Below are 42,879 nucleotides of genomic sequence, written 5' to 3'. Positions count from 1 at the left end.
GCCGATAACGCAGTAGAAATGAACCACAAAGGCTGCCCGAAGGGTTCGGCTAAAATCGTTTTATGCTTTGTTAAGAAGTATTTGCTTAGAATGCTAGGCTACACACTCCTTGCCGCGCCTAAAACGATTTTATCTCGAACAAAATTTAACCACTAAAGGTCAACAGACCCTAGCGCTTTAGCTCGGTTGATAGACTCAACAATCGACACACGGTCGATATCTCGCTGACCGCTGTCTAATATTTGCACCCAGGTGTCGATGGCGTCTTGATAGCGAAAACTGTAGAAGTGGTCATTGGCAATCAATGTCAGAGCAGGAAGGTTGTTTGTCTCAAGCTCCAATGCTTTGGTGAGCAGTAAGTCGACTTGAGGAGTGATGCGTTGTGATGAGAGGTAATACAAAGAGGTCGCTTTAGCCGCAAACTGGCTGGCTGTTGGTGATGGCGACAGGCGAATCGCATAGTCAAAGCAGGTCAGTGCAGAATCAAACTCATTTTTGAGCAAGTATGCATGGCCAAGCTGAAACCACAGTTCAGCGTTATTTTTGTCTTGCTTGATATCTGATTGCAGCTCTGCCAGATACTCATTGGCAGACGCAGGTTTCGCCAGTGGTTTTAGTAGCTTAGGAGTTTCACCTCGAATTGGAATAAACGTCAGCCAAGCGCACACGATGATCACACAAGACATGCCAAGAGCTTTTAAACGCCACTGCTTAGGCACTCGAATACAAACCAAAAGAAGCAATAGAACACTGGCACCACCTAGCGCCATCATTACACTTTGTTCCATATCAACTCCCGCGTAATCTCATCATGCGAAATATCAGTATATCGTGATAATCTATTGATAACTTTGATCACTGCAGAAATTACTCTAATGAAAAAGAAAGTGGTTCCTTCCGAACAAACACAACAAGAGGCAATGAAAATTGCCAAAGCAACCCAAAAGCCTGGCCAAACCAAAGAGCAAACTAAGCTCATTGCGCAAGGGATTGAAAAGGGTATCGCGCTGTATAAAAAACAGCAAAAAGAACGCAACCGCCAAGCCGATAAAGCGAAAAAGAAAGTACAAAAAGCCAAACAAGCGATTGCTGAAGAGAGCAAAGTAGAAGCTGCGACCATTGCAGAACCACAATCAACGAACTCAGAAAAGCCATCTATACTCCCTTGGATGCTACTCATCGTAAGTTGGGTCGGCTTTATTACTTATGTCATGCAGCAGGGTTAACCTACTGTTCCAATTGTTTGATATTTAGTGCTATATGTAGACAAAAGAGCAGCAACTCAAATTACTGTCGAGAATAACAATGATAAAAAAATTACTAATATCTGGATTGGCGGCATTCACCCTAGCAGGATGCTCAGCCCCTTCGAATATGCCAGTGGTAGGCTCCGAAGAGATACATATTCGACTCGATAAAACGTTTAGCGTTACAGAATGCGAATGGCTAGGAGACATAACGGGCAGCGAAGGACACTGGTACAGCTATTTGTTCTATACCAATGACGTCATGATTCAGGGGGCGGTTAACCAACTAAAAAATAAAGCTCACGATTTAGGTGCAGATACCATTGTGATGATTCACCCGCAGGACTTTGTCACTTCATTTACCGTGTTTGGTAATGCGTATCGATGTGAATAGTATGTAAACGACGCGATACGCAAAACCAGGCTAGATATGAAAAAGCCAGCGAACGCTGGCTTTATGCATGAAACCCGAGAACTTCCGCGATGTCGGTTTCTCTTGCCAACACCCACTGGCTATCAAACGGTCCCCAGTCTGACAACTGGTAGTAACCGTCATTGTGTCGACGTCCATCTTGAACAAACATCAACTCAATACCAATCCCAGGCAACGCCTTGAGTACATCTTGAATAGTACGACGAGGCCAGCCCGTTCTCTCGATAAGTTTTGGTACATTTGGCCTATCAAGCTCTCAACTAGCAAAGCTAAATATAGGCGCCTTGCAAAAACAGGACTCAACTCCATTGATACCTCCTTTCCTGTGATAACTCATTATTTCTTATTTGAAATGAAACCTTTTGCGCTTGATCAATACTTTTTCAATCGTAATGTTTTGAAACGTAATTTTTTTAACCAGTAAAATAATTACCCGTACATTTTGTGTCTGGGATCTCATCTGATAGGATTCATGAACTTAAGAAAGATAATGAAGGGAAGACGATGACAATCACCATGTACGGTATTCCAAACTGCGATACCATCAAAAAAGCAAAGAAGTGGCTTGAAGCAGAAGGAAAAGAGTACGCATTCCACGACTACCGTAAACAAGGCGTTGATAAAGAGATGGTTTCAGCTTTCTGCGAGAAGCTTGGCTGGGAAAACGTCGTCAATAAACGCGGTACCACTTACCGTCAACTTACCCAAGAACAGAAAGATTCATTAACACTGGAAACAGCGATTGAGCTGTTGGTCGAGCAACCGGCAATGATTAAACGCCCAATCCTTGTCGCTGGTAATGACTTCCACCTTGGCTTTAAAGCAGATCAATACGCAGCAATTTTTTCATAATAAGGATATTTTGAATGACCGATACACCAACTTTGGCGCTAGCAAAAGACTTAATTAGCCGCCAATCGGTAACGCCTGAGGACGCAGGCTGCCAAGAAGTCATGATTAACCGATTAAAAGCTCTTGGCTTTGAAATTGAAGTTATGGTGTTCGAAGACACCACGAACTTCTGGGCTCGCCGCGGCACTGAGACCCCTTTATTTACGTTTGCAGGTCACACTGATGTCGTCCCTGCGGGCCCACTTGAGCAATGGCACACGCCTCCTTTTGAACCAACGGTTATTGATGGTCATTTGCACGGTCGTGGCGCTGCGGACATGAAAGGCTCTCTAGCTTGTATGATCGTGGCTGTGGAACAGTTCATTGCGAAAAACCCAGACCATAAAGGCTCTATTTCATTCCTAATCACCTCAGACGAAGAGGGTCCATTCATCAACGGTACGACTCGCGTGGTTGACACCTTGATGGAACGCAATGAGATCATCGATATGTGTATTGTCGGTGAACCTTCAAGTACGCATGCCGTGGGTGATGTGATTAAAAATGGACGTCGCGGTTCGATCACGGGTGACCTTCGTGTGAAAGGGATTCAAGGTCACGTGGCCTACCCTCACCTTGCGAACAATCCAGTCCATCAAGCTTTGCCAGCTCTGGCAGAACTAGCAGCAACAAAGTGGGACGATGGTAATGAGTTCTTCCCACCGACAAGCTTCCAAATTCCAAATCTTCAATCAGGTACTGGCGCGTCAAACGTCATCCCTGGTGAGTTTGATGTGCAGTTTAACTTCCGTTTTAGTACTGAACTTACCGATGAAGAGATCAAACGCCGTGTTCACTCAACACTAGATTCACACGGTTTGGACTACGATTTGAAGTGGACGCTAAGTGGTCACCCGTTCTTAACGGATAAAGGCAATCTTCTGGATGCGGTTGTAAAGGCGGTCTCGGATGTGAACCACAAAACACCAGAACTGCTGACAACTGGCGGAACTTCTGACGGTCGTTTCATCGCGCGCATGGGCTCACAGGTTGTAGAGCTTGGTCCTGTGAACGCCACCATTCACAAAGTGAACGAGTGCGTTAACGTCGCGGATCTTGAAAAGCTGACAGATATGTTTGAGAAAACCCTTGAGAATCTATTGGCGTCTGCTGACTAAGAAAGTAATCAATAAAGGAAAGCATGAATGTAGAGCAGCTAACGGGTCAGTCCGAAACCCATCTAGTCAGCACCAAAGTGGGTCAGAAGGCATTTCTTGTCCACCGAGATGTTGCCGAAGATCTTCTTCGTCTGGCTAATGCTGCTCAACAGGCAGGTTTTAACTTCCATATCGCGAGTGGCTTTCGTAGCTTCGAACGCCAAGCCGCGATATGGAATAATAAGATGCTTGGCCATCGGCCGATACTCGACAGCAACAGCCAACCTCTAGATGCCACTCGGCTCACCGACCGAGAAAAAATCTACGCCATTTTGCGTTGGTCTGCCCTACCGGGAGCAAGTCGCCATCACTGGGGTAGTGACTTTGATGTGTTTGATAAAGATGCTTTGCCAGAGAACACTAGTCTCGCACTTGAGCCATGGGAGTATCTCACCGGTCACCAATCGAAATTTTATCATTGGCTTGTAACGCATGCCGAACAATTTGGCTTCTACTTCCCTTATCGCGAAGATAAAGGCGGAGTGGCGGCAGAACCTTGGCACATCAGTCACCGCCACGTTGCTCATGACTGCCTCAAGCAACTCACACCAGCTATGTTAATCGCTCAGCTCTCCGCAGAATCGATAGAAGGGGCAGCAACCCTAAATCAAGAAATAGTGAGCATCTACACTCAGTTTGTCTCCAATATTAGCCTATAGAGGACGTTATGGAGTTCATTACCAACCCTTGGGTCATTTCGTTTATCGCTATGGCGATTATCATCGGTAATTTGCTCGCGATGAAGTACGTAGGACGAGTGACCAGCAAAAAAATGCCCAAGATGACTCGAAAAGAGGAGTTGGACAAGCTGATCGCGCTAGATAAAAAACTGTCCGATCACGCTAAAGCCGTCGAAGCGAAAAAGAAAGCGGCCTCTAACGACGCCGATTCAACTCAATCAAAGTAGTTCTAACAAACCTTATAGCTGAGCTTCTATCGCCTTTTTCAACGCACTGCTACTCGGTGACGTAGAGCTAGGAAAAGCGGCCACCACTTCCCCTTCTTTACTGATTAGAAACTTGTAAAAGTTCCACCTTGGATTCATTCCCGAACTCTCTCGAATATATTGAAAGACGGGATTGGCTTCTTCACCAAAAAGAGAGCTTCTTGCCATCATTGGAAACGTCACGCCATAGTCCAAATAGCAGACATTCGCCGTGGTTTGTTCACTGCCTCTATCTTGGTTGAAATCATTACTTGGGAAACCTATTACGGTTAGGCCTTGGTCTTTATACTCTTGATGCAAAGCCTCTAACTGTTCAAACTGAGAGGTGAATCCACACTGACTTGCAGTATTAACCACCAGCAAGGTTTGTCCTTGGTATTGCTCACACAGATTCACTTTGTCCATCGAGTTCAGCAATCGTTGAGTAGAATCCAATACCTCGGGACAACTGTGTGTTTCCGCATGTACGAGCGAAGTAGGAATGAGGTAAACACTCAACATCACAATAGCTAAACGTATCATCGCTCTCATAAACAAATCCTTTTCACGGTCAATTAATCGCCATATTTAATTACGTCAATTGACGTCTCTTCGATCATCTCAAGCGGCAGAAGGTAAGCAAACGCATAAACCATAGACGCAAAAAAGGGGCTCAAGGCCCCTTTCCATCTTATTCACTAAATATGTATTACTGCAGCTTATCTACAACAGAAGACAGCACTGGTACCATTGATTCCAGAAGCTCTTCTTCCACTGGTTTTCCGCTAGAATTCGTCACGTTAATAGACGTTCGGTTACCTAGATCACCAAATAGGAAGGTGTATGTACCACCATTTAGATCAATTGGCTTCAAGCCGACTTCTTCCCAGAACTCATCATCTGGAGATGCGTATTTTGCAACGACGGTACCTTGAGACTGGTTGCGCTCTTCGATAGTGAAGCCCATTGCAGGAAGTAAATCCGGTAGCGCTGCCAGAATACATCGTAAGAGGTACGCGCGATGATTACCGGTAGGCCACTTCTGTCTGCTCCCATAGTAATTGGGATCGACTTAATCAACTCTTGTGCTTTGCGTTGAGCTTCTTCACGAAGATCTAAGTCATAACGCGCTGTCACTAAGTTGGTCATCAGAACGTTGTAACGCTCTTTATTGGTCAATGACACTGGTACCACATCGCCGTTTTCACGCCAATCGATCAATGAAATCTTGAAACCATGTCGGTTATTCGCAAACAGTTTTTCTATTTGGTAACGAGAACCTAGCGGCACACTTTCATCTTCTGATTGCCATGTCACCCAATCTGTCTCAATACGCTTATCTGATTGCTCTCGAATCGGGATTTGGCGTTCTTCCATCATGGTGATCGCTGTCTGCCATACCTTGTCCGCTTCGTCTTCGCGAAGCAGCCAAAGCGTCACTTCACCGTTTTGACGCTCAGTACGAGCACCTGGGATCAACTCTAGGACTTGCTGTGGCGGACGGATATCTACCTCACGGCCAATCCCACCTGGGTAGTTACCCTCTGGAATGTTGTAATTCGGGTAGAACTCTGGCACTGCACCTTCTGGAAGCGTCCATTCAGTGAGTGCTGGGGTATCTAGATACTCAAAATCGTCTTTCGCCTGACGGCGACTAGACGGATCACTTGAACAAGCACTTAGAACAAGTACAGCTAGTGAACTGATAACTAGCTGATGGGAAAATTTCATTGAAACTCCTAAAAGAGCCGAAGCACATTACGCGATGTAGGCTTCGGCTATCTATTCAAATTATGAGATACGAGACTCGGCCATTGCTTGGGCAACGATAGGGCGAGCTTGTTCTGATAATTCTGTTAGAGGTAGACGTAGATCACCATTTGCGATCAAACCTAGCTGATGTGCCGCCCATTTTACTGGGATTGGGCTCGATTCTACAAACAAGTTTTTGTGAAGAGGCATTAACTGGTTATTGATCGCTTCCGCTTCTGCGTAGCGGCCTTCTTTAGCAAGACGGAACATTGTCGCCATCTCTTTAGCCGCAATATTGTTGGTCACAGAAATCACGCCTTGGCCGCCTAAACGAACAAAATCAAGGCCAGTGCTATCATCGCCACTCAATAGAATGAAGTCGTCACCGCAAAGCTCGCGGTGAATTTTAACGCGGTCTAGATCACCTGTTGCATCTTTAAGGGCAACGATGTTTTCGATCTCTGCAAGACGCGCCACGGTTTCTGGGTGCATGTCTACCGCAGTACGGCCTGGTACGTTGTACAGAATTTGTGGAACGTCACTTACCTCAGCAATCGCTTTGTAGTGCTGGTACAAACCTTCTTGCGTTGGCTTGTTGTAGTAAGGCGTTACACTCAAACAGCCAGCAATACCAGAATCGTTAAGCAAACGGCTGAACGTCACTGACTCATGCGTTGCATTAGCGCCAGTACCCGCGATTACAGGGATGCGGCCTTCAGCAAATTCAACTGTCTTACTAACTACCTTGACATGCTCTTCTACCGTAAGAGTTGCGGACTCGCCCGTAGTGCCAACAGCAACAATGCCATCAGACCCAGCTGCAACATGATAATCCACCAGTTTTTTCAAGCTGACGAAATCGACTTCACCATCCTGAGTAAACGGTGTAATTAATGCCACGATACTTCCTGAAAACATGTCTTTCTCCCTAATTTGATACTTTCTGCATGGTACTGTATGGCGATTGATAAACACAAGAGGATTAACACGCTTAAATCGCCAGATTGGGTGAATATTTACGAGATGTTAGAGATCTAACCGCTCACTCGATGAATTTAGCCGTTATACCCTACTTACCCATTACATTGTCAGCCTAAAGTAAGCCCGTCACATTGAGCTCATAAAAACACGCCGTGACACATTTTTCTATTATTCAACTATGCTAAGCTAGTCCATAATTATCCATTTAATAAAGAACGAAGTGATAATATGACTCAACATCTGGTCATTACTGCCGTCGGCGCGGACCGCCCTGGCGTCTGCAACCAAGTTGTACACCTAGTCACTCAATCAGGCTGCAACATTGTTGATAGCCGCATTGCTATTTTTGGCAGCGAATTTACGCTGCTCATGCTGCTTTCTGGTAATGCCAACAGCATTACTCGCGTAGAAACTACCTTGCCACTATTAGGGCAAGAGCATGATCTCATCACCATGATGAAACGTACTTCAACCAGTGAGATTCAAGAACACGCCTACACAGTAGAAGTGTTTATCGAGTCTGATGATCGAGTCGGTTTGACTGAGCAGTTCACCCAGTTTTTTGCCGATCGCAACATCGGCCTCTCTTCTCTGAGTGCGCAGACAATCAATAAAGCAAAAATTCAGTCCGATAACGATCAATTCCATATTGCGATCAGCGCACTTGTCGAATCCGACTGTAACCTAATGCAACTCCAAGAAGAGTTTAATACTCTCTGCCAAGAGCTGAATGTTCGCGGCACGCTCAACTTTCTACAAAACAGTCTTTAATAAGGAAAATTACATGAATACTTTGACTGCTGGTGATGCAGCACCTGCATTCTCTTTGCTCGACCAAGATGGCAATACCGTTTCTCTAGGCGACTTTAAAGGCAAAAAGGTCCTGTTCTACTTCTACCCTAAAGCGATGACGCCAGGCTGTACGGTTCAAGCGCAAGGTCTTCGTGACACTAAAGCTGAACTGGATGCTCACAACGTAGTGGTATTAGGCGTCAGCATCGACCCAGTAAAACGCTTGGGCAAGTTCATTGAACGTGACAACCTGAACTTCACACTCTTGTCAGACGAAGACCACGCGGTAGCCGATCAGTTCGGCGTTTGGGGGAGAAGAAATTTATGGGTAAAGTCTACGATGGTCTGCACCGCATCAGCTTCCTAATTAATGAAGAAGGTGTGATTGAACATGTATTCAACAAGTTCAAAACCAAAACTCACCATGAAGTGGTTCTAGACTACCTAAACGGCAAATAACCGCTCAATACAAAGTAAAGACAACCAACGCAGGTACGGCGAATAAAGGTTAAAGCTTCAAATAGCCTTTATTGAGCTCAAACTCTTTGTCGAATAACCGGTGCAAAGCCGTATTTCGCTCATCCACCTTTGCTTGGATTATTGCGTCAAATACCATAATGACATCGTCTTTACTTGAATACGCTGGCCATAAAGGCAATCCATCACCATTCGGATTGCCTTTTTTAGCAAAGTTGACCCAAGCACTCGACATCAAGTCCGCTAGCCCCCTATCCTCCTCCTTCCAAGGCCTGTCGACCTTATCGAGATTATTAAACGCATAGACCAAATCTCCCATGTGATACGCTCCGTGCTGTGCGCTGAACTCTCCGGGTGGGGCTTTGCTAAACGAATAAAGATAGATGGGTTGAGTACCCGAACTGTTTTGCTGATGGGCCCACTTTCGGGTCGCCCAGTGGATTGACTCGTTTTTTACCGCAACAAAGTTGTTCCAAGCCTCCGCATCTGTTTTGGCGGGATAAAGCTTTAGATACTCTTGTGCATAGACGCCAAATACGCTTTTTACCCAAAACTCAAGTGAGTCAAGTTTGACTACATCATAGGGTATTGTCGCCGCTTCATCTAACGTACCGCCTATCAACATAGGCACATCAATTTGTCGGCCTTGCTCATAGGTGCTAGCGACACTGTCTGGCAGCAACCAACCATCCACAACTGGCCAAGCTTTATAAGGTTTTACCATCAACTTTTCAGGTGAGAGTTTTCTCAGTTGGTCAATAGTAGTGGCGCCTAAACTGTTCGTGTATCGAATGCCTGCGGCTTCACTATTTTCGAGTGATGCGTGCCCTTTCATCGCAAACACAGAACCACTTTGTGCAATGATCTTGTGAAACAACCCCTTTGCCTTCGGTGATGCGGACAAAAGGTGCGTACTGATTGCACCCGCTGACAGTCCAGAAATGGTGACGTTTGTTTTGTCTCCTCCAAATTGGCCAATATTACGCTGTACCCATTTTAACGCGGCAATCTGATCAAGTAGGCCATAGTTTCCCGATGTGTGATTTGGCGATTCTTGTGTGAGCTCCGGATGTGCCATAAACCCCAGAACGCCAACTCGATAATTAATGGTGATCACTACAATGCCCTTTTGGGCAAGTGCGGTTCCATCAATAGCGTCATCACTGCCCGACCCCAAACAAAACCACCAGGATAGAACCACACTAAGACGGGCAGGCGTTCATTCGTTGCAGCCTCCGGTGTCCATACGTTGAGATATAAACAATCCTCGTCATAGACATGCGGTTGTGGCAAAAACTCTGTTTGATAGAGAGACCCTTTTTCCGGCAGAGTTTGGATACTTGATGCTCCGTACTCTTTGGCACTGCGTACCCCTTGCCACTTTTCAACGGGTTGAGGGGCAGCCCACCGCAGTTGACCAACTGGTGGCGCCGCAAAAGGGATACCCTTGAATACTGAAATATTGGTGTTGCGATCGACGCTTCCCAAAATCAGGCCGCTGTCTATCTCAAGTTCTTGGTCATGTAGGTCTGCGAGAAGGGAATTTTGAAACATAAAAGAACACTCAAAACGGCGTAAGAAGTGATTTCAACAGCATTAAATGAAAGAACACCCTCACCTACTCGCAAACGACTCGTTCATAACGACAATGTCGACCGGTTAGAAGTGGGGACGTACAAAAAGGCCAGCATTCGAAATGCTGGCCTGCAGTTAGGTTTAGAAGTCTAGCTGTACCAATACACCCACTGTGCGCGCTTTTTGTAGAAGCGGTGATTCTGTGTATACCTCTCCTCGAGCTTCATAGAGGATGACATCATTCGAGTCGAACAGGTTGTTGGCAAATAGCTTGGCATGGCCATAATCGAATATATAGGCAATCGAAGCATTTGCAGTCGTATAACCAGAGATCTTGCCGACTTCGTTATTGTCTGTCGTTGAGTAGTAATCACCCACATACTGAACATTACCATTAAGCTCAAAGTCACCAATCCAATAGTTCAGCCCCGCAACCCCTGTAAACCCGGGCGCACGAGAAAACTCTTTGCCCTCATAGATGGTTTGAGTGCTGTCGCTAATTTTGGTTTTTAGCAGACCCACATTGGCAAATACGCTCAAGTCTTGTGTTGCATACCAATCCATTGTGGCTTCAGCACCATACGATTTTGCATCATCCAAGTTTGAGATCTCTGCACCCGTTAGCTGCTGCAGATTGTCGTAGTCGTTATAGAACACATTGGTTGTCAGCTGAAGGCTTTGATCCATCAAACGATGACGCGTGAAGAACTCATAGTTCCAAACCGATTCTTGATCAAACATGTAGGTTGAACGCGCGATGAAGTCCACCCCTGCACCACCTGAACCAAACCCTTTTGCAGCACTCACACCAAAGGTATTGTTCTTGCCTGAGTTCCACGCTAAGGCTAGCTTAGGTAAGAAGTCGTTATAGGTTTCATCTAGCTCCAAAGCAAATGGGCCCTGACCACCCTTCCTGTAGCGTTTCTCACTCTCATAGCGGCCGACCGCTGTTAATACCAAACTTGAGGTTAGGTTATAAATCGCTTGTAGGTAAGCAGACTGGGTCTTAGTTTCATCCTCGTAAGAGCCCATGCCATCAATGAAGTCATCTTGACTGTTGCTGAAATATCTAGCCCCAACTAAAAGATCAAGTTGCTCTGAGTCAGAGATGTATCTCAGCGTTGGCTCGATATGATATTCCTTACCTTGAATATTGGCAGTGAATCGATCACCTGTCGGCACAATACGTTTGATTTCAAAATCGCTGTAGTTAGTGTTAAATGCCAACTCAACGTTAGGTGTCACCCCATAAGTTAAGTCCCAAACATAGCTATTCGTATCACCTTCAGATACCGGACGCTTCGACGGGAAAGGAGCGAACGGTGAGTCATCAGGCTCATATTCCCCTTGCGGAGCTCGGTGGTCATTATGTGAAATGCTGAGCGTTGAAGACAGTTCAGGGATTTTACTTGGCTCGACCAGTAACTTAGCGCGAATGACATTTGACTCTATCTCTTTAGAGTTCCCTGCAGGCTCATAGGTCACCAGAGCGACCGCACTTTCCTGATACTGCCTGTCCGCACTAATACGAAATGCGACCTGATCATCCACAAGAACATCGTTATACATGATGGCCGTCTGTTGAAGGCTATTGTTTCCTACCCCCCTTTGATTGAAAACTGACGCTCAAAAATAGGCGCGTTGGACTTCAATACCACTGTTCCGGCAATCGAGTTTCGCCCTTGAATGTAACTTTGTGGGCCAAGATAGACCTCTGCTTGCTGCATATCCCACATAGAATTTTGCCCATAAGCGAGCTCATTGTAAGTCAGTGACCGTCCATCTAAAGAAACATTCAGTCGTGGTTTAGCACCTGAAATGAAGCTGCAGCGCCCACACCAGGGCCCGAGCCATCAATGCCTCGTACTGTCGCAACCTGGTTTCCATAGCCAGTATCGACAATGTTCGGGCTCATTCTCAGCAAGTCCTGACTGGTGTTAATACCCTTTTGCTGCATTGAATCTTGATCATAAACGACAACACTTGCGCTGGTTTCTTGGAGTGAGCGTTCAGATTTATCACCGTAAACCACCATAGTTGGTACTGCACCGTCTTTGGCCTCGCTTGCGGCTACAGCAAGCCCTGCTTGCATGCCAAAACACGCAACAGCAATCGACGCTGCAAGAGTACTGAGTGAGTGTCTGTTTGGTTGGCTTTTCGCTAAGCGCTCCTTGCGCAATAATTCCATTTGGTCATTCTCCTAGAGTTTGCCGGTCGCCGTATGACAAGCACGGATGGCTTGCTGACCTCGATGTTAAGTTCGTAGGGGATACGGCTTCGCACTGCTTTGTTAATTTTCCGACACGTAAACCACGTGACAATAGTAATTAGGGTCATGTTGTAAATAAGTGGTTAGCCCAGATACTGGCTTGCTTTTAGCAGCCCATGCCCTTGATTTTTATGGTCAAGTCATCGACCTATATAATTTATGATTTTGATAACCATTCTCATTGACAAGTCGTATATTACTAAGGCTTGTAAACACATACTTCTGAATTTGTGCTTTTCGAACAGGCAAAAAATGAAGATAGGTGGGCACAGTCATGACAGCGAATGTCGCCAGATAAGCAGAGGATTAAGCGCAGGAAAAACCGGAGGATTCATTGAAGAATCATCCGGTTAACTAAGGTTTCTATAAGTTCAGGAGGTTTAATAACTACTATAAAGCCAAAGGGCTTAAGAGAAACTTAACTAAGCTCAGACAACATCAGGGATCAGGGGGGCTTTGGGCACAATCATTGGTGAACCTGTCACTGGGTCTGGGACAATGACACTATCCAAGCCGAATACTTGGTTAACCAAAGATTCAGTCATTAACTCTTCCGGTGAGCCTTGAGCAACAATTTTTCCACCACTTAACACAATCAGGTTATCAGCGTAACGGCAAGCTTGGTTCAAATCATGCAACACAGCAACAACGGTGTTACCTAATTGCTGTTTAAGCTTCTTAAACAACTCAAGCAACTCAAGTTGGTGGGAAATATCTAAGTAGGTCGTGGGTTCATCTAACATCAGGATTGGCGTTTGCTGAGCTAGCAACATCGCAATCCAGACACGCTGTCTCTGCCCGCCAGACAAAGCATCAACCGTATTCTCGGAAAGCTCTTCAACACGAGTCACTTGCATCGCCTGTTTTACCGCTTGTTCGTCTTCAATGCTCCACTGGCTAAACAGCCCTTGATGTGCATGACGACCTCGTGACACCAATTCTTCAACCGTCACTCGTTCCGGAGTCGGCGAGCTTTGAGGTAAGAAACCAAGCAGTTTTGCCACCTCTTTGCTTGGCATGCTCAGGATCGGTTTGCCGTTGAGAACAACATTCCCCTGCTTGGGCTTAAGCAAGCGGCATAGACTCTTTAGCAGCGTCGACTTTCCGCACCCATTCGGCCCAACGATAACCGTTAATTGCCCTGTTGGTATTGTCACATCGAGCGATTCACATATGATTTTTGAGCCATATCCTAGCGTGAGGTTTTCAGCGCTCAGCGTTGGGTGTCCATCCATTACAGCATCCAAAGTAGTCGTAAAAAGTTACTGAGTTATCGGCTTCGGGTGATAAGCCAAAGTAAGTAAAACCCGCCGATGATTCCGCACACTCTTCCTATCGGTAAGTTCACATCTATTGGTATCAGTTGAGTCGTAAGGTCAGCGATAAGCAGTATCAGCGCGCCCATCAAAGCTGAAGATACAATCGGTAAGTTTGCGGTGTTTCTTAATCGAACCATCAGTTGCGGGGCCGCTAGAGCGATAAACGCGATGGGCCCAGTTGCGGCCGTCGCTAACGCAGCAAGTGCAACACCAATCAACGTCATCATCAGGCGCAATTTTAATACCCGAATGCCTACCGACTGAGCCCGCAACTCCCCAAGCTCTAATCCGGCCATTGCCGCTGTAAATAGCTTAGCGAGCGGCAACAGCAGAGCTACGCCAGCGAACACGGCAAGTGCGTGATCCCACGTTCTGGCATGCAGTGAACCCGCAAGCCATAAGTTGCCTGTAATCGCGCTATCTATCTCTCCTTTCACCAGCAACAAGCCATTAAATGCACTGAGTATCGCACCGACACCGATACCGGTTAACACCAGGTTTTGCCGCTTAATCGTGCCGCCTTGATAGGACAGAACCAACACAACGGCAGCGGTTGCTAGCCCGCCGACTATTGCTCCCATCGCAATTTGAAGAGAACCACCAGCAAAATAGATGATTTGGATGAGTGCGCCAGCTGCGGCTCCTGAGGTAAAGCCAATAATGTCGGGAGATCCTAATGGATTGCGAGAAATCGATTGGAAAATCGCGCCAGAAACTCCGAGTGCAGCGCCTGCAAACACCGCAGTAATCACTCTCGGCAAACGGATATCCCACAATATCTTGGCGTGAAAGCCTGCCTCAGCTCGCTCTGAAGACAATAGAATCTCCAACACCTGATGAACGGTCATCGGTAGTTTCCCCACGCTAAGCGCAAACACAGTAAGCGCGCACAAACTCAAAGCCATGATCGCTGCAATCGATACATTTTTTACATTGACGACAACCGACGCTGATTTCCATCGCAAGGCGTACAAATGTCGAGAGGAAAGCACTTTAGTAACGGTAAACACACTAACGCCTAATTAAGTACAAAAAGAACGGGCCACCAATGAGTGCCACCATGATGCCAGCGCTTATCTCATCTGGATAACCGATGACACGGCCCAATATATCGGCGATAAGAAGCAATAAAGCTGAAATCAACATGCAGGCAGGTAGAAGTTTTTTATGGTCAGTGCCAACGATTAACTTGGTAATATGAGGCGCCGTCAGACCCAGAAAGCTAATAGGGCCCGCCGCCGCCGTAGCACTGCCCGCCAATATTGTCACAACAATGAATGACCCCGCCCAAACAAACGCAGGATTAACGCCCAGTGTTAGGCCTTTTTCAAAGCCTAATACAATCGAATCTAGCGGCTTAGCTAATGCTAATGACAGCAGCAGCCCTACCCCAATAAATAACGAAACGGGATCCAACACGTCATACCCCCGCCCTTGCAGTGACCCAACCGACCAATGGCGATATTGATGAAACACTTCTTGGTGACTATTGATGGTGATTAGGCTAGTGATCGCCAAAAGCATTATTGTTAATGCCGTACCGGATAGGACAACCCTAACCGCATCGACCTTTCGCCCTTTGCCGGCAATAAGGTAGACCATAAACCCAGTGATCGCTGCCCCTAACAATCCCAACCACACATAAGTGGCTAAGCTTGTCAGCCCGAATAGAGAAATGCCCAGTACGATAATGGTCATCGCTCCAGCATTCACACCGAGGATGCCGGGATCAGCTAATGGGTTTCGAGTGAGCGCTTGCATGATGATACCCGACACGCCAAGTGCTGCGCCCACAATCACTGCTAACAAGGTTCTTGGAATCCGCAAGTGGTGAACAATGAGATGCTGAGAGTTGGTTGCATCAAAGTGAGTCAGCGCTTCTAATGTTGTTGCCACTGCAATATCTCGCGAGCCAACGAATATGCTAATGAGCATTAACACTGGCAAACTGATCAAGGCAGCCATCAAAACAAGGTTTATTTGTCGCTTGTTTCTTCGAGTAACGGGATGAACTAGTTGAGTCATTTCAATCGCAATGCTACTTCTGACATCCTAACGACCAAATCGCGCAAGCATATTCTTGACGATCTCTCTGGAGCTATAAAGATCCACTCTGAAAGTGTTCTCACCTAGACCATACACTTGCTTGTTTTTCACTGAAGGTAAGTTTTTCAGTACAACATCAGACATCAAACTCTGCGCTCGTTCGTCTGACGCCTCAATCAGAAAGCTCGTTTCAGCGCTAAGCTCAGTCAGCTTTTCATAGTTAACCAGCACAAAGTCGCTATGAAAGATTGGACCGGTATGCCAACTATCATCCGATGATTCGATTTCAAAACCCAAATCAGAAAGTAACAGCGCATGAGCCCCTTCGGATTTTGCCACCGCATTGGTTACGCCCGGACCGTGGTAGCTAATAATGTTGACCCTACCGTCAGGCAAGTCTAATTGATCCTTAGCATCTGCCACTAACTGATCAAAATCAGCGACCGTCTTTTCAACATGCAGCTCATTGCCCAGAGCTTGTCCCAATTGCTTAGCAAGTTCCTGCCATGACTGAGTGCTGTAGTCGACGATAATGGTTGGAGCAATAGACTGAAATTCTTTAACCTGATTACGCGCAGAGTCGGCACCGGATTTTGATACAACAATCAGATCAGGCTGTTCAAGGTAAGCAGACTCAAGATTTACACTGCCTGCTGGCCATAGTTTCTTTACCGAGCGTTGATCCGCAACTGACTGCCATTGTCCAAAAAATCCTCCCGTCGTATCTGTCGCTGTTGCAATCAAAGGCGCATCAATAGCCAGCAAGGTCCCAGTCACCGTGACGGAGGTCGACAACACCCTTACTGGCTTGGCTGGGATCGTTGTCGTGCTGCCATCGGCATTAACAAAACTCTTGGGCCAAGCAAGTACGCTTGCTGAAGTAGCCGCAGTAAGCAAGGCGGCCAAAGTTAAGATTATCTTTTTCATCAATAATTTAAACTCATAAGTAAATACGTTAAACATAACGAGTGAGTTGGAATAGATTAGAGAACTAGCTCATTTGCCGTGATCGTAACTCTATTGGCAATACTGGCGCTCTCCCACTCCTGTGGCCTGTAAGGTATGGGGTAAAGCTCTTTATTGAGGAACATTTGTAACTGACATGTGCGTGCCTTGGAATCAATCCCATCGCGCTGACCATGCGCCAATAAGACCTGCGGGCAAACCTCTCCATCTTGCCACTGGGTTAACTGAAGGTAGCAGTGCCAAATAAGATGTAGGAAAAACCGTCGCGGGTTAACTCTGCGGGCATTTCTCCGTTGAGAATACCTTGCTCATAAGATCCGCCGTGCATGGCTATTCGATGATTATCTGCTGTCTGATAAAGGACGCTCCCCCATTCAGAATCAAGCGCAAAGCCCAGTTGTTCTAACTCTGTCACTGACTGTTCCAGTGCTGCCAATATCGCTTTCTGGCTTGAAGGTGTGAATGAAATTTGAGAGTCCACTTCCGGGTCACCAAACCCTGTCACCTTAACGAGCTTGGCCCGAACCAACTTACCCCATAACTGGTGAAACAATAGCGCTCCACGACTGTCTGAGTTGTTTCTGCGATCCCAGCTCGCCAACACTTGAAATGCCTGCTTGATAGAGGTTGTGCAATCAGTTGGCTCTAACGTCAAAATCCAATCAAGAAACGTTTCAGCCGCGTAGTTACGGTTATCAAAGACCACTTCGAGCGCCTGCTTTGCACTAATCTTGCCGTTCGAACTGATCTCCTGCATTCGCTTGTAGGACATTATCAAGCGAGGATCATAATCGAGCCGCGCAGCGGCCAATGTGCGCTGCTGTTTGTGCTGACCAAACACCGATGGATAGTCCGGCTGCTGATGACCAAACTCGCTGTATTTGTAGCTGTTGTTGGTATTGTGAATGATGCCGCGAGAGACAATGTTAGGATAGAAAGACTTGCCCGCTTGCAGTGGCCTCTGGTTTTGGTCACGGAACGAATTTCTTGTTTGACTGCCATCCAAGACGTTAAACGCAACCCCTTCTATACCGACATGAGCATTGGCCATGGCTTCATCGCTGATTGGTGGCACATTACCTGCTACCACATAGCCAACGTCACCCTGTTTGTCGGCAACAACAAGCTGACAAAGCACGCCACGGTGCTGTTCTATCTGCTCGATAAACTCTCGAGTCGAACGCGCCTTTGCCGCAGATAAAAACTGATCCAACCCTTTGGCATTCCTTTCACCCGGATTGGTGATGGCGTACCAGCTGCAGGCTTATTTGGTGACTGAGGCAGTTTGAAAAGTGTCCCTAAGTGAGATTGTGCAAATTGGAAAGACTTCGAGACAATTTCACCGGATTCTTGCAAGGTTTCAATCTCAATGGTGCGTTTGTTGGCAGATTTATAATCACCATCCACCAAGTACTTAATTGAGTCATGTTCTAACTTAACGTCCATCAATTGCAGGACGTAGGGCGTGACCGTGGCAGCATCCAAGATGCTCCAAGAGACATCAGCATTGTAGCCGGTCAATGGCAGCGGAAATCCTAAGAACGTGGAGCCTGCCACATCCAACTCACCCGGAATCGTCAACTGACACTGATGCATGTAAATACGTAATTGATGCGGATTTCTTTGCCAAGCTGAATGAGGGTTACCCACCAAGATAGCTCCTTCACCTTCAACCACATCGCCTCCGTAAGCCCAAGCATTGCTACCAAAGCCCCCTTCGACTTCAACTGGCGTATTATGAGGAGAAGTGCTGCCGCTTGAGGAGATGACATTAGTACAATTGGCTGAGTCCACTAGATGCGGCCCAATCTCAATCAACTCCTTCATGACCCCAAAGCGCATGGTGAAACGTACGACATCATCAGCCTCAAACCGAACCATTGGTTCTTGGCCGACGACTTGCTGGTATTGCGCTTCAGAAAGACAATCGACAAAATAATTTAAGCCATTTACATAGCCAGCAATGTAATCTTGGGTCTCAGGACTTAATCCTTCATACTCTTCTTTAACCCATTCATCGGGAACCCTAAGCTTGAACATTAAGTCAGAGTTAAGGTTAGTCGTTTTAAGAAAGCCTAGAGTTGAGAAGGCTTCTGATCCATAGTATTTCGATCGCTGACCACGCATTGCAATTGCCTGCCCAACGAGCTCAATCAACCTATCTCGAGCATGAGCATAGCCGTAACCAAACCCTAAACTTTCATAGTTATCAGCTTGAATACGAGGAACATCTTTGTCGCTCCAAACGATCTCTACTTGGTTAAATTTTCCCTGGCTTTCATAGGTTAGTGTTTTGCTCTCTGGAACAGATTGAGAAAACTGAGTCATGCTGCTTATTAGTCCTAGTATGGAAGATTCCCTGACACGCGACCGGCAGGCATTCTCAACAACAAACGAATCCATTTGATGATCGCAGCACTGGTGTCTCTGTGTCCTTTCTTTTTGATATGATAATCATTATCATTACCAAACTAACGATGATACGAAGTTTTATCTCTTCATACTTCTGAATTTGTGCTTTTTCCTGCCAAATTTTTAGCGGTAGTGAGAGTACTAGGTGGAAGTATCAAGTTCGCACAGAAACAAGTTATTGATATACGAACGATTTTTATATGGAAATAACAAACAAGACCATCAACAATGCCATTGAGTACATTTTCAACAATCTCACCAGTGAACTCGGGGTAGAAGAAGTTGCAAGTCATTGCAATTTATCAAAATTTCATTTCAGCCGATTATTTAAAAAGTCTACTGGCGAGAGTATTTACTCCTTAATCAAACGATTGAAAATGGAAGACAGTGCCATTGTGCTAGGAACGAATACCAACAACAGTATTACCAATATTGGTTTAGGTTATGGGTACAGCTCGTCCAACTACAGCTCAGCATTTACAAAGCATCACGGGATGTCTCCAGCCAAATTTAGAAAACTCAAAAAAGAGAAAAAGTTTGACTTGGTCAGCCATTTCGATGGGAGCAAAATCATATACCAAGAGTTTGAATACTATGATAAAGATGCTGTCATTCGAGACCTAGAAGACATTCGAGTGCTCTACCGACGTTTCATTGGAGACTATGATGATCTCATGCTTCACTGGCCTAAGTTTATCGACGAGCACAAGAGTCTTATCAAAGACGATTCGCAGTTAATCGATGTGTGTTACAGCGACCCAAATATCACTGACAAGAGTCGTTGTGTTTATGATATTTGTATCAAAATAGATAGCGAGACTGTTATACCGCCCCACATCACCACAGACACCCGCATTATCAAAGGTGGCAAGTTTGCCTCCTATACAGCGAAAGGTAATCCAAGTGACATTGCCCATGACTACAAAGGCGTTTTTAACGTCTGGCTGCCAAACAGCGGTTATAGCTTAGACAACAGAACTCGATTTGACTCGTATCGAGTGGTTAACCCCGATGAGCAATATTTCGAAGTCGATATCAACCTTCCAATTCAATAAAAAAACGCCAGCATTTGCTGGCGTTTTTCGTTCAAGTCCGACCTATACGATAAACTTATTGAGCAATTCATCTTGCTCTCTAACGTTCTCCGTTTGCACCTGCATAGCTATATTTGCCGCTTCTGCTGCATCCGAAACTTGAGTCGAAAGATCTTTTATTTTTACCGTATTATTATTAATTTCTTCTGCAACCAAACTTTGCTCTTCAGCCGCTGAAGCAATCTGTAGGTTCATGTCCGAAATCTGTTGAATCGAGCTGCGAATCCGTTCAAGAGCAATATTGGCTGCTTGCGCTTTATCAACCGCTTCAACCGCCGTGTTCTTACTCTCTGCCATTGCCGCAGATACTGAACTTGCGCCTGCTTGAAGTTGTTCGATCATGCTGCGGATTTCAGTCGTCGATTCTTGAGTTCGCTGTGCTAGCGTCCGAACTTCATCGGCAACCACCGCAAAACCGCGCCCTGATTCACCCGCACGTGCCGCTTCTATCGCTGCGTTAAGTGCAAGTAGATTAGTTTGGTCGGCAATGTCATTGATTACCTTCAAGATGGTTTCGATATTGGCCGTCGCCGATTCTAAACCGTGCACTTCCTCAACCGCTTGGTCGATGCGAGCCGATAAGTTGTCGATAGATACGGTGGTATCCTCTACAACAGTCGACCCTTCTTGCGTCGCTTGATCAGCATCGTTCGCAGCGCTTGCGGCCCCTTGAGCATTGTTAGCTACTTCCGTTGCTGTAACAGCCATTTCATGCATCGCTGTTGCCAATTGTTCAAGCTCATGTAACTGGCTTCTTACTGCCTCAGCTGACTCTTGTGCGCCAGATACCGTCATCTCCGTGCCGCGCATGATTTCAGCGCCAATCGCTTTTGATTGCTTAATTTGATTCTGCAGCGTTTCGGTAAAGGTATTGAATCCTGTCGCTAGCTCTGCAAACTCAGCATCGGTGTTCGTATCGAGGCGCTTAGTCAGATCCCCTTGCCCAGATGCCACGTCTTTGATTGCTTCGTTCAGGGCACGCAGTGGAGCCAAAAGCACTTTAATCAGGAAGGTTAAGCCAATTACACTCAGTATTACGCCAACCAAAGTGTAGATAATCGAGCTGGTGCGTAGCGAATCTATCGCACTGAAGGCTATTGATTTATCGATCACAGCACCCACATACCAGTTCTCAGAAGGCACTTTACGTAGCTCTACAATTGAGTCGATGCCATCAATCTCTACATGCTGAGTACCCTCGCTTATTGACACACCCGGCATGTAGCTGCCGAGTGATTCGCCATTCTTCTTCACATCTGGGTGTGCGATGGTCATGCCATCTTGGGTCACAATGAACAGAAAGCCTGCATCAAATAGGTCAATACTGTTTACCAAATCAGCTAAACCGGATAATGCTACGTCGTAAAACATACTACCAATGAAGCGGCCATTCTCACGAACGGGTGTACCGATAGAGATAATCACATTCCCCGTTGATGCATCGGCATAAGGCTTAGTCACGACCACTGAACCTTGTGCTTTGGCGTCTTTATACCAAGGGCGAGCACGAGGGTCGTAACTGTCATCCGCATCCCATGCATCATCATTCTCGATAAATTGACCATCAGCGTCATAACCCAGACCTGCGGCAATAAAGCTGCCTTTCAATGTCGGTGTTTCAAGCACTCGCTTCACATAGTCTTGGTCACTCGGTGCCAACTCAATCACATCCGTAATGGACTCAGCGAACGCCCGATTACTTTCCATTTCAGAAGAAACGGTACTTTCTACCCCAATAACCAGCTCTTCCAGACTGCTGTCGACAAGGAGTTCGACTTCTTTTTTAACGGTGCTGAGTTGCTGGAAAGAGAGTAAAGACACTGTGACAAGCAGCAATGCAGATGAAGCAGCCACAATCTTTTGGCTAAATTTCATAATTTTCCTCGGTGAGAACTGTTGGTATTATTGACCTTATGACTGACTTAGCGACACAACTCACTAAATCTTTAACAATAATTTATACTTTTAATACTAGTACTATCATTTCTACTTATCAGCATAGACGACCAGATAAAAAAGAGCGCTACTGATAAAGTAGCGCTCTTCTCAAACTTATGGTGCAACAATAGTGCTAAGCTGCTCTATTTATGGGGTCATCATCATCGTGACTCGGCAGAGCATTGATAACCGCTTTAACTAGAGTCGCCAGTGGAATCGCAAAGAACACACCCCAGAAGCCCCACAACCCACCAAATACTAAGACTGAAACGATAATCGCTACAGGGTGCAAGTTTACAGCTTCAGAAAACAAGATAGGACGAGCACGTTGCCATCAAGCGCCTGAATAATGCCGTAGGCTAGGAGTAACCAATAGAATTGTGGCGAGAGCCCCATTGGAACAAGCCAACAATCGCAACAGGAACTGTAACCGCCGCGGCACCAATGTAAGGAATCAATACCGAGAAACCCACCGCTACCGCAAGTAGCACCGCATAGCGCAAGTCTAAAATCGCAAAGGTGATGTAACTGACGCCCCCGACGATAAGGATCTCCAGCACTTTACCGCGAATGTAATTAGAGATCTGTTCATTCATCTCTACCCATACTTTGTCAGCAAGCTTTCGGTTGCGCGGCAAGAAAACGCTGGTCATGCTCATCATCTCTTGCTTGTCTTTGAGCAAGAAGAACACTAATAACGGCACCAAAATCAGATAAACTGCCAAGGTAGCTAAGCTAACAAGCGATGCAACGGAACCCTTCAGCACATTTTCACCGAGCACGAGTGCTTGGTTTTTGGCATTAGTGACGATGGATTCGACAATCTGCAAGTTTGCCAGCTCCGGATAGCGCTCAGGAATCGTCGCGATAAAGCTCTCTAGTCCCGCATACATGTTAGGAATGTCGTTGATCAGGTTGCCAACCTGCTGCCAAATGGTCGGTACTAAGCCAAATACCGCTAATATCATCACGCTAGTAAACGAAAGGATAACGAGTACAACGGCCAACGTTCGAGGCATCTTCCACTTCACTAATTGAGCAACAGGCCACTCAAGTAGGTAGGCAAGCACAATCGCCACCAGCAATGGCGCGATCAGATGCCCAAAGAAGTAGATGGTGATAAAGCCAAATAGCAAAATCGCCACTAAGCTCACCGCGTGTGGATCGGAAAAACGTCGATAATACCAACGACGAACCATTTCTAACATGTACGAGAAACCTTTTTAAAACTTAGCTTAAGACACGATCTCGCCTGCGACGCAGCGCAGCAAGAAGAAGTCATCACTCGCAATCTGTTCTACAGAGTAATGATGACAAGTTAGATACTTTTCTATATCCCGTTTGGAACTAGGATCTGCGATATAGATATCACACACCTCACCAGGTGCTAAACGCTTTGTGTGACGTTTCGCAAGTAATAACGCCATCGGGCAACGCTCTTTACGCAAATCAAGAATATTCGGTTCCATTCTCTAGCTCGATGCTTATTATAGAGTCGTCATTGTATCTCGTTTTAGGCAATGCGCTAGGGCTTGTTTACCTTTAGAGACGATTTTAACACCATTTTTTGTCTGGGCATTACCATCTTGCACCCTCTGGCTAGTTTTTCACAACTGGCAAATATGCTAGCGTGGTCACTATGGAACTGACCGCATGATACAGTGTCAATATAACAATGAGAGTTGTCGTTATTCGACACTCAAACAATAAGAACACGGAGCCTCTTCTTTCATTATGTTTAAGCGTTCAAGATCTTTGATCTGCCTTTGCGTTGCAGCGGCCTTGGCTACTCCTTCCGTTTCCACGGCAAACAGTCTCGACCTTCCTGATATTGGTACTGCTGCTGGGGCGACTCTTACCATAGATCAAGAACTGATTTACGGCGACGCATACATGCGTATGTTGCGTAACAATCTTCCGATCGTAAACGACCCCGTTTTAAATGAGTATGTTGACTCAATTGGCCATCGATTGGTTGCCAGCGCTAATGACGTAAAAACACCTTTCACCTTCTTCATGATCCGCGACCGTAATATTAACGCGTTCGCATTTTTTGGTGGCTATGTCGCTTTGCACTCTGGTCTGTTTTTGCATGCACACAGTGAGAGTGAACTCGCCTCCGTACTTGCTCACGAAATTGCCCACGTAACACAGCGCCACCTCGCGAGAAGTATGGAAGAACAAGCCAGACGTTCACCTGCAACGCTAGCCGCACTGGTTGGTTCTATGCTGCTTGCTATTGCTGCGCCAGAAGCGGGGATTGCCGCCGTTACGGCTGCAACCGCGGGTAACATGCAAGCACAAATCAACTACACCCGTAGTAACGAGCGAGAAGCGGACCGATTTGGTATCGCGACATTGGCTAAAGCGGGCTTTGATGTTCAAGCTATGCCACGATTTTTTGGCCGTTTAGCGACGAGTACCGTTACGCCAGTACGCCACCGCCAATGCTACTGACTCACCCGCTACCGGAAGATCGTATTACCGACTCTCGCGAACGGGCGCAAAACTATCCGCCGGTCCGTCTGCAACCTTCGATTGATTACCATCTTTCGCGAGCTCGTATCGTCGCACGGTATGCCGGAATAGAGAAAAAAGCGGCACTGGATTGGTTTGATAGAACCGAGAAGAAACGATCCACACCAGAGATCGTCAAACCCTCTTTTCAATATGGACGCGCTCTGGTTTATCTCGATGAGAATAAGCCTCAAGAAGCAGAAGAAATTCTCGTAAAATTGAAAAAGCAGGATCCATATAACAACTTCTATTTGGATGCGCTTTCTGACGCTTACATTGCACTCAAACAACCAGAAAAAGCCCAAGCTTTGCTAGAACAGAGTTTAAGGCTAAAACCTAACAATGCCGTGCTAACCATCAACTTGGCGAACGTTCATATTCGCCAAGAGAAATACAACGAAGCACTGAAAATCCTTCAGCGTTATACCCACGAGCACCCTAACGATACCATTGGCTGGAACTTACTTTCAGAGGCTAATACCCATTTAGGTAACAGCGCTGAAGAACTTGCCGCCCGAGCAGAGATCCTCGCACTTAGAGCCAACTGGAATAAAGCCATTCAGTATTACACTCAAGCTAGCCAGCTCGCACCACTAGGCAGCTTGCAACAAGCTCGATTTGATGCTCGCATTGATCAACTTATGGTTCAACGCGAACGTTTTCTATCGCTCTAATCCAACATAAAAATACAAGGAAAGAGATCATGTCAGTCACTATTTATCATAACCCTCGTTGCTCTAAGAGCCGCCAAACTTTGGCTCTACTGGAAGAGAAAGGCATTGAGCCAGAGGTGATTAAATATTTAGACACACCACCAAGTATGGCGCAGCTACAGACTATTTATCAACAACTTGGCGTTAGCAAGTGCGCGATATGATGCGTGTAAAAGAAGCCGATTACAAAGAGTTAAACCTAGCAGGTGCCGACGATGATGCGCTTTTTTCTGCAATGGCAGAAAGACCGAAGCTAATTGAGCGACCTATCGTAATCAAAGGAGATCAAGCGCGCCTTGGCCGTCCACCAGAGCAAGTGCTTGAGATTCTGTAGGCGAAGACCATGACCGAACCAATGGGAAGGCAAACCACTCAATATCGCTATCTTGCGCTGCTTAGTTATTTGAGCTTGTTAGCATGGATTGCGATTTGGCAGCTATTTTTGTCACCCCATCCTCATTTAAACCCAACGACTCTGGCTATCGCTTGGTGTATCCCATTGCTACTGCCTTTGCCGGGTATCCTCTCAGGCAAACCCTATACGCATGCTTGGGCCAACTTTGTTCTTATGCTCTACTTTCTGCATGCACTCACCATGCTGTATGTGGACGAAGGTGAACGTTGGCTGGCGGTTGTAGAGCTCCTTCTTACCAGTGCTTCATTTGTCGGTAATTCGCTGTATGCACGCTTTCGAGGACGCGAACTAGGGATGAAGCTCAAACGCTTATCTGAAGTTGAGAAACAAGAAAAATCTCGCTTCGAATAAATCCCATTAAAAAAGCTCTGCCTAGGCAGAGCTTTTTGTTTAAATACGGTTCAAGTAGCTAGGGTCTGTTGATCTTTCGAGCTGATTTTTGCAGCACTTTGTGGGAAATTTCTACAAGGCAGAGGCTTTGACATGTAGTTAGCCTACATGAAAAGCCGAAAACGCAGTAGAAATGAACCACAAAGGCTGCCCGAAGGGTTCGGCTAAAATCGTTTTATGCTTTGTTGAAGACTATTTGCTTAGAATGCTAGGCTACACAGTCTTCGGCCGTGCCTAAAACGATTTCATCTCGAACAAAATTTAACCGCGAAAGGTCAATAGACCCTAATTACAAGGTAAACTCTTCACCCGTCGCTTCGACCACTTCTGGTAGCTGAACAGGAATGGCTTCTTGTACTTCAACCGCAGGACTTTGGTTTTCAATCACACTTTCATCGGCCGTAGAGGGCTCACTCTCGGACTGAATAGAAACAGGCTTCAGGTTATGCCCTTGCCACTCGAAAGTCACCGCTTGAGTTACCGGCTCCAATTCAATAACTTCAATGCTTTCAGGCTCTACATTCATTTCTGTATTGGAAGACTCGTCAAGCACAGGTTCTGGCAACTGAGTAGGTACTGCCTCACCTTCTGGCAACTGAACTGGCGTCGCTTCAGGCTCTGGTAGCTGAACTGGCACTGGAGGTGTTTCCACTTTGAGTACCTGCCCCATTCGCTCCGCTTCCATAATAAAGTTCTCTTCTGGTGTTAGAAGGTGAACCGAAAACGTTACTTCATTGCCTTGAAGCTTCAAGATATCCAATGACGCGACTGAGCTTAACGCCAGAAGCTTTTTCTCCAACTGGAAGAAGTCTAAAGCGTTTTGCACGTTAGTGAACTTAACAGTTGTCACTTCTGAAGACTCGCCCGCCACTACAATCGCATTCTTCTTAGCGTAGTAGTCACTAATGTCATCAATCATGCGAGTAATTGCATCATCGCCTGAATTTCTTGCAGAAAGCGGCGTTTGTAGACTTGAAGCCATCTCATTGGGAGTGTGATCATACAGAGTCCAACGAACCATGTTCGCTGACGCACGCACAACCAAAACACCTTCTACTGGGTAACGTTGGCTTGCGGCTGCAACTGGGTCGATGAAACCACCCCAAATATCCGACACAGCGATCCCTGTAATATCATCAAAGTCACCGATAGGCAGCGTGAGCGGAAGACCGCGAACTTGCGCCTGTTCGCGCATCTGCTTTAACACTGGAGAATCGGTATGCTCCCAAACAATGTTTCGGTTTGCTTGATTATCTTCCACCAGCCAAACAAGTAAGTTCGCACGTTGTGCTGGCCAGAAAGGCAGCTGTGCTTGAGTTAAGAGCGAGCGAATGTGAGGAGCACTGAAGCCCATCTGGATAGCTCTACCCTGCTCCACATCTCGGTAACTAATTTGAGTGATGTATTGTGAATGCTGATTGAGCGCCTTTTTGACAATCTCATTGTCCACCGCAGCTCTATCTCCAGAGGCACGAACAATCACTTCTTTCATCCCCTCTTTACGAGCTGCAGCATCTGCATTATTTAGCTCTTGATCAAGAACGACTTCAGATCGATATAAGTCGACATTGGTTAGCGCCATAACAGGCACACTGATTAGACCTAATAGCAATAAAGCTAAATTACGCATAGTTTTCCTACTCATTTCATTGCGAAGTTAGATGATAAGCAACTATCAGACCATGAGCAAGAAGTGCCCTCAGTCTACCAACACAAATTTGACATCATAAGCTTGTTAATTATTGATGCAATATACCCAAGTGACTTCAAGATGCAGGATTCAGAGCGTTGTCACGGGTTCTAGTTCAAGGCAAATGGCGCAGTGGAATAACACGTTCTTTCCAAACCATTTAACGCAGAAATTGAATCCGTGATACGCTCCCAAAGGGCGAGTTTGCCTAGCTCGCACACTTTGTTAACGATTCTCAATTTAGCGCCACTAGATTGTCTAATCGTTGCCGCGTTTGCAAACTAGGCAATTCTCGCTGAACCACGCATCTTGAGGTTACTTGGGTATACATTTTTTGATCTTAGCTCAAGCAGTTTCGCTATGTTTAATGATAAAATCTCGCGATTTTTGTTTGAAATTATGTCACTAACTCGCGAATAGGATATTGAACATGAAAAATGCCATTCAAGGCGCACAAATGCTGTTTGTTGCATTCGGCGCTCTCGTTTTGGTTCCACTTCTGACGGGATTGGACCCCAGCGTAGCCCTTTTCGGTGCCGGTATCGGTACTCTTATCTTCCAGTTTATTACACGCCGAACCGTCCCAATCTTCCTCGCTTCTTCCTTTGCTTTCATTGCTCCTATTATGTTTGGTGTACAAACATGGGGCGTTGGCGCAACCATGGGTGGCTGATGGCTGCTGGTATCGTCTATGTACTGATGGGGGCTCTAATTAAAGTACGTGGTGTTGAAATCATCCATAAACTGCTACCACCTGTGGTAGTAGGTCCTGTGATCATGGTGATTGGTTTAGGTCTTGCTCCAGTTGCGGTCAACATGGCATTGGGCAAAACTGGCGACGGTGCAGTGCAGCTTATCGATGGCAATGCAGCACTATGGATTTCGAGCGTTTTCACTCTTAACGACAATTGCTATTAGCGTATTCGCGAAAGGCTTCCTAAAGCTTCTGCCAATCTTTGGCGGCATCTGCGCAGGTTACGCACTAAGCCTTATCTACGGCGTTGTGGATTTCAATCCTGTAGCACAAGCTTCTTGGTTGGCATTGCCTAACTTCACAGCACCTGAGTTCAATATCAACGCAATTCTATTTATGATCCCAGTGGCGATTGCCCCAGCGGTAGAGCACGTGGGTGATATGCTGGCCATCTCGAACGTGACAGGAAAAAACTATGTGAAGAAGCCTGGCCTACACCGCACCATCACCGGTGACGGCGTGGCAACGATTGCTGCTTCTATGGTCGGCGCTCCGCCAAACACTACCTACAGTGAAGTAACAGGCGCGGTTATGCTAACCAAAGCGTTCAACCCAGTTATCATGACCTGGGCTGCTGTGACGGCCATCGTATTGGCGCTGGTTGGCAAGTTAGGTGCGCTACTGCAAACCATTCCAGTACCGGTAATGGGTGGCATCATGATTCTACTATTTGGTTCAATTGCAACCGTTGGCCTAAACACGCTTATCAAGAACAATGTCGACCTGCATAAGTCGCGCAATCTAGTGATTGTGGCGGTTACATTGGTATTTGGTATCGGCGGTATGGCATTTGGCGTGGGTGAGTTCAGCTACAAGGCGTAAGCTTGTGCGGTATTGTCGCTATTCTTCTTAACCTAGTGCTTCCTCATGATCTAGGTGAAAACCATGTCGTTGATAACGCGCAAATGGAAGAAGATGCCAAGTAATTAAAGAAACCATTCCTTGTTTTAATTAAGCACAAATAGGTTTCACTCAAGTACAAAAAGGCTCACCACTCAATACGAGATTAGGTCAGCCTTTTCTTTATCTATCCGATTTTATCTAGCAGGTTTTATCCAGAAATAATCACAGGCAGAGTGGTACAAACTGTCCACGAGTAAGTTTTGCTAGATCTTTAGGCGCTAACTCAATCTCTAGCCCGCGCTTGCCAGCACTGACACACATTGTCGCTCGACTCTCTGCGCTGTCGTGAATAAACGTTGGCAATGCTTTCTTTTGCCCTAAGGGGCTAATTCCCCCGACGACATAGCCTGTGGTTTTTTGCGCGATCTCTGGATCGGCCATTTCAGCTTTTTTACCCTTTGCCGCTTTTGCAGCAAGCTTTAAGTTTAGCTTTTGGTCCACAGGAATCACCGCTACCGCTAAGTTCTTCGGCTCGCCATTAAGGCTGAACAGCAAAGTTTTGAATACCGCATTGGGATCTTGCCCAAGCGCCTCCACAGCTTCTAAGCCATAGCTTTGCGCTCGAGGATCATGATCGTACTGATGCACTTGATGATCAACTTTGTTTTTCTTCGCGGTATTGATTGCAGGGGTCATTGTTACTCCGATATCACCAAATAAAAAAGCAGCGCTAACGAGTAAGTTCGTAAGCACTGCTTTAGTTAATGATACTTGTTGGTGATAGTCAATATACCCAAGTGACTTCAAGATGCAGGATTCAGAGCGTGGTCACTGATTCAAGTTCAAGGCAAATGACGAAGCGAAATAACGGGTTCTTTCCAAGTCATTTAACATAGAAGTTGACTCAGTGACACGCTCCCAAAGGGCGAGTTTGCCTAACTCGCACACTTTGTTAACGATTCTCAATTTAGAACCACTAGATTGTCGAATCATTGCCGCGTTTGCAAGCTAGGCAATTCTCGCTGAACCTCACATCTTGAGGTTACTTGGGTATAAGTTGCGTTCTAGTTAACTATCGCTCGTCTTCCACGAAAGACTCTGATTTGTAGACAATTTGTCCCGATGGCGCGTAAAGATTCACATCTAACGGACTGTTTGCCTGAATGTATTCTTTGAGAATTTCTGCATCCACAAAGCCAGTATTCACAAAACCCGGATGATCGGTAATTATTGGATATCCATCACCACCCGCAGCGTTATAGCTTGGGATAGAAAAGCGATAGGATTTATCCAAGCGAAGTTGTTTGCCCTGTATGAATACGTTATAGACTCGCCCGTTCTCAACCGTCATGGATATACCCGCAAACTGTGCATAAGCGCCCGAATCGACAGGCTTGTTGGCCACAACGCCCAAGTATTCTAGTAACTCTTCACCGTACATATCCGTATATGTAAGAATATTGGCAAACGGCTGCACGATCAGCACATCTTTGTAGGTCACCTCTCCGGCATCAATCGAAGCACGAACGCCACCAGAATTCATGATGGCAAAATCGGCATTGGCTCGCTCCATGTGTGCTGTAGCGATTAGGCGCCCTAAATTCGTTTGCTGGAAACGGACAACGTTGCGGTCACCTTCAAGCTTGCCGTTCGTCTCTGCAATTTTGACATTCAACTGAGCTTGGCCGCTTTCTTGATACGGGCGGAGGAACTCGAGCATCTCTGGATCTTCCGCGATTTGATCTTCAATAAGTACACGCTGGCTTTCACCATTTACTTTCACTTTCTTCTTGAGGTTTACTGGGATTAAATCGTAGCTCACTAACTTAAGATCACCGTTTCTAAACTCATAATCTGCTCGCCCTACGTACTTGCCCCACTCATGAGCCTGCACGATGTAAGTGCCATTTTGCTTATCAGGCTGACACTCATCTGAAGGTTTGAAGTTTTTCTTAACTACATTAGGCCCTTCCATACAAACTGGTTCTTGTGAGTGACCACCCACTATCATGTCTAGTTGGCCTTCTTCCAGATAGCGAGCAAGTGCAACATCACCTGGGGCATTCACACCGCGATTGCCATTTTCATAGTGGCCCATATGGGTGACTGCAAAGATAAGATCTGGGTGCTCTGTTCGTTTAAGCTCCTCAATCAACGCTTTGGCTTCGACTTTAGGGTCACGAAAATCAATCCCACCAATGAACTCTGGATTACCAATTTTCTGCGTATCTTCGGTAGTTAAACCTATGACTGCGATTTTAATACCCTGCTTATCAAACATCTGATAAGCTTGAAACATTCTCTCGCCAGTCTGTTTGTCATAGATGTTGGCGGAAAGCATTGGGAAATTTGCCCATTCAATCTGCTTTTCTAATACCTCAAGTGGATTATCAAACTCGTGATTACCTAATGCCATCGCGTCGTAGCCGATTTTGCTCATGCCTTTAAAATCAGGCTCAGCATCTTGCAGATCCGATTCAGGGACACCCGTGTTAATATCGCCGCCAGAAAGCAGTAACACGCTACCGCCTTGTGCTTGAACTTCCGCACGTAACTCATCGATAAGAGTCTTACGTGCAGCCATTCCGTACTCACCATACTTGTTCTGCCAGAAGCGCCCATGATGATCATTGGTGTGCAAAATGGTGAGTTTATAAGTCGTATTAGGTTTCCACTGGTGAGCAGGTTGCGAAGAACAACTGGCTATGCCCACAAAAACGATTACAAACAGTGTCAATTTGATTATTCGACTGCGCATAATTTCCGCACCTCCGATTAATTGTCATTTCTATCAATAGTAAATTTAATGATTAAAGAATAGACACAAGTTGCTTTGCTTGCATGGTGATAACAGAAGTTCCGGACGTGAAAATTACGCGTGGAAACACAAAAAGTGGACGCTAGGTAAACCTGTGGGCAATAAAAAAGGCTGGCATTAGCCAACCTTTTTCTTTTGATTCAGTCATCTATTCAAATTACTTGATGTCGATGTGCTCAAAGCCTTTGATCAAATCATCCAGTGCTTTCATTTGCGCTAGGAATGGCTCTAGTTTATCTAGTGGCAACGCAGATGGGCCGTCACAACGAGCTTGATCTGGATTCGGGTGTGCTTCAATAAACAGACCAGCAATACCCGTCGCAAGACCTGCTTTTGCTAGTTCAACGGTTTGCTCACGGCGACCGCCAGACGCAGCACCTGAAGGGTCACGCATCTGCAGAGAGTGCGTCACGTCGAAAATGATTGGGCTGCCGTTTGAGGCTTTCTTCATCACACCAAAGCCAAGCATATCAACAACAAGATTGTCGTAGCCGTGGCAAGAACCACGTTCGCACAAGATGATGTTTTCGTTACCACATTCTGCAAACTTGTCGACAATATTGCCAACTTGACCTGGGCTCATAAACTGAGGTTTCTTAACGTTGATCACCGCACCAGTCTTTGCCATTGCTTCAACAAGGTCTGTTTGACGAGCAAGGAAGGCTGGTAGCTGGATAACATCAACAACATCAGCAACTGGCTGAGCTTGAGCTTCAGTGTGCACATCAGTAATGATTTTCACGCCAAATGTATCTTTTAGCTCTTGGAAGATCTTCAGGCCTTCTTCCATGCCTGGACCACGGTAAGAATGAACAGAACTACGGTTCGCTTTATCGAAAGAAGCTTTGAACACATATGGAATCCCTAGCTTTTCCGTTACTTTTACGTAGTGCTCACAGATTTGCATCGCGAGGTCGCGAGACTCCAGAACATTCATACCTGCAAACAGGGTAAAAGGCTTGTCATTTGCAACTGGAATGTCACCAACATGAACGACTTTCTGTTCCATATTTTTCTCTCTATTAATTCGATACAAGCGAAGGGAGAATCCCTTAAATTTTATTTAATGCGATAGTGAATCGCCCAACACCAAGCAGTTCTAATGAACGGCTCTAATGTACGGTAATCTCAGTTTCCGTCATCATATTAACTTGGTTTTTCAGCAATTCAGAAGCCGGATCGTCAGGACATTGATCAATAAAATATTGATAGTCGGTTGCGGCAATCTGGTGACAGTCTAATTGCTGATAAATAAATCCACGATCGCGAATTTCATACGGATCATCAGGCACAAACGTCAGCGCAAGATCCGTACATCTCAGCGCTAGAGTATAGCGCTCTTCTCTAAGTAACGCGCTTTTCAGCAGCGCTAACCATCGACCGATCACTGTCGGGTTATCGGTCGTTTCTAGATGTTCAGGCTTTAACTGCTCGAACGGCCCTTTGTGACCAATTAGCCAAGCTGAGAAAATCCGATCGGACAGGTAATCCCCATTAAACGGATTAATGTAACTTGGCGCTTCATCGTGCCAATTTACTTTCACGACAAATTGAGTTGGGAAAGTGACGGCTTCTAGTGGGAAACCTAACTGACGGCCCAGATACAAAAGGATGGCACCCAAACTTACTGGGATACCTTTCCGACGCTCCAATACCTTATCTAAAAAGGCATTTTGAGAGGCGAAGTACGCATCTTCATCGCCACTAAACTCCCATTCGCAATAGAACAGGCGTAAAAAGGCATCAAAACGCGCTTTTTCATTGTGCTCATGCACGAGCGCCAACTCGGCTTCTTTTAGTAAACGCGCTAACTCCTGCTTAGCCCAATCCACTTGAGTTTCCGGATCAACCGCTTGGTTTAATACAAGAGCACCTTCGGCGAGCTCAATTGCATCAAAATCTTCATCAAATAACTCAAGCATACTTCTTTACTCTAAACTCGTTTTCTTTCTCTACATCTTCTGGGGATATAGCTTCTCAGGACATAGCTTCTGGATAGATAGCTTCTAAATCTGAGGCTTCTAGGTCTTCAGACTAAGTGAGCTAATTGATTAGCCCAAAAACATCGGTACTTTGCTCACTGCAACTTTACCTGCCATTGCTAGCCAACCTAGTGCGCCAAAAAATGAGAAGGTTCTCAGCAGCTTGTTACGACCAAGCTTCAAAGCGAAGAAGCCCAACGCAATATAGGCCAGTACACAAGTAAACTTCTCAGTTAACCATAAACCGCCTGGCGTAAACGGCATAAAACCAGTTTCATGGATTAAAGCTAACCCCGTTAGCAACAGTAAGCTGTCATTCACGTGCGGAAATACTTTAAGGAACTTCTTATCCAACATTGATGAGTTCGCCATCATCAATGCGTAACGCACTGCCAATAACGTCGCACTCAATGCGATGGTCAGTAGATGAAAATGTTTTAATCCTTCATACATGCTCATTTCTCTTATTATTTCTTCTAAACGGATTACCTAGGCCAATCGCCTAAACCAATTGTTTAAACTGGCCGAGAGTCACCCGATCATTACCGCCATAGTCTTGTTCCGTCACCACTTGGTGATACCCCAAGCCGTTCAAGATTTCTCTCACTGCCTGCCCTTGATCGTAACCGTGCTCAAAAGCCAGCCAACCGTCACGCTCTAAAAACTCGCGAGCTTTGTCTGAGATATGTTTGATATCTGCTAGACCATTCTCTTCGGCAACTAAAGCGGTTTTGGGTTCAAAACGAACATCCCCTTGTTTCAAATGCGGGTCTTCGCCGTCAATATAAGGAGGGTTTGATACAATCAGAGCAAACTTTGTGCCGACATGGATAGGCTCAAACCAACTTCCACACAGAAACTCAACATTGCGAATATCAAGATGGGCAGCATTTTCTTGAGCTAATATCTGGGCACATGGCTGAAAATCAATCCCCACCACTTGGCGATTTGGCAGTTCAGACGCTAAAGCAAGCGCAATAGCACCCGTTCCTGTTCCGAGATCGAGGATTTTCCCCGATTGATTTGCGGTTTTATCCAACGCAACTTCCACCAATCTTTCAGTATCAGGGCGAGGAATAAGCGTCGATGGCGCAACTTTCAAAGGCAGCGACCAAAACTCACGTTCTCCGATGATGTAAGCGACCGGCTCACCCGCCAAACGGCGCTCTAGCAATTCTTCAAATCTTGACTGCTGCTCAGATGTAAGCAGTTTTTCTGGCCAAGTAAAAAGGTAAGAGCGAGGCTTATCAATGGCGTGGCAAAGCAGTACCGCAGAATCAAGAGAGGGCGAATCACTGCCGCCCTCATGAAGCTTTTCAGTCGCCGCTTTAATCGCCTGTTCAAGGCTAGGAAACTGACTCATCAAATTAGCTATTATCTGCCAGCGCCGCTAGCTGATCCGCTTGGTGCTCTTGGATCACAGGATCAACTAGTGATTGAAGGTCGCCTTCAAGCACTTCATTTAGACGGTAAAGTGTCAAGTTGATGCGGTGATCAGAGACACGACCTTGTGGGTAGTTGTAAGTACGGATGCGGTCACTACGATCACCAGAGCCTAATAGGTTACGACGAGTATCAGACACTTCCGCGGCACGGCGCGCTTCTTCGGCTTGTACGATACGAGCCGCAAGTACAGACATCGCCTTCGCTTTGTTCTTATGCTGAGAACGCTCGTCCTGGCACTCTACAACGGTGCCCGTTGGCAAGTGAGTAATACGGATTGCAGAATCCGTGGTGTTAACGTGCTGACCACCCGCGCCCGATGCACGGAAAGTATCGATCTTAAGATCCGCAGCTTTAATTTCTGGAAGATCCGCTTCTGGGATTTCAGGCATGATCGCGACAGTACATGCCGAAGTATGAACACGACCTTGTGATTCCGTTTCAGGTACACGTTGTACACGGTGACCGCCTGATTCAAATTTCATTGTGCCGTATACGCCAGCGCCGCTTACTTTAGCGATCATCTCTTTGTAGCCGCCTTGCTCAGACTCGTTGCAGCTCATCACTTCAACACGCCAGCCTTGCTTCTCGGCAAACTTAGAGTACATACGGAAAAGGTTGCCAGCGAAGATACCCGCTTCGTCACCACCTGCACCCGCACGGATTTCCAAGAAACAGTTGCGTTCGTCGTTTGGATCTTTTGGCAGAAGCAAAATTTGCAGCTCGTCGTTTAGACGCTCGATGGTGGCTTTCGCTTCTTTGATTTCTTCTTGCGCCATTTCACGCATTTCAGCGTCGTCTTCGTTAGCCATCTCTTCCGCGGCAACTAAGTCTTCTTGCGCTTGTTGAAACTCTTGGAAACACTTCGTCACTTCTTCAAGTTGCGAGTACTCTCTAGATAGAGCTCGGAATTTATCTTGATCACCAATGACATCTGGGTCACCCAATAGGTGTTGAACTTCTTCATAACGTTCAACAAGTGTTTCTAGCTTAGCTAAAATAGACGCTTTCATAATTTCTTTCTTAATGGGTTAAATGGGGTTACTTGGTCTCGTCTAGACCTAAACTTTGTCTGATTACCGTCAGTTTAGCGGGTTCGCCCTGCTCTGCTGCACTTTGCAACGCACGAGTCGGGTTGTGAATCAGCTTGTTGGTGAGCTTATTGCTCAGCTCAATCAAGACTTTTTCTGGGTCTCCACCGCTGGCAAGAGCCTGTAGGCTCTTGCTGAGTAATTCTTCTCTAACTTCGTTGGCCGACTTTCGATATTCTCGAATACTGTCTACCGCTTGTAGTGAACGCAACCAAGTCATAAAGCTGCACTCTCTTCACTCACAATGGCTTCCGCTTGTATCGCTTCGACCTTACGCTGCTCTATGTTGCTATCAACAATCGATTGCAGGTCGTCTACGGTGTACAAGTAAGCATCATTGAGTTCACCAACTTGAGATTCAATGTCGCGCGGTACAGCAATATCAATAAGTAGCATAGGTTGATGTTTTCGTACCTTAAGCGCCGTTTCTACCATACCTTTACCAATAATCGGCAAAGGGCTTGCCGTTGAACTGATGACAATATCAGCCTTTGGCAGATGATCTGGAATTTCTGTCAGCCCAATCACTTCAGCACCAAACTGCTGGGCAAGCCCCATGGCGCGCTCACGCGTTCGGTTAGCCACAATGATTTTGGTGCAACCGTTACTCGCCAAATGCTTGGCGACCAGTTCAATCGTTTCACCTGCACCTACTAAAAGCACAGTCGATTCGGCTAACGATTCGAATATCTGCTTAGCAAGCGTACAGGCTGCATAAGCAACCGAAACGGCACTTCCACCAATCTCGGTTTCGGTACGAACACGTTTTGCCACTGAGAACGTTTTCTGGAATAGCTTTTCCATCGACGTATCAACGGCAGCATTTTCGCGGGCGTCACTATAAGCTTGCTTTACCTGCCCAAGGATTTGCGGTTCTCCCAATACAAGGGAGTCCAATCCACATGACACACGCATTAAATGACGAATCGCCGCCTGCTCTTCATGCAGATACAAGCTCGGTTTGAGCTCTTCTGGGCTGACTTGATGAAACAGAGACAACCAATCTATTAACTTGCTTTTGCCACTCGCTTTTACGTCACAATAGATTTCGGTGCGGTTACAGGTAGATAAAATGACACTACCATTGACATTAGAATTGGATTCGAGTTCTTGCAGGGCTTTGGCCAATTTATCAGGGCCAAACGCTACTTTTTCTCGCAATTCAACCGACGCCGTATTGTGATTGATACCAATGGCAAGCAAAGACATGTAAGGTGGATTCTCTGTGTCAGAAATACAAACAAAGACGGAATTTTACTTGATGCCCCTCTCTATTAAAAGGGTTATACCTAAACAAGTTATGTCGCAGCCATTTATTTTCCTGACTTCGTGATATCAATGATATAGTAAAAGCCAATTTCACCTTCTCGTTGTACACAATACACCCAGATGGGAACTGCATGAAAAAACTGATATTTACTCTACTTACATTGGTCTGGTTAGCGGGCTGTACGACCATTGCACCAAGTACAACCAATGTTGAATGGCAAGCACACCAAACTCGTTTAAACGAGCTAACGGATTACGAAGTCTCTGGCAAACTGGGGTATATCGCTCCCGACCAACGTCAATCACTCAACTTCCACTGGTCTCACTCCGACCAAAGCAGTCAATTGCGACTCACGACTTTTCTTGGCCAAACGGTACTGAATTTAGAAATTAACCCGTATCTTGCAAAAGTTCGCACCCATGATGGCGGCATCTATACCGATGTTAGCGCTGACAATCTTGTTTATCACCTAACCGGCTTGAGCATCCCCATTGAAGATCTGCAAGACTGGCTTTTGGGCAAACCAAGCAATGCCGATAACTACTTGCTGAATGAAAACAATACGCTGGCAAGTTTAGACAAAGTGGTATCTCGCCAACCTTGGCGGCTGAATTACGCAAGATATATGGATATCGATTTAGATCAGCAGCCACTACCGCTACCAAATAGTCTCAAGCTGACTAACCAAGATATTAAGCTCAACATCCTAGTTTCAAAATGGGACATCAAACAGTGATTACTCACACCACCACTTGGCCTTCTCCTGCCAAACTCAATCTATTTCTCTACATCAATGGTCGAACAGAAAACGGTTATCACGAGTTGCAAACTCTATTTCAGTTTGTCGACCACGGCGATGAGCTAACCATTACCGCCAATGATTCAGGAAAGATCATCATTACCCCTGAGATCGAAGGCTTAAAAGTCGAAAACAACTTGATCTATAAAGCCGCAAACGCTTTGCAAAGCAAAAGCTCAAACTCTCTAGGTGCAACGATTCATTTGAACAAGGTGCTCCCAATGGGAGGTGGTATAGGCGGAGGCTCATCAAACGCCGCTACCGCTCTCGTTGCGTTGAACTATCTTTGGAAACTCAACCTTTCTGACGACGAGTTGGCCGAGATTGGCCTAGCGCTCGGCGCCGATGTTCCCGTGTTTACTCGTGGATTTTCCGCCTTTGCAGAAGGCGTGGGTGAAAAGCTAAGCCCAGCAGAACCTGAGGAAAAATGGTACTTAGTCGTAAGACCGAATGTTTCCATTGCAACTGTAGACATATTCACGCATTCCAACTTAACCCGAAACACGCCAAAACGACCACTTTCGGAGCTGTTAACGTCACCTTACGGAAACGATTGCGAAAAAATAGTACGAATGCTGTATCCAGAGGTTGATAAGCAACTTTCTTGCTGCTACAATACGCGCCGTCGAGATTGACTGGGACTGGTTCTTGCATTTTTGCCGAATTTGACAGCGAAAATAGCGCAAAACTTGTTCAACAACAGCTTCCTGACAATGTCTCTGCTTTTCTGGCGAAAGGACGGAATATTTCCCCGTTAAAAGAGACACTGGCTAACTACCAATTAGCCCACACCGAATCTAATTAAAACTGGACGCAACCCTGAGGTTTCCACCGTGCCTGATATGAAGCTATTTGCTGGTAACGCAACACCTGAACTAGCCCAACGTATTGCTGATCGTCTATACATCTCTCTTGGCGATGCTACTGTAGACCGTTTTTCTGACGGCGAAGTCGCTGTACAAATCAACGAAAATGTTCGTGGTAGTGATGTATTCCTGATTCAATCTACCTGTGCACCAACCAATGACAACCTAATGGAATTGGTGGTAATGATTGACGCAATGCGCCGTGCTTCAGCGGGCCGTATTACTGCTGTAATCCCATACTTTGGTTACGCTCGCCAAGACCGTCGTGTACGTTCTGCTCGTGTGCCAATCACTGCAAAAGTTGTTGCAGACTTCCTTTCAAACGTTGGCGTTGACCGCGTTCTTACTATCGACCTACACGCAGAGCAGATTCAAGGCTTCTTCGATGTACCTGTAGACAACATCTTCGGTACACCGGTTCTTCTTGAAGACATGCAAAACCGTGGTCTAGAAAACCCAGTTGTGGTTTCTCCAGATCTAGGTGGCGTTGTACGTGCTCGTGCAACCGCTAAAGCGCTAGGTGATGTAGACATCGCTATCGTTGATAAGCGTCGTCCACGTGCTAACGTTTCTGAAGTAATGAACCTAATCGGTGATGTAGAAGGTCGTGATTGTGTAATCGTTGATGACATGATCGATACAGGCGGCACACTATGTAAAGCAGCAGAAGCGTTAAAAGAGCGCGGTGCTAAGCGAGTATTCGCTTACGCAACTCACGCCGTATTCTCTGGCTCAGCAGCGAACAACATCGGTAACTCAGTACTAGACCAAGTTATCGTAACTGACTCAATCTCTATTTCTGATGAAATGCTAGCGACAGGCAAAGTAACGGTACTAAGCCTTTCTCGCATGTTGGCTGAAGCAATTCGCCGCATCAGCAACGAAGAGTCAATCTCAGCAATGTTTAACTAAACATCTGAGTACAATCTTTTTGAAATACCCTGCCTCGCGCAGGGTATTTTTTTACCTAAATCTAAGCAGTCGCTTAACCTCTCATATTTGTGCTATCATACCGCGCTTTTTGAGATTCCAGAGAGATCCTTACCGTGAGTCAACAGATAAAACTTCTCGTTGGGTTAGCCAACCCAGGTCCTGAATACAGCCGAACTCGACACAATGCCGGCGCATGGGTCGTAGAAGAATTAGCTCGCGTCCATAACGTGATACTAAAAAATGAAGCGAAATTTTTTGGTTTAACCGGACGAATCATGGTGAATGGTCAAGATCTCCGCTTATTGATCCCAACAACGTATATGAACTTATCTGGCAAAGCGATTGCTGCCCTTGCTAAGTTCTACCAAATCAAGCCAGAAGAGATCATGGTGGCCCATGATGAGCTCGATTTACCGCCTGGGGTTGCTAAGTTTAAGAAAGGTGGTGGTCACGGCGGCCATAACGGATTGCGCGACACCATCAGTAAATTGGGTAACAACAAAGATTTTTATCGCCTGAGGATTGGCATTGGCCATCCTGGGCACAAAGACAAAGTTTCAGGTTACGTGCTAGGCAAAGCACCTGCTAAAGAGCAAGAGTGCCTAGATGCTGTCGTTGACGAATCCGTCCGCAGCCTCGACATCTTAATCAAAGATGGCCTAACAAAAGCACAAAACCGCTTACACACGTTCAAAGCTGAATAAGGTTACTATCATGGGTTTTAAATGTGGCATCGTTGGTCTTCCAAATGTTGGTAAATCAACTCTGTTCAACGCACTAACTAAAGCTGGCATCGAAGCGGCAAACTTCCCGTTTTGTACTATCGAACCGAACACAGGTGTTGTGCCTGTACCAGATCTTCGTTTAGATGCACTCGCGAAAATTGTTAACCCACAAAAGATCCTGCCGACAACGATGGAGTTCGTTGATATCGCAGGTTTGGTTGCAGGCGCATCTCGTGGTGAAGGTCTAGGTAACAAATTCCTAGCAAACATCCGTGAAACTGACGCAATTGGTCACGTAGTTCGTTGTTTCGAAAACGAAAACATCGTGCACGTTGCAGGTAAAGTATCACCAATCGAAGACATCGAAGTGATCAACCTAGAACTTGCGATGGCAGACTTGGACTCTTGTGAGCGCGCAATTCAACGTAATGCTAAGAAAGCAAAAGGCGGCGATAAAGACGCTAAGTTCGAATTGACCGTTCTAGAGAAACTGCTTCCAGTATTAACTGAAGGTGGCATGGCCCGTACCGTTGAACTAGCAAAAGAAGAACTAGCAGCCGTTGGTTACCTTAACTTCCTAACACTGAAGCCAACGATGTACATTGCTAACGTAAACGAAGATGGCTTTGAAGATAACCCATACCTTGATGCGGTACGTGAGTACGCAGAAAAAGAGAACAACGTTGTTGTAGCAGTATGTGCAGCCATTGAATCTGAACTTTCAGAGCTTGACGACGAAGATCGTGAAGAGTTCCTTGCAGACATGGGGATTGAAGAACCTGGCCTTAACCGCGTAATCCGTTCAGGTTATGAACTTCTTACTCTACAAACTTACTTCACTGCAGGTGTTAAAGAAGTTCGTGCATGGACAATCCCGGTTGGTGCAACTGCTCCTCAAGCAGCAGGTAAGATCCACACTGACTTCGAGAAAGGCTTCATCCGTGCAGAAGTAGTTGGATACAACGACTTCATCGAATTTAACGGTGAAAATGGCGCGAAAGATGCAGGTAAATGGCGTCTTGAAGGTAAAGAATACATCGTAAAAGATGGCGATGTTATTCACTTCCGCTTTAACGTTTAAGATATTCAACGTATTGCCGATTAAAAAGCCAGCACTAAGCTGGCTTTTTTGTTATTTCAAAGAGCTACAGCCAAACCCATATAAAATTTAGTGTTGCGATTCTAGTGGTTTTATTAGCACTTTTAGATCACAAACACGCCTCTTTGTTCAAAAAGAAACCGAACGGCAGATTTATCCGGATTTATTAAAAAAAACTGTTGACGGTTTTGGCTCAACTCCGCATAATGCGCCCCGTTCCCGACAAGACAGCAATGAATTGAAGGGCGACAATTTGG

At 46.0% G+C, this 42,879-nt stretch carries 35 protein-coding genes and 10 pseudogenes; 18 read left to right on the top strand and 27 right to left on the bottom strand.

Annotated elements, in window-relative coordinates:
• Nucleotides 1–152 precede the first annotated feature (152 nt).
• Complete coding sequence (locus UA76_RS11340) at nt 153–686, bottom strand: TPR domain-containing protein (protein WP_047046126.1); 534 nt, start codon at nt 684–686, stop codon at nt 153–155.
• Between the two features lie 189 nt (nt 687–875).
• On the opposite strand from UA76_RS11340, the gene UA76_RS11335 reads away from it, so the two are divergent.
• Both UA76_RS11335 and UA76_RS11330 read left to right on the top strand, forming a co-directional pair.
• On the top strand, nt 876–1,226 hold the full coding sequence (locus UA76_RS11335) for a DUF2956 domain-containing protein (RefSeq protein ID WP_047046123.1): 351 nt from the start codon (nt 876–878) through the stop codon (nt 1,224–1,226).
• Nucleotides 1,227–1,305: 79 nt separating this feature from the next.
• A complete protein-coding gene (locus UA76_RS11330) occupies nt 1,306–1,641 on the top strand; it encodes a DUF4156 domain-containing protein (protein WP_047046109.1) in 336 nt (111 codons plus the stop codon).
• Nucleotides 1,642–1,702: 61 nt separating this feature from the next.
• On the opposite strand, the pseudogene UA76_RS11325 reads toward UA76_RS11330, so the two are convergent.
• Nucleotides 1,703–1,989: pseudogene (locus UA76_RS11325) on the bottom strand (winged helix-turn-helix domain-containing protein).
• Nucleotides 1,990–2,184: 195 nt separating this feature from the next.
• On the opposite strand from UA76_RS11325, the gene UA76_RS11320 reads away from it, so the two are divergent.
• From UA76_RS11320 to UA76_RS11305, 4 genes are read left to right on the top strand one after another with little or no spacing between them, the layout of a single operon-like run.
• Complete coding sequence (locus UA76_RS11320; protein ID WP_047046107.1) at nt 2,185–2,532, top strand: ArsC family reductase; 348 nt, start codon at nt 2,185–2,187, stop codon at nt 2,530–2,532.
• A 14-nt stretch (nt 2,533–2,546) separates the two neighbouring features.
• A complete protein-coding gene (gene dapE, locus UA76_RS11315) occupies nt 2,547–3,689 on the top strand; it encodes a succinyl-diaminopimelate desuccinylase (RefSeq protein WP_047046103.1) in 1,143 nt (380 codons plus the stop codon).
• Nucleotides 3,690–3,712: 23 nt separating this feature from the next.
• Complete coding sequence (locus UA76_RS11310; protein ID WP_047046100.1) at nt 3,713–4,387, top strand: M15 family metallopeptidase; 675 nt, start codon at nt 3,713–3,715, stop codon at nt 4,385–4,387.
• A gap of 8 nt (nt 4,388–4,395) precedes the next feature.
• Entirely contained in the window at nt 4,396–4,635 is a 240-nt protein-coding gene (locus UA76_RS11305) for a DUF2897 family protein (protein WP_047046097.1), read from the top strand.
• 12 nt (nt 4,636–4,647) lie between these two features.
• On the opposite strand, the gene UA76_RS11300 is transcribed toward UA76_RS11305, so the two are convergent.
• From UA76_RS11300 to dapA, 3 genes and pseudogenes are all read right to left on the bottom strand, one after another.
• The gene (locus UA76_RS11300; RefSeq protein ID WP_238322273.1) at nt 4,648–5,175 is read right to left on the bottom strand and encodes a glutathione peroxidase; all 528 of its coding nucleotides are present in this window, start codon (nt 5,173–5,175) and stop codon (nt 4,648–4,650) included.
• Nucleotides 5,176–5,362: 187 nt separating this feature from the next.
• Nucleotides 5,363–6,384, bottom strand: a pseudogene (gene bamC, locus UA76_RS11295) (outer membrane protein assembly factor BamC).
• Nucleotides 6,385–6,444: 60 nt separating this feature from the next.
• Complete coding sequence (dapA, locus tag UA76_RS11290; protein ID WP_047046095.1) at nt 6,445–7,323, bottom strand: 4-hydroxy-tetrahydrodipicolinate synthase; 879 nt, start codon at nt 7,321–7,323, stop codon at nt 6,445–6,447.
• 291 nt (nt 7,324–7,614) lie between these two features.
• Between dapA and UA76_RS11285 the strand changes: the two genes are divergently transcribed.
• The gene (locus UA76_RS11285) at nt 7,615–8,157 is read left to right on the top strand and encodes a glycine cleavage system transcriptional repressor (protein ID WP_047046092.1); all 543 of its coding nucleotides are present in this window, start codon (nt 7,615–7,617) and stop codon (nt 8,155–8,157) included.
• A 13-nt stretch (nt 8,158–8,170) separates the two neighbouring features.
• Nucleotides 8,171–8,637, top strand: a pseudogene (gene bcp, locus UA76_RS11280) (thioredoxin-dependent thiol peroxidase).
• A 49-nt stretch (nt 8,638–8,686) separates the two neighbouring features.
• Here the strand turns inward: bcp and UA76_RS11275 are convergent.
• The 10 genes and pseudogenes from UA76_RS11275 to UA76_RS25215 form a co-directional block, all read right to left on the bottom strand.
• A pseudogene (locus tag UA76_RS11275) lies at nt 8,687–10,209 on the bottom strand (carboxylesterase/lipase family protein).
• Nucleotides 10,210–10,371: 162 nt separating this feature from the next.
• The gene (locus UA76_RS11270; protein ID WP_238322271.1) at nt 10,372–11,799 is read right to left on the bottom strand and encodes a TonB-dependent receptor; all 1,428 of its coding nucleotides are present in this window, start codon (nt 11,797–11,799) and stop codon (nt 10,372–10,374) included.
• Between the two features lie 29 nt (nt 11,800–11,828).
• The gene (locus tag UA76_RS24700) at nt 11,829–11,966 is read right to left on the bottom strand and encodes a hypothetical protein (protein WP_238322270.1); all 138 of its coding nucleotides are present in this window, start codon (nt 11,964–11,966) and stop codon (nt 11,829–11,831) included.
• Nucleotides 11,967–12,025: 59 nt separating this feature from the next.
• Nucleotides 12,026–12,418, bottom strand: a complete 393-nt coding sequence (locus tag UA76_RS24695; RefSeq protein WP_238322269.1) for a TonB-dependent receptor plug domain-containing protein — start codon at nt 12,416–12,418, stop codon at nt 12,026–12,028.
• Nucleotides 12,419–12,927: 509 nt separating this feature from the next.
• Nucleotides 12,928–13,734 (bottom strand): ABC transporter ATP-binding protein, encoded by an 807-nt coding sequence (locus UA76_RS11265; protein WP_047046089.1) that lies wholly within the window; start codon nt 13,732–13,734, stop codon nt 12,928–12,930.
• 35 nt (nt 13,735–13,769) lie between these two features.
• The gene (locus UA76_RS11260) at nt 13,770–14,828 is read right to left on the bottom strand and encodes a FecCD family ABC transporter permease (RefSeq protein ID WP_052772029.1); all 1,059 of its coding nucleotides are present in this window, start codon (nt 14,826–14,828) and stop codon (nt 13,770–13,772) included.
• Between the two features lies 1 nt (nt 14,829).
• On the bottom strand, nt 14,830–15,783 hold the full coding sequence (locus UA76_RS11255) for a FecCD family ABC transporter permease (RefSeq protein WP_238322272.1): 954 nt from the start codon (nt 15,781–15,783) through the stop codon (nt 14,830–14,832).
• A gap of 87 nt (nt 15,784–15,870) precedes the next feature.
• A complete protein-coding gene (gene fepB / locus UA76_RS11250; protein WP_047046115.1) occupies nt 15,871–16,791 on the bottom strand; it encodes a Fe2+-enterobactin ABC transporter substrate-binding protein in 921 nt (306 codons plus the stop codon).
• 259 nt (nt 16,792–17,050) lie between these two features.
• Nucleotides 17,051–18,043 (bottom strand): penicillin acylase family protein, encoded by a 993-nt coding sequence (locus UA76_RS25220; protein WP_202906932.1) that lies wholly within the window; start codon nt 18,041–18,043, stop codon nt 17,051–17,053.
• On the bottom strand, nt 17,983–19,158 hold the full coding sequence (locus tag UA76_RS25215) for a penicillin acylase family protein (RefSeq protein ID WP_075202570.1): 1,176 nt from the start codon (nt 19,156–19,158) through the stop codon (nt 17,983–17,985). The genes UA76_RS25220 and UA76_RS25215 overlap by 61 nt, the downstream gene beginning before the upstream one ends.
• Before the next feature lie 284 nt (nt 19,159–19,442).
• Here UA76_RS25215 and UA76_RS11240 point away from each other — a divergent pair, with 284 nt between their 5' ends.
• Nucleotides 19,443–20,297: an AraC family transcriptional regulator gene (locus tag UA76_RS11240; protein ID WP_047046084.1), complete on the top strand. Its 855-nt coding sequence runs from the start codon at nt 19,443–19,445 to the stop codon at nt 20,295–20,297.
• A 42-nt stretch (nt 20,298–20,339) separates the two neighbouring features.
• Here UA76_RS11240 and UA76_RS11235 read toward each other — a convergent pair whose 3' ends face one another.
• From UA76_RS11235 to UA76_RS11225, 3 genes and pseudogenes are all read right to left on the bottom strand, one after another.
• Complete coding sequence (locus tag UA76_RS11235) at nt 20,340–22,211, bottom strand: methyl-accepting chemotaxis protein (protein WP_047046081.1); 1,872 nt, start codon at nt 22,209–22,211, stop codon at nt 20,340–20,342.
• 196 nt (nt 22,212–22,407) lie between these two features.
• A pseudogene (locus tag UA76_RS11230) lies at nt 22,408–23,482 on the bottom strand (AI-2E family transporter).
• A 27-nt stretch (nt 23,483–23,509) separates the two neighbouring features.
• Nucleotides 23,510–23,743: a sulfurtransferase TusA family protein gene (locus tag UA76_RS11225; protein ID WP_047046077.1), complete on the bottom strand. Its 234-nt coding sequence runs from the start codon at nt 23,741–23,743 to the stop codon at nt 23,510–23,512.
• Nucleotides 23,744–24,008: 265 nt separating this feature from the next.
• Between UA76_RS11225 and bepA the strand changes: the two are divergent.
• The 3 genes and pseudogenes from bepA (at nt 24,009) to UA76_RS11210 (ending at nt 26,270) form a co-directional block, all read left to right on the top strand.
• A pseudogene (bepA, locus tag UA76_RS11220) lies at nt 24,009–25,465 on the top strand (beta-barrel assembly-enhancing protease).
• A 29-nt stretch (nt 25,466–25,494) separates the two neighbouring features.
• Nucleotides 25,495–25,838, top strand: a pseudogene (gene arsC, locus UA76_RS11215) (arsenate reductase (glutaredoxin)).
• Between the two features lie 9 nt (nt 25,839–25,847).
• Nucleotides 25,848–26,270 carry a DUF2069 domain-containing protein gene (locus UA76_RS11210; protein WP_047046074.1) on the top strand — a complete coding sequence of 141 codons (423 nt, stop codon included), beginning with the start codon at nt 25,848–25,850 and terminating at the stop codon, nt 26,268–26,270.
• Nucleotides 26,271–26,598: 328 nt separating this feature from the next.
• Here the strand turns inward: UA76_RS11210 and UA76_RS11205 are convergent, their stop codons facing one another.
• Nucleotides 26,599–27,939, bottom strand: a complete 1,341-nt coding sequence (locus UA76_RS11205; protein ID WP_075202569.1) for a DUF2066 domain-containing protein — start codon at nt 27,937–27,939, stop codon at nt 26,599–26,601.
• Between the two features lie 490 nt (nt 27,940–28,429).
• Here UA76_RS11205 and UA76_RS11200 point away from each other — a divergent pair.
• Nucleotides 28,430–29,679 (top strand): annotated as a pseudogene (locus UA76_RS11200) (uracil-xanthine permease family protein).
• Nucleotides 29,680–29,818: 139 nt separating this feature from the next.
• Here UA76_RS11200 and ybaK read toward each other — a convergent pair.
• The 8 genes and pseudogenes from ybaK to hemA form a co-directional block, all read right to left on the bottom strand.
• Nucleotides 29,819–30,292, bottom strand: coding sequence for a Cys-tRNA(Pro) deacylase (gene ybaK / locus UA76_RS11195; protein ID WP_047046111.1), 474 nt, complete (start codon nt 30,290–30,292; stop codon nt 29,819–29,821).
• A 376-nt stretch (nt 30,293–30,668) separates the two neighbouring features.
• A complete protein-coding gene (ushA, locus tag UA76_RS11190) occupies nt 30,669–32,354 on the bottom strand; it encodes a bifunctional UDP-sugar hydrolase/5'-nucleotidase UshA (protein ID WP_047046071.1) in 1,686 nt (561 codons plus the stop codon).
• A gap of 217 nt (nt 32,355–32,571) precedes the next feature.
• The gene (kdsA, locus tag UA76_RS11185; protein WP_047046067.1) at nt 32,572–33,423 is read right to left on the bottom strand and encodes a 3-deoxy-8-phosphooctulonate synthase; all 852 of its coding nucleotides are present in this window, start codon (nt 33,421–33,423) and stop codon (nt 32,572–32,574) included.
• Between the two features lie 103 nt (nt 33,424–33,526).
• On the bottom strand, nt 33,527–34,336 hold the full coding sequence (locus UA76_RS11180; protein WP_047046064.1) for a SirB1 family protein: 810 nt from the start codon (nt 34,334–34,336) through the stop codon (nt 33,527–33,529).
• A gap of 129 nt (nt 34,337–34,465) precedes the next feature.
• On the bottom strand, nt 34,466–34,849 hold the full coding sequence (locus UA76_RS11175; protein ID WP_047046062.1) for a SirB2 family protein: 384 nt from the start codon (nt 34,847–34,849) through the stop codon (nt 34,466–34,468).
• A 49-nt stretch (nt 34,850–34,898) separates the two neighbouring features.
• The gene (gene prmC / locus UA76_RS11170; RefSeq protein ID WP_047046059.1) at nt 34,899–35,759 is read right to left on the bottom strand and encodes a peptide chain release factor N(5)-glutamine methyltransferase; all 861 of its coding nucleotides are present in this window, start codon (nt 35,757–35,759) and stop codon (nt 34,899–34,901) included.
• A 4-nt stretch (nt 35,760–35,763) separates the two neighbouring features.
• Complete coding sequence (prfA, locus tag UA76_RS11165; RefSeq protein ID WP_047046056.1) at nt 35,764–36,852, bottom strand: peptide chain release factor 1; 1,089 nt, start codon at nt 36,850–36,852, stop codon at nt 35,764–35,766.
• 28 nt (nt 36,853–36,880) lie between these two features.
• Nucleotides 36,881–38,139: pseudogene (gene hemA / locus UA76_RS11160) on the bottom strand (glutamyl-tRNA reductase).
• A gap of 191 nt (nt 38,140–38,330) precedes the next feature.
• Between hemA and lolB the strand changes: the two are divergent.
• From lolB to ychF, 5 genes and pseudogenes are all read left to right on the top strand, one after another.
• Nucleotides 38,331–38,936 (top strand): lipoprotein insertase outer membrane protein LolB, encoded by a 606-nt coding sequence (gene lolB / locus UA76_RS11155; RefSeq protein ID WP_047046053.1) that lies wholly within the window; start codon nt 38,331–38,333, stop codon nt 38,934–38,936.
• Nucleotides 38,918–39,804: pseudogene (ispE, locus tag UA76_RS11150) on the top strand (4-(cytidine 5'-diphospho)-2-C-methyl-D-erythritol kinase). Before lolB ends, ispE begins: the two are co-directional and overlap by 19 nt.
• Before the next feature lie 28 nt (nt 39,805–39,832).
• Nucleotides 39,833–40,777, top strand: a complete 945-nt coding sequence (locus UA76_RS11145; protein ID WP_047046050.1) for a ribose-phosphate pyrophosphokinase — start codon at nt 39,833–39,835, stop codon at nt 40,775–40,777.
• Nucleotides 40,778–40,911: 134 nt separating this feature from the next.
• The gene (gene pth / locus UA76_RS11140) at nt 40,912–41,502 is read left to right on the top strand and encodes an aminoacyl-tRNA hydrolase (RefSeq protein WP_047046047.1); all 591 of its coding nucleotides are present in this window, start codon (nt 40,912–40,914) and stop codon (nt 41,500–41,502) included.
• A gap of 10 nt (nt 41,503–41,512) precedes the next feature.
• Nucleotides 41,513–42,604: a redox-regulated ATPase YchF gene (gene ychF / locus UA76_RS11135; RefSeq protein WP_047046042.1), complete on the top strand. Its 1,092-nt coding sequence runs from the start codon at nt 41,513–41,515 to the stop codon at nt 42,602–42,604.
• Nucleotides 42,605–42,879: the final 275 nt, after the last annotated feature.

This window comes from Vibrio mexicanus (genome assembly GCF_001012815.1).
Lineage (GTDB): Bacteria > Pseudomonadota > Gammaproteobacteria > Enterobacterales > Vibrionaceae > Vibrio > Vibrio mexicanus.
This window is presented reverse-complemented; position numbering and strand designations above follow the sequence as displayed.

Coding starts and splice junctions, on each gene's coding strand:
- prfA (WP_047046056.1), bottom strand. CDS start 36,852: ATGAAAGCGTCTATTTTAGCTAAGCTAGAAACACTTGTTGAACGTTAT.
- kdsA (WP_047046067.1), bottom strand. CDS start 33,423: ATGGAACAGAAAGTCGTTCATGTTGGTGACATTCCAGTTGCAAATGAC.
- prmC (WP_047046059.1), bottom strand. CDS start 35,759: ATGAGTCAGTTTCCTAGCCTTGAACAGGCGATTAAAGCGGCGACTGAA.
- UA76_RS25215 (WP_075202570.1), bottom strand. CDS start 19,158: ATGACTCAGTTTTCTCAATCTGTTCCAGAGAGCAAAACACTAACCTAT.
- UA76_RS11305 (WP_047046097.1), top strand. CDS start 4,396: ATGGAGTTCATTACCAACCCTTGGGTCATTTCGTTTATCGCTATGGCG.
- UA76_RS11205 (WP_075202569.1), bottom strand. CDS start 27,939: ATGCGTAATTTAGCTTTATTGCTATTAGGTCTAATCAGTGTGCCTGTT.
- UA76_RS11225 (WP_047046077.1), bottom strand. CDS start 23,743: ATGGAACCGAATATTCTTGATTTGCGTAAAGAGCGTTGCCCGATGGCG.
- UA76_RS11210 (WP_047046074.1), top strand. CDS start 25,848: ATGACCGAACCAATGGGAAGGCAAACCACTCAATATCGCTATCTTGCG.
- UA76_RS24700 (WP_238322270.1), bottom strand. CDS start 11,966: ATGTGGGATATGCAGCAAGCAGAGGTCTATCTTGGCCCACAAAGTTAC.
- UA76_RS11255 (WP_238322272.1), bottom strand. CDS start 15,783: ATGGCTGCCTTGATCAGTTTGCCAGTGTTAATGCTCATTAGCATATTC.
- UA76_RS11340 (WP_047046126.1), bottom strand. CDS start 686: ATGTCTTGTGTGATCATCGTGTGCGCTTGGCTGACGTTTATTCCAATT.
- UA76_RS11265 (WP_047046089.1), bottom strand. CDS start 13,734: ATGGATGGACACCCAACGCTGAGCGCTGAAAACCTCACGCTAGGATAT.
- UA76_RS11175 (WP_047046062.1), bottom strand. CDS start 34,849: ATGTATGAAGGATTAAAACATTTTCATCTACTGACCATCGCATTGAGT.
- UA76_RS11235 (WP_047046081.1), bottom strand. CDS start 22,211: ATGAAATTTAGCCAAAAGATTGTGGCTGCTTCATCTGCATTGCTGCTT.
- ychF (WP_047046042.1), top strand. CDS start 41,513: ATGGGTTTTAAATGTGGCATCGTTGGTCTTCCAAATGTTGGTAAATCA.
- UA76_RS11285 (WP_047046092.1), top strand. CDS start 7,615: ATGACTCAACATCTGGTCATTACTGCCGTCGGCGCGGACCGCCCTGGC.
- UA76_RS24695 (WP_238322269.1), bottom strand. CDS start 12,418: ATGGAATTATTGCGCAAGGAGCGCTTAGCGAAAAGCCAACCAAACAGA.
- UA76_RS11240 (WP_047046084.1), top strand. CDS start 19,443: ATGGAAATAACAAACAAGACCATCAACAATGCCATTGAGTACATTTTC.
- lolB (WP_047046053.1), top strand. CDS start 38,331: ATGAAAAAACTGATATTTACTCTACTTACATTGGTCTGGTTAGCGGGC.
- UA76_RS11180 (WP_047046064.1), bottom strand. CDS start 34,336: ATGCTTGAGTTATTTGATGAAGATTTTGATGCAATTGAGCTCGCCGAA.
- UA76_RS11330 (WP_047046109.1), top strand. CDS start 1,306: ATGATAAAAAAATTACTAATATCTGGATTGGCGGCATTCACCCTAGCA.
- fepB (WP_047046115.1), bottom strand. CDS start 16,791: ATGAAAAAGATAATCTTAACTTTGGCCGCCTTGCTTACTGCGGCTACT.
- dapA (WP_047046095.1), bottom strand. CDS start 7,323: ATGTTTTCAGGAAGTATCGTGGCATTAATTACACCGTTTACTCAGGAT.
- ybaK (WP_047046111.1), bottom strand. CDS start 30,292: ATGACCCCTGCAATCAATACCGCGAAGAAAAACAAAGTTGATCATCAA.
- UA76_RS11270 (WP_238322271.1), bottom strand. CDS start 11,799: ATGTATAACGATGTTCTTGTGGATGATCAGGTCGCATTTCGTATTAGT.
- UA76_RS11320 (WP_047046107.1), top strand. CDS start 2,185: ATGACAATCACCATGTACGGTATTCCAAACTGCGATACCATCAAAAAA.
- UA76_RS11310 (WP_047046100.1), top strand. CDS start 3,713: ATGAATGTAGAGCAGCTAACGGGTCAGTCCGAAACCCATCTAGTCAGC.
- dapE (WP_047046103.1), top strand. CDS start 2,547: ATGACCGATACACCAACTTTGGCGCTAGCAAAAGACTTAATTAGCCGC.
- UA76_RS11300 (WP_238322273.1), bottom strand. CDS start 5,175: ATGTTGAGTGTTTACCTCATTCCTACTTCGCTCGTACATGCGGAAACA.
- ushA (WP_047046071.1), bottom strand. CDS start 32,354: ATGCGCAGTCGAATAATCAAATTGACACTGTTTGTAATCGTTTTTGTG.
- UA76_RS11335 (WP_047046123.1), top strand. CDS start 876: ATGAAAAAGAAAGTGGTTCCTTCCGAACAAACACAACAAGAGGCAATG.